This is a genomic window from Rhizobium sp. WYCCWR10014 (assembly GCF_001657485.1).
Classification (GTDB): Bacteria; Pseudomonadota; Alphaproteobacteria; order Rhizobiales; family Rhizobiaceae; genus Rhizobium.
This window is the reverse complement of the sequence record NZ_LXFU01000051.1, coordinates 510,045-560,623: the sequence shown is the minus strand read 5'-3', so window position 1 is coordinate 560,623 and position 50,579 is coordinate 510,045. Positions and strand designations below refer to the sequence as shown.

Below are 50,579 nucleotides of genomic sequence, written 5' to 3'. Positions count from 1 at the left end.
GTGGGAGCACGCGGCAATCTCCCGATGACCTCGTAAGCCGTTCACCCGGTCGCTTCCACGCGCAGATTTGCGGGTTTCGAAACGCCGCTCTTCGAGACAACCTCGATTCAGGCCCGCCAGCGGCTGCGATCATCCGTTCATCGCCGCGGCCAATGGCTGAACAGGAACAAGGGAGAAGATCATCATGGCGCGCAAAACCATCGGCGAACGGCTGGCGCAGCTGGAAGCCCAACGAAAGACATTGCAGATCCGGCTCAGCAAGCAGGAACGTGCCATCGATACACGCCGCAAGGTATTGATCGGCGCACTTGTGCTGCATCGGCTGGAGAATGATCGCGATGTGCAGTTTGCAGGCGAGATCGCCGAATGGCTGAGACGGGAACTGCCAAAATTCCTCACCCGCGATGGCGATCGGGATCTGTTCGACGATCTCCTAAAGCCGCAGGCAAATGAGCCGTCTCTCGGCAATGTCGGCAACGGGAGCGCGGCATCATGATCCATGCCAACGAGATCAAAACCGCCTTCGCAAACATGATGCGCCTGGCGGCCCGCGATCCGCTGTGGGCGATCGTCGCCCTGATCACGTTTCCGCTGCGATATGCCAGGTCGTTCCTGAAGGGTGCGGTCGGCTACGTCATCGTCATCGTTACTGTCTACTTCGGGATCGACTACGTCAGACGCGTGATCCTTGGCAGCAGCAGAGGTGACGTCATCTGGCATATTGGCGACTGGGTGGTGATGGCCTTTGCCATCGTGCTGCTCATTCGATTGTTGTCGGTTCCGTTGATCACGCATTTTGCCACTGCCAGCGACGACACGCATGGGTCTGCGCGCTTTGCCGGCCGAAGAGAGATTGCGCCTCTGACAAAGGCAGAAGGCGGATTGCTGATCGGCCGTGCGACCAACTCTGGCCGGCTTCTTCGCTACAGTGGGCCGGCTCATCTTCTGACCATGGCACCGACGCGCAGCGGCAAGGGTGTCGGCACCATCATCCCGAACCTTCTGACCGCCGACCGCTCGATCATCTGCATCGATCCGAAAGGCGAGAATGCGCAGATCGCGGGTGATGCACGAGAGAAGTTCGGGCCGGTTCATATCCTCGATCCATTCGGCGTCACCGGCAGACCTTCGGCTGCCTTCAATCCGATGGACGGCGTCGATCCAGACAGCGTCGATGTCGCCGAGGATGCAACGACACTTGCCGACGCACTCGTGTTCGACGAACCAGGCTTGTCAGGTGATGCGCATTGGAACGAGGAAGCAAAGGCACTGATATCAGGTTTGCTGCTGCATGTGATCGCCAGCCAGCCAGACGACAGGCGCACGCTGACCACCCTCAGGCATTTGCTGACGCTGGCGCCGGAAGCGTTCCGTGCCGTGCTGGACGAGATGCAGGCAAGTGACGCCGTCAACGGACTGATTGCGCGGGCCGCCAACCGTCATCTCGGCAAGTCGGACCGTGAGGCCAGCGGTGTGCTGTCGGCGGCCCAACGACACACGCACTTCCTCGACAGTCCGCGCATGACCGGGGTATTGGGGCGCTCGGATTTTCGGTTCGGTGACCTCAAGGCAGACACGGCGACCGTGTTCCTGGTCTTGCCGCCAGACAGGCTTGCGGCCTATTCACGTTGGCTGCGTTTGCTGGTGGCCCAAAGCCTGACCGAGATGGCGCGAACCGCACCCTCGCCGCATTCATCCGCGCCGCCGGTTCTCTATCTGCTCGACGAGTTTACCGCCCTTGGTCATCTGGCGCCGATCGAACGGGCCATGGGATTGATGGCAGGCTACGGTGTGCAACTCTGGCCGATCATCCAGGACATTCATCAGCTGCGCGCCACCTATGGCCAGCGTGCCGGCACGTTTCTGTCCAACGCCGGCGTGCTGCAAGTGTTCGGCGTCAATGATCACGACAGCGCCCGTCTGGTATCCGATCTGCTTGGCCAGGAGACCGTGGTGTTCAACACCGCGGCGCGCGCGCTCGATGCGGAAAGGACCGGCCTCTCCTTCGCCGAGCAGCATGTCGCCCGACCACTTCTGACGCCCGACGAAGTCCGCAACATCCATGCCGAGACCGAGCTGCTGTTCATCACCGGCCAGCGGCCGATCGTCGCGACAAAGCTGCGCTATTATTCCGATCCGGAATTTACCGGATTGTTTGCCACATTGAAGATGAACCAGGAAAGATGAGCCAGGCGGTTCACATCACCCGGATGAATCGATCGGGCCCAACCGATTCACAAATGTCGTTGGACGCGAGCAACTGGACTTTGCGATTCTGCCCGCATGACAGTTCAGCCCTATCGTCTCTATATCGAACGCATCGATCCATCGAAGAACATGGCCCGCTTTTATGCGCTGTCGATCGAGCCGAACCTCTTCGGCGGGACATCGCTGGTGCGCAGCTGGGGACGCATCGGCAGCCGCGGGCAGCAGAAGATCCATGTCTTCGATAGCGAGGCAAAAGCCGTCGATCTCCTGCTCACCCTTTTGCGCAGGAAGCGGTCGAGAGGCTATCGGGTCATACGGTGATCGGCATCCGCAGGAGACAGTTGACTGAAGGAAGAGACGGCTCACGCCGCCTCCTCCTCGTCGAGTTCCGGCTGCAGGGAATGCAGGTAGTCGAGCGCGCGCTGGGCATGTGCTGCCGCCGAGAAGATGGCACGCTTGTCGTTGCCCAGAACCTTCAGCCAGCCATCGAGATAGCATGCGTGGTCGGGGCGTGGTTCGAGCTCTGGGACAATGCCGAGATCGGCGCAGACAAACGCGCTGCCGAGTTCGGCAATCAGCTCCTCGCGGGCACGTTCGCTCCTGTCTTTGGCGTAGCGGCTGAGATCGCGATCCAGCCTTTGCGCTGCGCCGGTCCAGTGCGTGATCTCGTGGCTGAGGACGGCGACATAGGAAGCATCGTCCCGGAAGGCATCCGGGCATGGCATCTGGATGTAATCACGCTGAGCGGCATAATAGGCAGCCGATCCTCCGTGCCGGATCAGCGCCCCGGTATTGGCAAAAAAGCGGCCGGCATCGCCGATGCGGCTCATCGGATCCTGGCAAGGTGCGCCGTCGTCAAAGCGGCCATCAAGACCGGCGATCTGATCGGTATTGAACACCGTGTAGGCTTTGAGGAATGGAATGTCCTGTTCGATCTCGGTCCCCGTCTCGGTCGTCTCGGTGCGGATGAACGAACTGGCGAAGACCACGGTCGTGCCGGTTTCGCCCTTGCGAACGGCGCCGCCGAGCTCGATTGCCTGGCGAAACGTCATCCAGCGTGATGAGGCAAAGCCACGGGCGATGGCTTGCGACCACAGCAGCAGGACGTTGATCCCGGTGTAGGGTTGGCCGTTGTGGCGCAGTGGCCGGCTGACCTCGGCTGTCGCATGTCCTGTCGTCCAGGGTCTGGTCCATGGCCGCACGCCCTGTTTAAGATCGGCGATGATCGTGTTGGTGATGCGGCTGTAGATATCGGATCGTTGATTGGATTGCTGCCTGCTCATGTTGGAACCTCCGTTTCGAGGTCGCGGCCATCGCGACCTGCTACGGCGGTCCGAAAGCCGGGCTGCAAGCGCTGCCTGCATCCGCAGGGCCGCAACGAAGTGGAGGACGGCAAAGCCGTTGCCGGCGGCGCGAGCCTGGCAGGACCAAAAGCCGGGGCAGGACGCGATGGCCGCAATCAAAGGGGGAGGTTTAGACGGAGGCGGACATGGCAAACCCCGCGATCCAGCATCATGTCGCTCACGTCGCGGCTGCATGCGGCGACGTTGGCTTGCCCGGCCTGGCCGGCCCGACGATCGCCACTGCCCCGGCGAGCGACTGACGTGCAAGACAGGCCAAATGGAGCTTCAAGCGTCGTAGCCCATGTCCCTACGCCGCGCGCACTCTGTCCCGTCCGCTCAACTTGGCAGCGTAGAGCGCTTGATCGGCGCGTCGATAAAGCTCCGAAGCGCTGTCTGATGGGGCGCAAGCGGCGATACCGGCAGAACAGGTGTAGCTGAAGTCGGGTGATTCAGGCAGAGGGCGGGAGAAGCGGATCACCGTCAGCATGCACTCGACCATGGCAATGGCGTCTTCCGGCCCGGTTGCCGGCATCACGAGAAGGAACTCTTCTCCGCCGATCCGTCCGAAACAATCGTTGCGGCGAACATTCTGATGAATGCGATGAGCAAAATCGCGCAGGACGCCATCTCCGGCATGGTGACCCAGCCGATCATTGATGTGCTTGAAATTGTCGATGTCGAATACGGCAAGGCATCCGTTGTTTCCGTGCCGGGCGGCGGTCAGCATGTCGTCGACGCGTGCCATCACAAAGCGGCGGTTGGCGACACCCGTGAGTTCGTCGGTGTAAGAAGCCTTGATCGCTTGGTCCCGATCCTGCCGGACAGTCCTGCCATGTGCTCGCAAACTGGTGATGTCGCTCGCAATGCACAACATCCAGCCATTCTTCTGGACCGCCTCGGTCATCCAAAACCATCGGCCATCACACAGGTCTGTCTCGAAAGCTCGATAGCCGATCTTGCCGCGGCGCGACTGTGTCGACCGCAGCCACTCGTCGAAATTGCTCGTCCGAATGACAGTGCCTCGCGCGAGCTCGAAATTGCGCCGCATGAGATCAGGCCAGAGCGGAGTTTCATCGGGATCGATGAAATAGATCGAACGAAAGGCGCTGTTGGCATACCGCAGCCGGTCATGACCATCGTAGACGGCTATGAGCGTCTCGGTGCGTTCCGAAAGGTGCAGAAGCTGTTCGAAAATTTCGTCCATACCGAACCCTGCCTGGTTGCCTTGGTATGACATGGCGCGGAAACCCTAGGGGAAAAGAGCCGCCCCGCAAGCAAAGGCGCCTCCAGTGCTTACGGAAACGTCAACGAGATGCCGTTTTCAATCGTGATTGGACATCTGCCGCGACCTGAGCGACGCTGTTTTCGGGAGGCGGACCATCTATTTTTCCGGAGATAGGAGGCCGAAATGGAACAGTACGCACTAGATCAGTTGAAAACCATCGCAACGGTCAGCCCGACCTGCAAGCGCCTTGAAATAACGCGGCGCGAACGGCTTGAACGGTGGGCCGAAAGTCTCGAACGCAGCCCCAGACCGTTTCTCAAGACACTTCACGAAACCGAATATCAGCCGATTTCAGATCGGCTTGCCCTGCGCGATGACGGCACGCCAATCTCCGTCGCGTTCGCTGATCCCATTCTGCGGGCGGCGGGAATGGAAAATGATAGCTATGGAGAAGCCAAACGGTTCTTCGAACTCAGCGACGAGCAATTGCATGATCTCGTGTGCTTCTGCCATTTCGGTGAACGCGTCAGCGCGGCAACAGTCGCTCGCCGCTTGCGAAAGATGGCAGGTTCCAAACCAAGGGGCTTTTTCGCTCAGCTGCGCGCGATCTTTGGCTAAGCGCGGTTAAGGCGACTGGTGCCGCGGGCGCTGACGCTCGCCTTCGAAGAAAGGACCGCCCCGGTCATCGGTTGGTCCCCCTTTAGACGCGTGCTGACGCGGCCAGCTCAAACTGACCACACTCGCACCCGTGGGGCTGATGACGTGTCGTCGACACCGTTTTGCGCGGCATCTGATGCAAGGATGCCGCGACGATGGTGAAGCGCGACAGCAGTTTGTCCGCGGAACGGGGATCAATGTCGCCGCGATGCGTTCTCCAAGCCGCGTCGCCGAACGCTCCAAATGCCACCTTGCTCCGGCCTGGGCGATGCCCGTTTCCGCCACGGGATCGGCCCGCTGTTTTCCATTTCATGTCAATGGATCGCATCGAAAGTTTCAGTTGACCGTTTTCGATGGGGAGGTGACATTCTTCTGTAGCGAGGCAGGAGGAAAAACGATGGACGAGGCAGACCGTTGGCGCCATATGGCAAGCGCACCGAAAGACGGTAGTCGGATCCTGGTCACGATCCGTCCATCCGAGCAGGGGCCGGCCGAGGTCGACCTAGCGTATTGGTCGAATGGCGATCAGTTCGCGGGAGAAGGCTGGCGCGCGTCCGACTCTTCGCCGGGGCAGATCATCGAATATGCGGATCCGGAACTGAAATGTTGGATGCCAATGCCTTCGGCCAACCTTGGTCGCACGACGATACCCTCACCCTGGGAGGGCGACGATGACCGGAACCTCGACGGGTCGGGGATCTGAATAATCGCGCTCAAAGACAGTTCGACGAGCGGGTATGGATTCACGGGCTTCCCCGGATTGCGAGCCTGGTATCAGATCGGCGCGCTGCAAGTTGAAGCGGGATGGGCAACGGTCTCGCATTGCCTCGTGATCGGCCGCGCTCGGAGAATTCCCGATCTTTCCCAGCAAGGAAACCTGCGCTAAGCCGGCATAGGGATTTTGCGTGCGAATTTGGAAGCGAGCGCCTCGCGTCGCATTTCCGAAGAACAGAGAAGGCAACTCCTTGTCGGCGATCACGAAGTTTAGACAAACGGCTTGGATAACCGTCATCATCATATTCGCGATCGGGGCATTCCCACGGGAATCGACTGCTGCCAGGGTGCGGGTCATAGACGGGGACACCATCCTTCTTGACCAAATCACGGTTCGGCTCAACGGAATCGATGCACCCGAGGCCGGACAGAAATGCGCTTCTTTTTCCGGACGAGATTGGCCCTGCGGCAAGGTTGCCATCGCGGCGTTGGAAGAACTGGTGTCATCGGGAGACGTCGTCTGCGATGACCGCGGAGTGGACATCTATCAACGACAGCTGGGTGTGTGTCGTGTTGGCCGGCGTGAGATCAATGCCGAAATGGTCGCGTCGGGCAACGCATGGGCATTCCGAAAATACTCCACCGACTACGTCACACTCGAAGACAGGGCCCACCGCGAGCACCTTGGGATTTGGCAGGCCTTCACGATCCCCGCATGGGATTATCGTGCCGAGAGATGGAAGGTGGCCGAGCAACGGGCCCCGAAGGGCTGCCCCATCAAGGGAAATATCTCAGAGAACGTTCACATCTACCACGCGCCATGGTCTCCGTGGTACGACCGCACCAAAGTCGACACCAAGGAAGGCGAGCGCTGGTTCTGTGATGAAGCCCAGGCGCTGAAGGCCGGATGGCGGTCGCCGCAATGGGGCCATTGATCACGGAGACAGGGACTGAGCCCGTCTCCGGATCCTGATTTCGATGCGTCGTCGTGCCTCGACATTTCCTGCCTGTCCTGCGGTGACGGTATCGCCCGGAAGTATCAATTGCGCCGCCGACATGGGGAGCACCGTTGCCTGGCTCAGTTTTGGGTTCGCCTTGAGGATATTCGCGACGGCCATCGCCCGTGCCAATCCCAGCCCGGCATTGTCGGCCGGCTCAAGGGCGGTGATCGGCAATTTGCTGTCCAGGACATCGATGAAGGTTTTGTCGAGATTGGAACTCGTGCGGGCCAGCGGCTGCTCGTCGGTATGGCCGATGACCTCGATGACGTCGACCTGATAGCGAGACAGGTTATCCGCGATCTGGTCGGAAATGGACGTGCCCAGTTTCTGCTGAAATTCGCTGGTCAGCTCGGCACTGCCCGACCTGAAATAATAGCCGCCAGCTTCGCTGAGGTTGATGATGGGCGGCCACTCGTGCGGGCTTTTCGCCGCCGCGTTGGCGGTGACAAGCCTTTTGATCTCCGCCGGGGCGGCGTCAAGATTTATGTCGTTGTCGTCCAGGACTTTCCGCAGCGCGGCCAGTTTTTCGAGGTCGGCCATCTCGACCCCGGTTTTCCGCAAGCGGTCAACGGCCTGGCGGGCCGAAATCAGTTCCCGCCATTCCTTTTCGAATTTCTCCCGATCGATGGGTGAGAGGTTGCCGGCTCCAAGCCTGGCCTGAAGTTCAACCACCCGGGCAGTCGCGTCGAAATTGTCCTTTTTGAGCTCCGCGAGCTTTTGCTCGGTGACCTGCAGCTCCCGCTCGGCCTCATATCGCTTTTTTCTTTCGGCGGTCACGAGCGCTGCCGCCACCAGCAGGAGACAAAAGACGAGCAGCAACATGGATTCAGCCATGGTCAGCCCCAGAATGAGGCCGCGATTGTAGCCCTTATGCTCGAGTTTCGGGGTCTCGGCTATGTGCGCTGCCAATTGAACCACCTCTTACGCTCGATCGCTGATGCAGGTCGCGGCTTATCGTCGACTTCGACGGGTTTGGCTGGCGAGCCTTCAAGACTGGCCAAGTCGATCGCAGTTTCCTCGGAGACCGAAGCCCCGGTTGGAACGGCCGGCTGAGTGCTCTGGATCGGGTCTGCCTCAGGCGGCAACGGCATCGGGGGCTTCTCAAGAGCGTTGGCGATACGGTCGAGCTTTTCTTCAAGGGTCTGCAACGGCTGCAGCGCTTGCCTGGTTTGTTCGATATAGGAACGCCCCTGCTCGGTATCCGCCTCCATGCGCTTCAAATGGGCCTCGGTCATCTCCCTGATCGACTCGATGACCGGCGTGAGCTCGATCTTGATGACGTCTTCCGGGGCACGTATCTCGCCAAGCCGTGCGCCCACGCTTTCCACCGCGCCGCCGAACCTGTCGATGATCGTCGAAAGCTGACCGGTGGTTTCGGCCAATTTTGCCGCCGCGTTGTTGTTGCTGTCGTTGATGGTCTTGTTGTGGGATTCGATAATGGCCGAAAGCTGCTGCGCCGCCTCCTGTATGGGCTTGATCGCCTCCTTCGACAGCGACTCGATCGCCTTGCGAATATCTTCGCCGTTCTTCTCGGCTTGGCGGGCGATCTCGTCGAACCCTTCCGACAGCATCTGGTTGCTGACCCTGCGATAGTTCGAAAACTCCCGGGCGGATGAATCGAGTTCGGTTCTGACGCGCCTGGTCATCTCGGCAAGTTCGTGCCTTGCACTGCGCTCGATGTCCAATGGATCGCGGCGCATCTGGTTGAACAGGATCCGGAGCGTCACCCCGGCAATCGTCGACGTCACCGCGATGCCGAAGTTTCGCACGATCGTGTCGATGGAGGTCTCACCGGCAAACAGATAGAGCGACACACCGAGGCTCGAGAGCGTGAAGAGAAAGCCCATGTAGTAGAGATTGTCACCGGCCTGCTCGTTATGCAGGCGGAAACCCGCCAATAGCAGCGAAGCGAGAAAATACGTTGCCATCAGCAGCAACGGGACCACGGTGACGACCGTCGTCGACCATCCCCAGAGCTTTGCCGTCCAGATGAACACCATGCCGCCGATCGTCGTGAGCGCAAAGAGCACCAGCGGCCCGTAGTCGCGGATCGCGGACTTTGTCACCTCTCTCGAGGCCATCAGCGTTGTCCTTCCAGACGGATGAAACCGTCGAAGTAGCCGTTATTCTTTGTGATCCACTCTCTCCAAAATTCAGCCAGTTCCTCGACGGAGAATTTCAGGTTTGGACGCTGAAACGCGAGGATCTTCACCGACACCCCGTCGAGAGATGTCCTGAACTTATCACGCGCCTCGCTTTTCTGAAATTTCGAATAGGCAACACCGTCGCGGTAGTTCGAAAAGGCCGGCGTGTGTTCGATCATGTCGGAGGCGACGAACAGGGCTTTGGGCGTTCCGGCGGGGAGGCTCGAGAAGACCTCAAGGTTGATCCGCTGGATGCCGGCCATGATCGGCGAGGCATCGCCTGCCTTGCCGGATGCCAGCCTGCCAGCTATGTCTTCGAGGGGTTTTTGGAAGCCTTTTTCCCAGCGATCCTGAATCAGTCGCGGATTGCTGGTCCATTCATCGGCGAGTTCACCGCTGCCTGGATTGCAGCCATGGAACGTTCGCTCCGGCTCGCCTTCCTTCTCGGTGAGCGAATAAATGTCGATGGCACCGCCGACTGGAACCCTGGCCACGATTTGCTGAAACTGGTTTTTGAGATCGAGCGCAGTCGTGTCGGAAATGGGATCGGTGACGTCAAGCAGGATAGCGGTTTCGGACGTCGCGCCGGTGACCGGGCAAAGGGAGGCCTTGTCGACCACCACGGTGCTGCTTGCCCTGTATTTGAGCCACCCGAACGCGCCGATAATGGCGACAGAAACCAAGCCAAGGGCAATGGCGCCGACAATCAGCCCTGCGGAATTGCCACCCCGCCTGCGGCTACGGCTGGATCGCGCCAAGGCCGGCCTCCGGGAATATGTTGTCCAGCTTGTGATAATTTTCGACAGCGGCTTCGAACTCGGCACCGATCCTGCGAATCTGCTCCGACAGTTCCGCCTGAGCCGCCTGAATTCGGCCACTCAAGACCGCGTCATCCCATTCCTCGCTGGTACGCACCACCGGTGTCAGGCGCTCGAGCTTGTAGGGTTGAGAAAAATAACCCGGCTCGGGTTCCGACCGTGCCGCGCGGTTTGCGTCACGATAGATCGTCAGCAGCGCGTTCGCGGCGCGCTCGAGATTGCTCTGATGCTCCGCGAACAGTCCCACCGTCCGCGTCCGGTGAGCGATGATGGCCGCGCATTCCTGGCGCCGTCCGCTGAGATCGCGCACGATCTCCTCGATCTTCGCGTTGTGATCGTCTCTTATGTCACGAAGGTTGTCGATGAGCTCGAGCTTCCTGTCGATGTAGTTCGCACGCGCACTGTCCAACCGCTTCCTGACACCGGCAAAGCCCGGATAGGGATCCGTCAGGTAGCACCCATCGATGAAGGCCAGGATCGAAAAAAGCAGTCCGACGGCAAAGAGCATCCAGGAATTCAGTTCGGCAAGCTCCAGCGGCGCGTTTCTGAGCCGCGATATGACTTCCGCGCCGGCTCCGGAAAGAACGGTCGATGACACCTCGCGATAATGGGCCAGGGCAAGATTGATGCCCAGGGCGATGCAGATATAGGCGACCAGCCCACAGAACCCGAGCAGCTTGAAAAACAGGGATCGATGAACCAGAAAGCGAACGCAATAGATCGAGAACAGCAGAGCCGATCCGATGTTGAGGACGGCGAACGCGATCGCCTCCGTCACGCCGCCGACGATCCCCTGCTCGCTTCCCTTCGCGAGAAAGCTTCCATTCATGATCATCTCGAAGAGCACGAGGAAAACGATCAAGGCAATCTTGAAGGCCTGTGCGGCGGTGGTCGAAACCTTCGCGGCGCGATCGAGGTTGTGTTTCGCCTTGAAGGATGACATCTCGTCCTCGGCGGCCTTGAGATCGCGGCGCAGCCCATGCAACTCGTCGACGCCACTCGCCACCTCGGCCTTGAAGTCGGATACGCTCGACGCGTTGGCTTGCCGGATCAGTCCAAACTGCCCTTCGAAGTCAAGATTGCGCAGACGACCCTCGAAGGTCTGAAATTGATCCTCGAGGACCTGATAGGAGGCGGCCTTCTCCTCCTCGATCCGAGAGACTATCCGCTGTTCGACCTCGTCCGGCGACGCGGCGCTTGGAGCGGGCCGATTGAGCTTGCCGTTCTCGGCACCCTTTGCCCGCAGATCGAGCGTGGAACTGGTCTTGTCAATATCGAGCGAAGGGAAGATGTCGGTCGAGGCACGAAAGTCGTGGCTGGATTCCCGAACGCCCTCCCAGAGCCTGTTCAATGCTTCAAAGCCCACGCGAAACCTTTAGTGGTTTGTTTACCAAATGTTGCCTCTGATCTGGATATCGCAGTGGTTGTACGTGGTCCAGCGTCCGTTTCCTCTGCCGATACTAATCGAGCCATACGGTTAATCGAGATCTTTTCCAAACATACACGAAATGCTCGCGCCCACGGCAGATCGCGGCCAGTCCGGGCTCCTTTTCAATGCCACGCCGGTGATGGTCGATCGTTGTTGTCCGCAAACACTTGTCCGGCGACCGAGCGGATGGCTCGCGGTTGGCCACGTGGCGCCAAAAATCCGTAACAGCATCGGGGCGGGCGGCCGCGGCCGCTCGCCCAAGCTTGACGCGCGGCCGTGCCGGCCACGCCCCTCCAGACAATGAGCATACCAGGCGAAGGCGCGTCCGCGCCGGCGCCAGTTCGCGCACGGCTTGACCGGTTAAAAGGGCAGCCGCAGGAGGGTTAGCGTTAGCGACGCTCGCAACGAGCGGAACCCGGGACCGACTGCCCCCGGCAAGCCGTTCCGCTTGGGGCGCACCCTTGGCGAGCCCTGATCTCGCCTCACTTGCCCGGCCGTCCCGGTGACCGTGCGCAGCCAAGATCTCCTCCCTGGACCTGGAGCAAACACCGTCCGTGATTAATCCAGCAAGTCCACGGCATCAGGACAGGATCATCCGATCGGGTGACGATGTTTGCCGATAAGTAGGAGATCTTGGGAAACCAACCTCCTAGGTTCGAGCGCCACGAACGCTCGGGCCATTTTTTTTGGCAAAAAGGGATTGATGAGACGCCAGATCTCGGACGGCGGCCCATGACCGTTCAGGATGATACTTCAGACAGGCGCTCCGAGCGCAGCGAGCGACCGATCGTTGACGCGATCCTGGGCAATCGGTGCTCTTTGCCGAGCCACATCACTTTTCGCATAGCCGTCGGCCGCCGGAATATGGCTGGTAGGTACAATCGGACGGCCGAAAGGAGCGGTAGGCGCGCGAACAGGCGGTGATGTTGCAGGACGGCGGCGCGCCTTGACCATTGTTTGCGTCTTCTGTCGATCGCACTCCACTCAGCGCGGATTCTGCCATCGCCTCGCGCATGAAGTCCCGCCAAACATGCGCTGGCAGGGTGCCGCCCGTCACGCCCTTCATCGGCGTGTCATCATCATTGCCAACCCAGACACCGACGATGAGTGCCTGCGTGAAGCCGACGAACCAGGCATCCCGATTGTTCTGGCTCGTGCCGGTCTTGCCGGCCGCGAACGTTCCAGGATCCGCTCCACGTCCAGTGCCGCGCTCGACCACCAACTGCAGGAGACCGACGAGATCCGACTGGTAGGGCGAAAGATCGACATTCGGCTTTGCTTGTGAGCCAACTCGAAATGTCTTGGGCTGCCCTGCCGCTTGAAAGTCGATGATGCCCCAGGGCCTGACAGGTGCCCTGCCGAGTTGGACGGACGCATAGGCGCTGGTGAGGTTGAGCAGATTGACCTCGGAAGTGCCAAGCGCCAGAGACGGTGTGTTGGGCAGCGGCGCATCAATGCCGAGTTCGCGCGCCGCGGCAATCACATTGTCCAGACCAACCTCTTCGGCAAGCGCCACCGACGCGGCATTGAGCGATCGCGCGAACGCCTCGGCAAGCGTTACCCAACCGCGATAATCGCCACCGGAATTTTCCGGCGCCCAGCCGTCGATGTCGATTGGCGCGTCGAGAACCCGGTCGGACAAGGTGAGTCCAGCCTTCAATGCCGCGTAATAGACGAATAGCTTGAAGGTGGAACCGGGCTGGCGCATCGCGGTGACGGCGCGGTTGAACTGGCTTGCCTTGTAGTCGCGCCCGCCAACCATCGCGACGACCGCGCCGTCGGGCGTCATCGCGACCAAGGCCGCCTGCGATGCTCCGACCGTCTTTCCTTCACCGTCGAGGGCTCGTTTCACGACCTTTTCGGCGATTTGCTGCAACCGCGGCACCAGCGTGGTGCGCACCGTGGTCGAACCGGGCGAGGAGCCGGCGATTTCGCTTGCTTGGGGGGATATCCAGTCTGCAAACCAGCTTCCGGAGCGTGGCGTGGGCGTCGTGGGTTGCAGCCTGGCAAAGGTCGTCTTGGCCTCCTCCAATTGTGGCGTGGTGATCTTGCCATTGGCCGCCATCGCGTCGAGAACGACCATGCTGCGTTGCCGGGCGCCTTCGAAATTGTCGATGGGATTCCATTGGCTCGGCGCCCGCAGCAAGCCCGCCAGCATGGCCGACTCCGACAGGCTGAGGCCACCAATATCCTTGTTGAAAAAGATGCGTGCGGCGGCGGGCATTCCGGTGGCGCCGGCGCCAAGATAGACGCTGTTGAGATAGCGCGTCAGGATTTCCCGCTTGCCGAGCTTCCACTCCAGCCAGACCGCGATCACAACCTCCTGTATCTTGCGCTTTATCGTTCGATCGCTGTCGAGGTATTGCAGCTTGATAAGTTGCTGGGTGATCGTGCTGCCCCCCTCCACCACCGAGCCAGCCTCCAGGTTGCGCAGAAGGGCCCTCCCGATGCCCATGGGATCGATGCCAAAATGATCCATGAATCGGCGATCCTCGATGGAAAGGACGGCATCGATCAGATTGGCCGGAAACTCGTCGTATCGAGCATAGGGCCCTTGATAGGGCCCCTGCCTCACCAACGGCTCGCCGTCGGCGGTTTCCAGCACCACGATCGGCTTCAACGTTCCATCCCGGATTTCGCTCCAGGGCACGTCCTTGAGGGCCCACACCAGCACGCTGCATACGAAGAGGCAGACAAGCAAGGCCGACCCCATAGCGAATTTCCACCAGTTCGCCGGAAGAAATCGGCGTCGGCGACTTTCGCGCGGCTTGGAACCCCGATCGCGAATCGCGCGCCCGGCCCTGGCCATAGCGGTCGTCATCCATTTGGCGGGAGCTGATATGGTTTCCAGCCGCATCGACCTCCTTAGCTTCGTTCTCAAAAACGAAGCCATCGTCTTGGTCTTCGCCAAAGCAGAACTTGCCGCCAAATCGCGGCGTAGCGCACGCAGTAGATTGCTCGCAGCCTGTCGAGTTTGCACGAAGGTTCCGTGGGGGAGTTGCGGATTGTCGCCTTGGGTGATTCCTGGCGAATTCGAGGCGGCCGCGGGCGTTGCTGAATCTGTTGGCTGATTGCGACCCGTGCTCGGGTTGCCAACGCTTTCGCCTGAGGATTCGGGAGGATTGGGCATCGGTTACCGCTAAAAGGCCAACGTGGCTTGGAACCTTATAGCCGGGCGATGCCGCGTGTTCTACCGTAAAAGGTCCCATTGGCTCGGAGCGGGATTGAAGGAATGCTGCAGCGCCCATTTCCGGCAGCGGTAGAGGCGCACGCAACAGCACGAGTGGCTAAGGAACTGGCCTACAGCAAGTTGCGATCGGCGACATGGCCCAAACGAGGGGGCTGTTTTTCGGAGCGTTGCCCTAAAGCCCGTCGAGGAAGGTCCGTCACCATTGCCGAGGCCGATCTGCGCCCTAACTTCCAAAGACTTGGTGAGAGCGACCGACACATCGATGTCTTCGAGCGACGCCAAGATCACGGAGGCGGAATTGGAAAATGACCTCGGCCCCCGCCGCGTCTATTCGACCTCGCCATCCGCCCCTTCACGCATGCCTGCCTTCGCGAGTGTACTCGCTGTTATTGCCATTCTGTATTTCGGCAAGAATGTACTTCTTCCGCTAGCCATCGCAGTCCTTTTGACGTTCGCGTTGGCTCCCATATCCTCTCGTCTTCGAAAGCTTGGCATGCCGCGTATTCCGGCGGTCATCGTCACCGTCGTGATCGCTTTTCTTGTTCTCGTCCTGTTCGGGCTTGTCGTAGCGGGACACGTAGCCGAAGTCGCCCAGAACCTTCCGGCCTACCAGGGCAACATCATAGCAAAAATTCGGTCTCTCCATGAAAGTGGAACGGATAGCGGTATTGTGCGGCGCCTGACATCAGTCGTTGAGAGCGTCGGTCGTGAGCTCAGCAACGCCGGGGAGCGCCCAGTTGCTCCAGGTACCGGATCAACACCAAGGGAGCCCGTGCTCGTTGAGATATTCGCGCCTAGTAGACCAATTGAAACGCTGACTAGCCTGATTGGTCCTCTGCTCGGCCCCATCGCCTCATTGGGCTTGATCATCGTCGTCGTAATATTCATGCTTTTAGAGCGGGAAGAGCTTCGCGATCGCTTTATCCGGCTCGTTGGCTATGGCGATCTGCATCGCACAACAGAAGCCATCCAGGAGGCAGGTAGCCGCGTCGCGCGGTATCTTCTTATGCAGCTGGTGGTGAACTGCGCCTACGGCGTACCATTGGCGCTCGGACTATGGGCGGTTGGCATTCCAAATCCAGCGCTTTGGGGGATGCTAGCCATCGTGCTTCGATTTGTCCCTTATATAGGGCCTGTCATCGCGACGGTTCTGCCGCTGTTCCTGGCCTTTGCAGTTGACCCTGGCTGGAGCCTTGTTCTTTGGGTTGGGGCCATCTTCCTCGTGCTGGAATTGACCAGCAACAACGTCATCGAGCCCTGGCTCTATGGTTCTCGTACCGGCCTTTCTCCGCTGGCAATCATCGTCGCGGCGATTTTTTGGGCATGGCTGTGGGGACCAGTCGGTCTTGTGCTGTCCACGCCGCTGACCGTGTGTCTGGCAGTGTTGGGCCGGTATGTCCCGCAGTTCGAGTTCCTTGAGGTCGTTTTTGGTAGTGACCCGGTGCTCGATCCCAAGGAGCGGCTGTACCAGCGGCTTCTCGCCGGCGATCCCGATGAGGCGACCGATTACGCTGAGGAATTCCTCGAGGAGGACTATCTGGAGGATTACTATGGCAAGGTTGCCATTCCTGCCCTTCTCCTCGCGGAGAAGGATAGGCGTCGAGGCGTCTTGACCGCCGAGCAGATGGAACAGGTGTTCGGGACCGCCATCACGCTGGTCTCGAACCTCGCGGAAATCGCGCAGGAAGAAGAGCAGGAAGAGGAAGAAGAAGAAGAGGAACAGAAGGAGAAGCCAGCGGCAGGTCGGCCCAGCCCCCCCAAGGAAGGGAATGGGGATGAGAGCGAACTACCTGACGGACGGGGCAAGACCGTCTTTTGCGTCGGAGGCAGGGGCCCGCTCGACGACGCGTCGGCTGCGATGCTTGCCCAGATTCTTCAGGTACAAGGAGCCGAGGTGGTCGCAGCGAGGCATTCTGACATCCCCAATCGCCGCGCCATGAGCCTCGTTCCGAAACAATCGAACGCCATCGTCGTTTGCTTCCTCAACGAGGACTCGGCAAGGCACGCCACTATACTTGTTCGTCGGTTCAAGCGCATATACCCAGCCATTCGCGTCGGCGCGGTCCTTTGGGTGGAAAACCAGAAGGAAAGGCAACCGCCCGCGCTTGGGGAGGCAGATTTCGTTGCCACAAACTTGACCTCGGCTGCCCGCGAGGCACTTGCCGATGCACCACCATCATTGATGACGCCTGCGCGCAAGATTCGTACCAGGCGGTCCTCGAACAAGACAGGCATAGCAGCCGCGCCCCCCGGGATTTAGCGGCAGGCGGTGTCCAGGGGCCGGTCAGAGCCATGGAGCAGATCACATGAATGGCACATTCGCGGGTTGGTGCCTCGCAACCATCACCGAAGATGTTCTTTTCGTCCGCCGTAACGATCAGACGAGCTCCACCCGGACGCTGACGTCGATGCTGCCGATCGCGTCCACGGTCTCGGCAAGATCGGAGCCGGTGGAGACTGAGATTCGGGATTGATGGATCGCGCAGCGGTCGGAGTTCCCCGCCTGCGACGAAATCCGGCGGTGTGAATGCGTATCGACCGAGCATGTTGATATGTTTGAGCCCCCGAGGGGCAAGTCTATCGGCTATAGGTTTCTGCACGGGTATTTATGAATTCGGCGGCCTTTCCAACGGCTTTGCGATCGGCTCCACATCAACGCATTAAACCCGGGTTTGTTGGAGCGGAAGCGGCGGCTGGAATCGACCCATTTCCGTCATTTGGAGCTAGTTCGTGGATTCCCGAAAGCTGCCGCTTATCACAACAGAGCGATGCCAGCTTCGCGCTACCGGCGCTTTTCCGGGCCCGACAGTCCCTGCGGCGAGGCAGGTTTTCCGCTTATAGGGCTTATGCGGCGCTTGGCCCTGGCAGCTTGCCCCGCGCGTTGGAAGAAACGGATTTCTGTGGCGATGCTTGCGCGGAACGGATCGGTTTGGTTGAAGTAGTCGCGGTCCAGACCGAGCTTTGCACCAGTCGCCTGAAGGACGAAATAGACGATGTCGGTGATTGTGGATTTGCTGCGTTCGAAGAGAACCCGACGGAACCCGGAATTGCCGAACTCCACATAGGTGAGTTCCACCGCGAAAACCGTCAGAACCAAGGCAATGGAAATGGCGAAACTGAGCGCCACTGCCCCACCATTCAGATAGTAAGTGTTGTAAACAAAGCTTCCAAGCTTGTGCAGGCAGTATTCACCAGTTCCATGGCACTGCTCCAAAACACGAACCCGTACAGCTTAGTCCTAGCGATGCGCTTCTGCCAGATTGCTCAAAGGACGATCGGGGCGTCCTTTGATGTATTACCGGCGGTGGAAGTGTTGGGGCGGCGATCACGACCAGTGGTCCGTGACAATGCGCGGCATTTCGCTCACACCCGGCGCGGCATTACCCCTATCAGTTCGGCCGCTGTCTTCCGAGTTGGCGGCCGAGTAACGACGCGGGAGGCGTGCCGGAGGGTCGAGGAACAATATCAGAAACTGCTGGAACTACATGGCCGGCCGAAAGGCGGATAAAAAATCTGTCCGGCACGGGAACAATTTAGCTCGGCCGATCGTAAGGAGTCGGGTCGTGCAGAGATTTGATAAGGCAGCCACCTACACTTCAATGTGCGGCCCGCCGCAACCCAGACTAGCCCCGTCCTACCTAAGGCGGGGCTTTTTTTCTCCAATTGCCTGGAACGGAAGCTGGTGCTGATCGCCAAGGGCCGGCTGCTGGAGCTACTGGCTGAAAAAAGGTTGCGCGTTTAATCAGCTGCGCGGTGACAAGACACCAACGCACCGGCCGCTCATCATCACTACCGAACTAACGGTGAAGAAATTGGCAAGAAGCTGCTCAAAGAAGGCTTCGCCAAGACGTGCAGGCCGAAGTAGCGTAACGACTGGTGTGATTGAGCATACTTTCCCTTCCCCGTGGCCCCTTCATCTGATGTTCAGGATGGATCGACGACACTAGTCCAATAGATATTCGGAGATGGCATCTGGAAAGAAGGAGTCCAAGGGACGACGCTTATGACCCTGGCTGCCGCAGCAAGCGTGGCTTACTTCCGATCTTCATATGTCGCGGCAATCTTACTCGTATGGTGATCGATCCAAATTAGCCTCGTCCACAGATCAATGGACCGCAAAAATGTTTCAAGCACTAACCTCCCTTTCCGATAATGATATCGAACTTGTCGTTGATGCGGTGACGGAATGGTGTTCTCAGCATCATTGCGACATTCAGAGCTGTCGCGGGCAATTTGCCCTCGCTGCGGCTGTCGATGCACTCCAGAGTTCACCGAACCATGACACCTTGCTACACCATCTTTCCGAGAAGTTGATGGACAATAAAGAATAGCGTCATGCGAATATGTCAGATTGGACGACCGCCCGGACCTTGTTCGGACCTTAGTTGGGGATGCTTCAGACTCAAGTCCTACACGTGGAACCGCCTGTGGTAGGAAGTGTTTTTCGATTGGCGACGCCAGAGAGCGCCTCGCCGATTCTGTAGCCGCCCTGGAGACGAAACATGCGCCTGCTCATCGTCGAAGACGAACCGGGAATCGCTCTGGTGATTGAGGACGTCGCGATCGACGCCGGATTCGAAATCACAGGCATCGCGGGGAACATGTCGGAGGCTCTGCAGCTCGGCTCCGAAGCAGACATCGCCATCATCGACGTCCGGCTTGGGGATGGAATCACCGGACCGTCCATTGCCCGCGCGCTGTTTTCCGGATTCGGACTTGGGGTGGTGTATTTCACCATGAACCCCGACCTTATCGCGAGCCCGGAGGAGCGACCTGTCGTCACCAAGCCGGCGGGTCCTGAAAGAATAGTTGATGCGTTGTCCATGGCAGCCAAGAACGCTCGCCCAAGAACGAATCGCGTTGCGAGCGGGCACACCTTCCACTGAAAGCGTGAGGCCCCGTTGATCCTCCGACCGAACTCAATGTAGCCGACATATTCTTATTGTCGGTCAGAGGAGATGCACCATGCCCACTTCGCGATCGTATGAAGCGGCTCCTGATCGTTTCGGTACAAAATCGTAGGCATGCCAAATCCTCCACGCCGGAACGGGAATATCAGGTTGCCGCAGGAACGTTCCTATTACGAACGCGGCATCCTTGCCGCAGTAGTACGGCCTCCCTGCCGCGTCGCGACGGGCCTGCCAGCTTTGCGGAGCATCGATCCCATCAGCCGGATCCGCTGTCCGGCGATCTCAATCCTGTCGCCGTCGATGACCGAAGCTCTGCCGACAAATTGCTCTGCGCCGACAGATGCTGATAAGAGAACCAGCCCGGCCAGGAGCAGTAGAAACAGCCGGTTCGCTTGCGCATCGACTTCAAAATGCCAGACCGAACAGCAGGTTGGTGACAACGGAATCACTTCCCCCGGCGCCGGCTAATGTCGCGTTCGTATTGTCCGGATCTGATATCGCTGCTGTCGGACCTCGTTGTGGCGCCCGCAGCGCGGCCTCTCGCCATGGCGGCTATGACGTCATTCGTCAGGGGCGAAGCCACCGCCGAGTCACCTGTGCGCGCTGGTGTACCCGACGACGATGATCACTCGGAAAAGATCCGTTATGACAAATTTCACTGCGACGGTTGGGCTTTAAGCCTCAATATTGTCGAGCATCGTATTCTTCAATCGTTTCGGGGTCCTGCTTATATTCCCATTGCACACCGTTTAGCCGGCGCCAGATTTGTCCCGACGGGTTTCGGGCGGCGGCGTCGACGAGTGGCACCGGCAGGAGTGTGTCGTGCTTGTGCCAGAGCGTGACGTCAGTGACGTTGGACTGCTTGGGCTTCCGGAACAGGTTGAAAAGGAGTGCGAAGTCCATTGGCCGATTCCCTCTCCAAGGGATTCAACTATAGGGACGTTTTAGGTACTTTCAAGTACCATAATTTTGAGAACTCAGCGCGCGCGGAAAATATCGGCACCACTGCTTACGCTCGGGGCTCATCACGTTCGGGAAAGTGCGATCTGGACAGAAGCCGAACCAACGAGTGGCCCGTTACGCCTCATCCCACGCAAAAGCCCCGCGGTTGTTGCGACCGCGGGGCTCCTTGACGCCTCACCCGGGAGAGGGGATCAGGCGGCCTGTACTTTGCGGGTCGTGCGTGCCCATTCGGGCAGCCACTCACCATGGGTGGCGAGCAGATCGTCGACCAGCGACCAGATCTGGTCGAGGTCGAGTTCGGCGGCCGTATGCGGGTCCATCATCGCGGCGTGATAGATATGCTCGCGATTTTCCGTCATCAGAGCCTGCACCGTTAGTTCCTGGACGTTGATATTGGTGCGGATCAGCGCCGTCAGCTGCGGCGGCAGGTCGCCGATGAAGGTCGGCTGGATGCCGGAGGCATCGACGAGGCAGGGCACTTCGGCGGCGCAATTGGTCGGCAGCGAGGTGATGCAGCCGTTGTTGCGGACATTGCCGTAGATCACCGAGGGCTCGCCGGTCCAGACCGAGTTGATGATCGAGGAGGCATATTCCTTCGACGGCTTGACCTCGATCTTGTCGGCCGAGCGATAGGCCTCCGCCTGGCCCTTCCAACGCTCGATTTGCTCGATGCAGCGCTTCGGATATTCATCGAGCGGAATGCCGAATTTCTCGATCAGGTCGTCGCGGCCCTCCTTGATGAAATAGGGCGTGTATTCGGCGAAATGCTCCGAGCTTTCGGTGACGAAATAGCCGAGCCGCGTCAGCATCTCGTAGCGCACCTTGTTCGGGCAGCGCGGGTTCCAGCCAGGCTTCGGCGCCCTGCCCTCGCGATAGGCGCGCAGCAAGTCGGGATAGAGGTTGCGATAGGAACCGTCGGCCTGGCGATGCTCGAACTTGAGATAGAAGGCCATGTGGTTGATGCCGGCCGCCCGGTAGCGGATTTCCTCGTAGGGGATGTCGAGGTCGTGGGCGAGCTCCATCGCCGTGCCCTGCACCGAATGGCAGAGGCCAACCTGGCGAATGGTCGGATATTTCTCCGATATCGCCCAGGTGTTGATCGCCATCGGGTTGACATATTGCAGCATGATCGCCTCGGGGCAGACCGCGAGCATGTCCTCGCAGACCTTCCAGAGATGCGGCACGGTGCGAAGCCCGCGCATGATGCCGCCGACGCCGAGCGTATCGGCGATCGTCTGGCGCAGCCCGTATTTCTTCGGCACTTCGAAATCGGTGACCGTGCAGGGTTCATAGCCGCCGATCTGGAAGGCGACGACGACGAAATCGGCGCCCGATAGCGCCTTGCGCTGGTCGGAATAGGTCTCCGCCTTCGCCTTCACGCCGAGCGTCGAGATCAGCTTGTTGACGACGATGGCGCTTTCTTCCAGCCGCTGCGGATTGAGATCCATCAAGGCGATCGTCGCACCCGACAGGGCCGGACGCTGCAACACGTCGCCGACGATGTTCTTCATGAAGACGGTGGAGCCTGCTCCGATGAACGTGATTTTGGGATTTGCTGCCATTATAACCTCCGGCATTCGACAATCATGCTACCTCGAAAGCGGCCTTGACGAGCCGTTCGGTGTAGGCGGTCTTGGGATGGGTGAGAACTTCGTTGACGGGGCCTTCTTCGACGATCTTGCCATGCTGCATGACGATGACGCGATGGCAGAGCGCCCTGACGACCTTGAGATCGTGGGAGATGAACAGGTAACTTAAGCCCCGCTCGTCCTGCAGCTTGCGCAGGAGTTCGATGATCTGGGCCTGGACGGAAAGGTCGAGCGCCGATGTCGGCTCGTCGAGCAGGATGAATTCCGGCTCGAGCGCGATGGCGCGGGCAATGGCGATGCGCTGGCGCTGGCCGCCGGAAAATTCGTGCGGGAAACGCGACAGGATATGGCCCGGCATGCCGGCGGCGATCAGCGCTTCGCGCACCCGGTCCTGGCGTTCGGCCTTGGTCGCGCCCAGCCTGTTGACGACGAGACCTTCCTCGATGATCTGGCCGATCGTCATGCGCGGATTGAGCGATGAGAAAGGATCCTGGAACACCACCTGCATGCGGGCGCGCAAGGGCCGCATCTCGGCCCTGGAAAGGCCGTGGATCGGCTGATGGTCGAAATGGATCTCACCGCTATCGGGCGTGTTCAACCGCAGGATCGCCTGGCCGAATGTCGTCTTGCCGGAGCCGGATTCGCCCACGAGTCCGAGCGTTTCGTGACGGCGCAGCGTCAGGTCGAGGCTGTCGACGGCGACAAGCTCACGCATCGCCGGCTTGAGAAAGGTACCGTGGCGCATCATGAAGGAGACACGCACGCCCTTGGCATCGAGGATGACGTCCGATCCCTCCGGCAGCGGATTGGCCTGGCCACGCGGCTCGGAGGCAAGCAGATGCTTGGTATAGGCGTCCTGCGGATTGGCAAACAGTGCTTCCGTGGTGTTGTGCTCGCGCACTTCGCCGTACTGCATCACATAGACGTAATCCGAGAACTGCCGCACCACGGTCAGGTCGTGGGTGATGAGGATGACGGCCATCCCCAGTTCCTTCTGCAGGTTGCGGATCAGATTGAGGATCTGCGCCTGCACGGTGACGTCGAGCGCCGTCGTCGGCTCGTCGGCGATCAGTACATCCGGATCGTTGGCAAGCGCCATGGCGATCATCACGCGCTGGCGCTGACCGCCGGAAAGCTGATGGGGATATTGCATGAGCCGCGCTGCGGGATCGGGGATCTGCACATGTTCGAGCAGTTCGAGCGCGCGCTTTTGCGCGTCCCTCTTGCTGATCCGGCGATGCACGCGGATCGCTTCGACGATCTGGCTCCCGATCGTATAGATCGGGTTCAGCGAGCTCATCGGCTCCTGGAAGATCATCGAGATGCGGTCGCCGCGCAGCTTGCGGCGCGCCCGCTCGGAGAACTTCAGGATATTGCTGCCGTCATAGGCGACCGTCGATTTCTCGGAGACGACGGCGCGCTTCGACAACAGCCCCATCACCGTTCGCGCCGTTACCGATTTGCCGGAGCCGGATTCGCCGACGATCGCGATCGTCTCGCCGCGATAGAGCTGGAACGAGACGTCCTTGACGGCTTCGACCATGCCGTCTTCGACCTTGAAATTCACCGCGACATTGCGGGCGTCGATAATCGGCGTGTCCGAGCGGCCATCATGGTCGTGGCGGACGGGCGGGGCGAAGGAATTGACCAGTGCAAGAGCCATATCAATCACCTCAATAAGGATCGACCGCGTCGCGCAATCCGTCACCGAGCGCATTGAATGCGAAGACGGTGACGAGCACGAAGCCGACGGGGGAGAGAATCCAGGGATAAGAGCCGATGACGGAATAGGTCGCCGTGTCCTGCAGCATCAGGCCCCAGGAAATCAGCGGCGGCTTGACCGCAAAGCCTAAGAAACCGAGGAAGGATTCCAAGAGCACGACGCTCGGTATGTGCAGCGTCACCGCGACGATGACATGGCTCATCACATTCGGGAAAATGTGCTGCATGATGATGCGCGTGTCGGTCGCGCCGACGGCCATTGCCGCCCTGACATAATCGATGCGGGCGAGCGCAAGCGTCTTGCCGCGCACCTCGCGCGACATCTGCGCCCAGCCGAGCGCCGACATCACCGCGATGACGAAGGCAAGGAAGACGTTGGTCGGCGCCGTCACCGGGATCAGCGAGGTCAGCGCCAGATAGAGCGGCAGCTGTGGGAAGGCGAGCACCAGTTCGACGAAACGCTGCAGCCAGACATCGAAGGTGCCGCCGAAATAGCCGGACACCATGCCGACGGTCGTGCCGATGATGGTGACGATGAAGACCACCGTCAGGGCGATCGTCAGCGAGATGCGCGAGCCGATGATCGCACGCGACAGCACGTCGCGGCCGAACTTGTCGGTGCCGAGGAAATGCACCGGCTGGCCGTCGGTCGAGCCGAAGAAGTGCCGGTTGGCCGGGATCAGGCCGAAGAGCCGGTATTCAGCGCCCTTGACGAAGAAGCCGAGCAGCCGCGGGTTGTCGTAGTCGATGCCGACGATCGGCTGGAAGGTGACCGGGTCGAGCTCTTCGGAATCCGACAGCGCATAGACGCGCGGCTGGAAGACGAAATTGCCGTCCTTGTCGTGGAAGCTCATCATCTGCGGCGGCGCGAAGCCGACATCGGTCGCCTTCGGGTCCATCGGCGCGAAGAAATCGGCAAAGATCGCCATGACGAGCAGCAGCACGACGAGCACCAGCCCTGCCATGCCGGTCCAGGAGCGCCTCAGCCGGCGCCAGACAAGGGCGATATAGCTCTCATGCCCACGCGATTGTTTTTTGGTCTCGATGTCGGTTGTCGGCGGCGTAGCAGAAGAGTCGAAAGCCAACATCTCAGGCTCCTCCATATTGGCGGACGCGGGGATCGAGCAAAGCAAGCAGCATGTCGGCGATGATGTTGCCGACGATCAGTGTCGCCGACAGCACCATCATGAAGGTGGCGGTGACATAGACGTCGCCGACCGCCATAGAGCCGACGATCGCCGGGCCGACGGTCGGCAATGCGAAAATGATCGCGGTTTCGATCTCGCCGGTCAGCATGTAGGGCAGCACGACGCCCTGGTACATCACCAGCGGGTGCAGCGCGTTCGGCACCGCATGGCGCATCACCACCGCTGCGCCGGAAAGCCCCTTGGCCTTGGCCGTCTCGACATATTGGGCATTCAGCGTATCGAGCAGATTGCCGCGCATGACGCGCATATTGTAGGCGAGCCCACCGAAGGTGGCGATCGCCACGACCGGCCAGACATGGTGGACCAGATCGACGAACTTCGCCCAGGACCAGGGCGCCCCGCCATATTGCGGCGAGAAGAAGCTGCCGATTTCGGAGACGTTAAGCTGGAAAACCAGGAGATAGACGATGATCAGCGCCATCAGGAAGCGCGGTACCGTCATGCCGAGGAAGGAAATCCCCGAAAGCAGGCTGTCGATCCAGCTATATTGGCGCGTCGCCGCCCAGATGCCGAAGCCGATGCCGAGCACCGAGGCAAAGAGATGGCAGACGAGCGCCAGAAGCAATGTCCGCGGCAGGCGTTCACCGACGACATCGGCGACCGGCTTGTTGTAAAACATGCTGTAACCGAAATCGCCGCGCGTCACGATCCCGCCGATCCAGTTGACGTATTGGACGACCAGCGGCTTATCGAGGCCATGTTCGACCCGGTAGAGCTGCGCCTGCGCTTCGGCCTGGGCATAGGACGCGCCGCCCTGGTTGATCAGCTGGGAGCGGATGTAATCGGCGTAGTCGCCAGGCGGGGCCTGGATGATCGCGAAAGTCACCACGCTCAGGATGAAGAGAATGGGGATCGCAGAGGCTATGCGCACGAGCAGGAATCGTAACATCGAACGGTTCGCTTCTCCTTGCCGCCAGTCGCTCCTTGTCAGCGCGGCCGGCTTGTTGGTTTTGCCCGGCCGCGCGCTGCACGCGCGGCCGGAAGCTCACTTCGGGCTGGGAGGGAGCTCTCCAGCGCGTCGCATCACATGCGACGCGCCTCAACTCTTTGTTTCCGGGCGGCATGCATCAGTTTATGGGACCCTTTTCGCCGGGCTTGCCGGGCAGCTGTTCGGGGAACAGCTCGTATTTGCCCTGCTTGTCCGCAGCCACCCACAGGCGTTCGCGGATTACCGAATCTTCAGCCCAGTTGAACATCATGATCGGCGTACCCTGGGGCACGTTGGAGAACCGCTTGTTGACGATCAGGGCGCCCGGATATTCCGTCAGGCCGACGGTGTTGACGTGCTCCGTCGAGATCTTCTGATACTGCTTCATCAGATCGACGCGCTCCTCGTTGTTCTGACTGGTCCTGAACTTGTTGACGACGTCGACAAGCTCCTTTTCAAAGGGCATCAGATCGAGCTGGTCATCCTTGCCGGCGCGATGGTGCCAGCTGGTGCGCGGGCCGACAGGGGCAAGCTGTTCGGTATTCTGCACCACCGACGACAGTTCCGTCGTGTTGCGCTGGATCAGCCAGTCGAAGCGGCCGGCATAATGGGCGTCATCACGCTTTGCGCCGTCGAGCGCGTTGATGACGATCTTCAGCCCGAGTTTCTCCATCTGGCCGACGACACCTTCGGCAAGGCTCTTGTCGGTCGTGTACTGATTGTTGATCAGCATGACGATTTCGACGTCCTTGCCGCCGAGCGTCCCGGCCGGGAAGTTCACGATGCCGTTGCCGTCGGTGTCCTTGAGACCGGCTTTGGCGAGTTCAGCCTTGGCGCCCTCAAGATCAAAGGGGTAGTAGACCGTCGAGTTGCGGTCGTAGAAGCTGGTGCCGGAGGAGAGCCCGCCGGGATAGATCGCGGTGAACGGTCCCTTGACCAGCGAGTCGCCGATTGCCTTGCGGTCGAGGGCCATGGTGACGGCCTTGCGGAAGTCCTCGTTACGGTTCAGCTCGCGGATCGCCTCACCGCGCTCGTCAGGGGTGCCCCAGCCGTTGGCGGAGAAGTTCATGCGCAGATTGTAGCCGATGAGGCGCGGGCCGAAGGCAAGGCGGGCGGGCGCGGTTTCTTCCGCGGCACGCTTCAGCGATGCGACGAAGTTTTCCGGCTGTTCGAGGTTGGAGAAATCAGCCGATCCTGCCACGGCCTGAACGTCACGGTCGGCCCAGGTCGAGAGCTTGTAGTGCAGCTCATTCAGATAAGGCAGCTGATCGCCCTTCTCGTCGACCTTCCAGTAATAGGGGTTGCGGCGCATGACGATGATATCGTCCGGGCGATATTCGACCGGTACCCAGGCGCCCATGACCGGCATGTTCATGAATTCGGGCGGGAAGGCGTTCTTGAACTGGTCGTAGGTGTTCTTCGAGTATTTCGGATGCTTCGCCTTCAGGATGTGCGACGGACCCGGGCAGAAATTCGGGTAGGACATCGTGTAGAGATATTGCTTCGGGAAGGCTTCCTTGAAGGTCCATTCGACAGTGTAATCGTCGACCTTCTTCAGCGTCGTCCCGGCGCCGAAGGCTTCCGGCGAGGCGCCGCCGCCGAGCGGCGAGACGTTCGGGTCGATGACTTCGTCGTCCCAGTAGAACATGATGTCGTCGGCGTTGAATGGCGCGCCATCGGACCATTTGGCGCCTTCGATCAGGTGCATGGTCAGCTTATGGCCGTCTTGCGACCAATCCCAGCTCTTGGCGAGGTTCGGCAGCGGCTCGGTGTCTGAGGCCTGCACCTGGAACAGCGGCGCAGTGCGCGTCAGGCATTCGGAAAGGCCGATATCGATGCCGCCCCAGCCCTGCGTCTGGCCGGCGCCGTAGTTCCAGCCTTCCGGCCGGCCGCCGATGACGTGGCGCATGGTATCGCCGTAGACACCGATGCCGTCGGGCATATTGCCTGTCTTGAAGACCAGCGGTTCCTTCGGCAGGCGGTCCTTGACCGGCGGCAGCTTGCCGGTAGCGACGAAATTCTTCGTGACCCAGTCGGGCTCGTGATATTCGGGCAGCGCCTTGAACTCCAGGATGGAGTCGCGCGCCACATAGTTGATCTTGCCTTCGGCGGGAAAGTCCGCCGGCGCCGGCGGAACGGTTGGTTCGGAGGCATATGCATTCAGCGCCGCGGCTGAGACGCTGAGCGCCAGTCCGGCCAGAATGCCTGCGTTACGGAAATTCATCATCGTTTCTCCCTCTTGTTCCGGAGCACGGCTCGCGGCTCCTTTTCCTCGAACGACATGAAAGCGGGCCTGACGCCATGGGCTTCCCTCCCGGAAACCCATGACGACCCATCCTTCAAGAAAATCAGACGGCCTGTTTCAGCGCCGCCTTTTCCGCGCGCAGCTCCTCGATCGAGCGAACGTTGCGGCGTGCGGCCCCCGCCCAGTCGCGGGTCTGCACCTTCGATTTCGACAGCCGCTCCTTGGCGGCCGGCACGGCATGCGCATATTGCGGCAGCCAGCGCGCCTGGGCAACGACCATTTCGTCGACCATCTGCCAGACCTCTTCAGGCGTCGAGACGGCGCCGACCAGCGGATCGTGCAGCACGGCAAGCTTCAAGAGGTCGATATCGCCCGATATCGCCGCATGCACCGACATGCGCTGGACATTGATCGAGGCGATGCAGGTCGCCGCACAGGCTTCCGGCAGGGTGACGCCGGAGACCATGTTGATGCCGAAGCGGTCGACGAAGCCCGGCGATTCGATGATCGCATCGGACGGCAGGTTGGTGATGACACCATTGTTCTTGACGTTGAAATGGCCGCGATAGACCCGGTTCGTCTCCAGCGCCTCGAGGATATGGCTCGCGTGTTCGTTCGAGCGCTTGGAAGGATCGATCGGCTTTGCGGCGGATTCCAGGAATTGCGGATATTCCGTCTCGAACCAGTTGCGCGTTTCGGTGGAATGGCGGAGATAGCCGCCGGTCTCTCCGTGGATCCAGTCGGACATGTCGATCCAGCGGGTGATTTCGTCCGGCCGCTTGCGATACCAGGGCAGGTATTCCGAGAGATGGCCGTTGCTTTCGGTGGAATAGACGCCGAAACGCTTCAGCACGTCGATACGCAATTTCTCCTGCTGCGAATAGACCGGATGCGCCTCGAAGGCGGCGATGAGCTCGTCCTTGCCGATCCTGCGGCCGTTGAGGCGAAGGTCGATGAACCAGGTCTGATGGTTGATGCCGGAGCAGATATAGTCGAGCTCGCTCAGCGATTTCGCGCCGAGCACCTCGGCGATCTGTTCGGCGCCATGCTGGACGCCGTGGCAGAGACCGACGGTATCGACCTTGCCGTATTCGATCGCCGCCCAGGTGTTCATCGCCATCGGGTTGGCATAATTCAGGAATTTCGCGCCGGGCTCGGCGACCTCGCGGATATCCTTGCAGAAGTCGAGGATGACGGGGATGTTGCGCTGGCCATAGAGGATGCCGCCGGCACAGATCGTATCGCCGACGCATTGGTCGATGCCGTATTTCAGCGGGATTCTGATATCGTCGGCATAGGCCTCGAGCCCACCGACCCGGACGCAGCTGATGATGTAACGCGCGCCTTCCAGCGCCTGGCGCCGGTCGGTCGTCGCCGTCACTTTCGTCGGCAGCCCGTTCGCCTCGACGACGCGGTCGAGGATCGCCTTGATCATTTCGAGATTATGTTCGCTGAGATCCGTCAGCGCGAATTCGATGTCGCGAAACTCGGGAACGCACAATATATCGGTGAACAGCTTCTTGGTGAAACCGACGCTGCCCGCACCGATGATAGCGATTTTGAAACTCATGATCTTCACCTCGACCCAATCGAATGCTAAGGAAAAGAAGGCCATGGAGGATCAGGCCGCATGCTGTCGCATGTGGCTGAAAACGCCGTAAAATCTGCCTTTTTCCTCCCGGCCGCTCTGTCGACCGTGGTCTCTTCCTCTTGTCGATCGGGATTATGCCCAAAATCGGCAGGGCGACCAGAGAAGGATTATGCTTTCAGGGGTAATTTTGTGCTGCAGGATTTGATCGCCAACGGACAGTCGATGAGGACGGTTTCGCTGCCCCGCGGCCGGCAGCGATTGCATGCCATGCCGACCAGCGCCGGCTATGAAGTGCGCGAGAACGAGTCCTATGACTGGGACGGCCGTCGGCGCGGCCAGACGCCCTTCACCGTGCTGCAGCACACGATCAGCGGCAGCGGCCAGCTGCGCTACCAGCACCGCAACTATCGCCTTCAGGGTGGCGACACGCTGCTCGTGCTGGTGCCGCACAATCATCGCTACTGGCTGGAGAAAGGCGACCGCTGGGAATATTTCTGGATCTCGATGAATGGCGAGGAAACGCTGCGCATCCACCAGATGGTGCTGTCCACCGCCGGCCCGGTGCTGAAGCTGCAGCCCTCGACGATCGACCATCTCGCCGATTGCAGCCTGCGCCTCGTCAAGGGCGCGACGTCGCCGGGTGCCGCTTCGGCGATTGCCTATGAAGCGGCGATGGCGCTTTACGACGATGTCTTCGGCTCGCCGGCCTTTGCCGCCGAGCTCAGCTTCATGCAGCCGGTGATCGACCATATCAACGCCAACCTCGAAAAGCCGCTGCCGGTCAGCGAGCTTGCCGGTATCGTCGGCCTCAGCCGCGCGCATTTCTCGCGCAGCTTTGCCGAGAGCGAGGGCATGCCGCCGGCCGAATTCGTGCTGCAGCAACGCCTGCAGCGCGCCGTCAAACTTCTGACCAAGGCAGACTTCCTGCCGGTCAAGGAAGTCGCCATCATGTGCGGCTTCGAGGACCCCAACTATTTCTCCAAGGTCTTCCGCCGCGTCTACGGCACCAATCCCACCGAATTCCGCACGACGGGCATGTATGCCAGCATCGGCAAGCTGAGATAGCTGGCGGCCTTGCAACCCAGAACCTTCAGGCCCGCACCTCGAACACCATGTTGAACGGCGTTTCCGTGGCGCGACGGAAATGCGTGAAGCCGGCGTCGAGCGCGACCTTTCGAAGCTTCATCTCGCCCGCTTGCGCGCCAAGCCCAAGCCCCACCTCCTGGGAGAGCGATGCCGGCGTGCAGATCATCGTCGACGCTCCGTAATAGACACGGCCGACCGGGTTGAGATTATCCTTGAGGTTGTCGTGGGCGAAGGGCTCGACGATCAGCCACGTCCCGTTCGGACCAAGCGTTTCCTTGACATGCCGGCCGGCGCCGACGGGATCGCCCATGTCGTGAAGGCAATCGAACATGGCGACCATGTCGTAGCCGCGCCCCGGAAATTCCGCCGCTGAGCCCTGCTCGAAGGTCACACGGTCGGCGACACCTGCATCCTTCGCGGCAGCCTTTGCTCTTTCGATCGACGGGCCGTGATAGTCGAAACCGGTAAAGCGGGAAGCGGGATAGGCCTGCGCCATCAGGATGGTCGATGCCCCATGACCGCAGCCGACATCGGCGACGCTGGCGCCGGCCTTGAGCTTTGCCTCGACCCCGGCCAGAGCCGGAATCCATTCGGCCACGAGATGACTGTTATAGCCCGGGCGAAAGAACCGTTCGGTGCCTCGGAAAAGGCAGGTGCTGTGCTCATGCCAGCCGAGACCCTTGCCGGTGCGGAAGGCATCGGCGACCTTTGACTCGTCCATCCACATGGATTGCACGACCTCGAAGGCTCCGACAAAGAAGGCCGGACTGTTTTCCTCGGCGAACACCATCGCCTGCTCCGGTGTCAGGCTGAAACGATCGGTCTTTTCATCGTAAGCGACATAGTCGGCAGCCGCCTGGGCGCTGAGCCACTCCCTGAGATAACGCTCCTTCACCCCCGTTTTCGCAGCAAGCTGCTCAACGCTCAAAGGCGTTCCGTCGGCCATTGCCTTGTAGATTCCGACCTGGTCGCCAAGCACGACCAGGGCACCTGACATGGCGGCACCGACGTCGCCAACAAGACGACCGACGAGCGCATCGAGTTTTTGCATATCTGGCTCACGCATTGTTACCTCCCGGGTGCGTGATAAAGGTAAGCTAAATTAGACTTTAATAATATTCAGTCAATCAACCTGGTCGTTCGATAGACGGCGTGGAGTATCAAAGGTCGAAAGAATTGAGCCTCGCTTTGCAAACGTAGATACTTCGAGATCTTTCGGAGTCTCCACTCCTACTCACCCCGATGGTTGCTCTGGAGCACAGCAGGATGCCTTTTCCCACGTGTCGGAGAACGGAGGTCCCATCCGTGCGGTCGGCGCAGCAGAAGTTTGATTTCACTTCGACGCAGCCGAGGAGTACCTTGATGGGGCCGATGTTCGACCCGCCTCCGTGCGCCGCTAAGCATCACGGCGATGGTCTTTCAGGTGCAGTCTGATAGCAAAAACAACTGATCGAGCTGTCGAAAAAAATCGCGCGTTTTGGTAATCAGTGCGCAACCTCCCGGCGTTTTTCGAGGGGCTGCCTCTAAGGAGGCATGCAATGACACTCGCCACATCAACAGTATCGCTGATCACACTTGGGGTGATCTCCGTCTGCACCATCGTTCGAACCGACGCCCATCAAGCAAAGAGCGGCTGGACCTATCCTCCGGCGTGCTGCAAAGCTCAGGGTTTGGTTGGAGATTGTCAGGCCATCCCCGCTCGCGACATCAGTCGAGGGCCTCGCGGCTTTTCCGTCTTCCTGCATGAGGGCGACCACCACCTCGTGACAAAACCACACCTGTTCTTCATTCCGTATGGGGACGAAATCCCCTCCGGCGATGGCCGGTATCATATCTGCCTTCATCCGACGGAAAACGACGTAAACTGTTTCTTCTCGCCGCCTGACAGTAGCTAACCACCCTTGCAGGCGGGCGCCGCTAGCTTGCGTGCTTCTCGCCTACGAGACAACGGTCGCGCCTCGGAGAATGTGGTAGCGGCCATTCGTTGACGACGGGCACCGGGCTGGGAGCATGTTCTTCTTGGTGCAAGGTGTGCCGGGCATGCTGTATAGAAAGCCCGGAACGCAGGTCTGAAAACCCAACAAAAACAATAAATCCGGTTCACGTTGATGCCGGCGCTACACATCGCTTGTATCGAGATTGCGTTTTTAATATAATCTTCCCGAGGCAGAATCACACTTTTGATGCAAGGTTATTGTTTTGTGTCTATCTTCCGCTCAATGCCGTGCTGCTCGTGCCCTTTTGGCATGGTCTCAGGATGATCTGTCGTCGGCCTCGAAAGTCGCCAAGGCGACGATCGCTAATTTCGAGGCGGGGAAGCGTTCTCCCTACGAACGAACCCTTCAGGACATGAAGCATGCCCTGGAAGGCGGCGGCGTTATTTTCATCCCGGAAAATGGCGGTGGTGCGGGCGTTCGCCTGGCGAAACGCGCCAATGCCTCGATTGACACGAATGAGACCGAGACGGTTCAATATGAAGAATATCTCGAAAACGACGCACCGCCCGGTGCGGGTGGCTGAATGATGGCGAAAAAAGAAAAGCTCGAACACTCCGAACTGGCGGGAGAATTCTCCGACGACGGGATCACCGTGCTCGTCGACATCTTCCGCACCTCCGGCAGCAACGAAGACTGGACGATGGAGGTGGTCACGCAAGCGGAGGACCTGATCCGCTGGGACGAGCCATTTCCGACCGATCGGGATGCCTTCGACGAATTCCTGGCCGTCGTCGCGCGCGACGGCATTCGATCGTTTCTCGAGGATGAAGAGCCGTCCGTGCATTGAGGGGATCGCGTGAAAAGCATCAATGATCTCGTCGCATCGGCGAAAACCGTCTGCGATCGGTACCGGGCCGGGCGGATGGAGCGCGAGACCGTGCGGGAATGGGTTCTCGGACTTGGCGCCTATCCGCCGCCGCATGGTGACCGCGTGCGGGAAGCCGCGGAATGGTTCAGGCTGCACAATCGCGAGCCTGTTTCCGAAGACATCGTGCTTGTGGACATCGACCGACTTGCCGCGATTGCGGCGCCGTGATCCCCGGGCGTGCGAGCGGACAGGCTAGCTGCAACGGCTCGCCATATCCGATCGTCGCCATTCATTGCCTGACCGTGCGATGCGGGGGCGGATCGCCGGCGCTATCTCGCGGTTGCCTCGCCGCCTCGATCCGGACTGGCGCAATTACGCCGTTACTCGGCGGCGTAGGACCAATGACGATCACGCGCCTTATGCATAATATCCTCATCGCAGCTTCCAAGCGCGGCGTCTCGGTGTTCCGCTATTTCGGTGGGCGTGACACCTTACGGCGCTGACATGGCTCCTGCATCTCACGCGCGAAGCGTACGTCAAGCGCGGTTAGGGCATTTCAGTTCGTGCGATAATTAGAAGGAACAGCACGTGGCAGCATTTCCGGAAAAGGCAAAGGTCGTCATCATCGGGCTCGGTGGTATCGTCGGCGCCTCCATCGCGCATCATCTCGTCGAGCGGGGATGGGACGATATCGTCGGCATCGATAAGTCGGGCATACCGACCGATATCGGCTCGACAGCCCATGCCTCGGACTTCTGTTACACCACGAGCCACGACTACCTGTCGGTCTGGACCACGCAATATTCGATCGATTTCTACGAGAAGATGGGCCACTACGCCCGCATTGGCGGCCTCGAAGTGGCACGCACCGGCGACGATACCTGGATGGAGGAAATCAAGCGCAAGCTATCCTCGGCACGCGCTTTCGGCACACGCGCCCATTATGTCAGCCCTTCCGAGATCAAGGAGAAGTTCCCGCTGATCGAGGAAGATCAGGTGATGGGCGGCCTTTACGATCCGGATGCCGGCCTCGTCATCCCCCGCTCGCAGACCGTTGCCGGCAAACTGGTCGATGCCGCCGAAAAGGCCGGCAAGCTTAAGGTCTTCGGCAACACGCCGGCGAAGTCGCTGATCGTCGAAGGCGGCCGCATCAAGGGCGTCGTCACCCATCGCGGCACGATCATGGCCGACCACGTCATCGTCTGTGCCGGCCTCTGGGGGCGCCTGATCGCGGAAATGGTCGGCGAAGACCTGCCGGTCATGCCGGTCGACCATCCGCTCACCTTCTTCGGCCCCTATAACGAGTTTGAAGGCACCGGCAAGGAAATCGGCTTTCCGCTGCTGCGCGACCAGGGCAACTCCGCCTACATGCGCGATACCGGCGACCCGGCGACGACGGAAGGCGGCCAGATCGAGTGGGGCTATTACGAAGCCACCAATCCGCGCATGTGCCATCCGCGCGACATTCTCGAAAAGCACGAAGCGCGCCTTTCGCCCTCGCAGCGTGATCTCGAGATGGAACAGATCATCGAGCCGCTCGAGCGCGCCATGGAACTGACGCCGATCCTCGGCGAACTCGGCTATAACGAAGGTCACTCCTTCAACGGCCTGCTGCAAGTGTCCGCCGGCGGCGGCGCGTCTTGCGGCGAGAGCCAGAAGGTGCGCGGTCTCTGGTATTGCGTTGCCATCTGGGTCAAGGACGGCCCAGGCTATGGCAAGCTGATCGCCGACTGGATGACCGACGGCCGTACTGAAATCGATCACAACAGCATCGACTATGCCCGCTTCTATCCGCATCAGTTGACGGAAGAGTTCATCGAGGGCCGCTGCTACGAAGCCGCGCAGAAGATCTACTTCCCGGCTGTTCACACCCGGGAACCCTATGCATCCGGCCGCAACGCCAAGCGCTCGCCCTTCTACGAGCGCGAAAAGGAGCTTGGCGGCTACTTCATGGAACTTGGCGGCTGGGAGCGTGCGCACGGCTACGCCGCCAACGAGCACCTTCTGGAGAAATACGCCGACCGCGTCCCGGTCCGCGAGAACGAATGGGACAGCCGCCATTTCTGGCGCGTGTCGAATGCCGAGCATCTGGCGATGAGCGAGGATTGCGGCATCGTCAATCTCAGCCATTTCCACATGGTCGATATCGAGGGGCCTGACCATGTCGAGCTGATGGAATGGCTGTGCGCAGCCAAGATCGGCGGCGATGCGAACATCGGCAAGGGCATCTACACCCACTTCCTCGACGACGAAGGCATGGTGCGCGCCGACTTCACCGTCTTCCGCATGGCCGACCGGTGCCGTCTCGTCAACGGCGCCGATGCCGGCCCGCGCGACCTGCACTACATGAAGCGGGTCGCCGAAGACCGCGGCCTCGACGTGATCATCACCGACGTCTCGGAAAAATTCGTGACGATCGGCATCTGGGGTCCGAACGCGCGCGACACGCTGAAGAAGGCTGTCGCCGATCCGGCCGGGCTCGATCAGGAAAACTTCGCCTTTGCGGCGATCAAGCCGATCGAAATCGCCGGCAAGCCTGTCACCGCCTTCCGCATCTCCTATGTCGGCGAGCAGGGCTGGGAACTGCACATGAAGTACGAAGACGGCCTCGCCGTCTGGGATGCGCTGCGTTCGACCGGTGTGATGGCCTTCGGCGTGGAGACCTATGCAAACTCGCGCCGCATGGAAAAGAGCCTGCGCCTGCAAAACGCCGACCTCTTGACCCAGTACAACCTGATCGAAGCCGACCTCGCCCGTCCAAAGGTCAAGGAAGCCGATTTCCGCGGCAAGGCAAAACATCTGGAATACAAGGCGCGCGAGCACCAGCCGGCCATGCTCTGCACCCTTGTGATGACCGAAAATACCGACAAATCAGGCGTGAAGCGTTATCCCGTCGGCAACATGCCAGTTGTCGATCCCGCCACAGGTGAGGTTCTGGTCGACGAGCTTGGCCGTCGGTCCTACACGACCTCGGTCGCCTACGGCCCAACGGTCGGAAAGAACATCGCCTTGGCCTATCTGCCCTGGTCGCATTGCCAGGTCGGACGCAGGCTGAATGTCGAGTATTTTTCCGAGAGTTATCCGGTCGAGGTTGTCGGCGTCGGGTACAAGCCGATCTATGACCCAGAAAATCTGAAGCCGCGCACTTAAAGCGCATCGGCGCCCCGTAGATCGGAATCGATTTTCGGAAAGCACGTGCGAGGATTGAAAGTGTTACAGCGCCGCATGTCTTGAAAGACGCGCGGCGCTGTAAGCGCTTCAGAACTTGTGACGCCGTAAGGATGGGGCGCTCCAAACATGGGGTTGATCGTCAGCGCCGCGCGGAACGGCGGCCCGGATGGTCGCTGGTGACCCGGATCCGTCACCTGTCCGCTTCTGACGCTCTGGATGCTGGCGCTATTTTGCGGTTGCCTCGCAGTCGGATTGGAAGTCAGGATGCGACGAAGCGATCATTGGAATTCAAGAGTGAGGCATGATGTCGTCTGAAACCCGCTCACACTTTTCCGTATCATGCTCTGGCGAGTGGACGGTCGATGCTTGAGAATCCCACATGGTCCGGAATGCTCGCCGATCCTGTCATCCAAGCCGGGACGCTGGCCGTGGTCGGTGCGATCATCACGCGCATAGCGCTTCGGCCCTTCCCGAGCTGGAAGCTCGCCGGCCAGGTGTTTTTCTTCGCGGCGCTCACCGTCCTGCTGCTCTATCATGACATCGTGCCCTACGAAGTCGGGCCGGCGACGGCTTCAACCTTCGAACGCGTCTTCATCGCCCTTGCCAAGGTGGTCTGGTGGATCAATGCCGCCTGGGCGCTGATCGCCTTCGTCCGCGTCTTCCTGATCTTCGAGCGCCAACCGCGCGAAGGTCGTCTCGTTCAGGATCTGGTCATCGGCCTGATCTATCTCGGCGCAATCCTCTCGGTGGTCGCCTATGTCTTCAGCTTTCCCGTCGGCACGCTGATCGCCACATCAGGCGTCTTTGCCATCATCCTCGGCCTTGCGATGCAAAGCACCCTGAGCGACGTGTTTTCCGGCATCGCGCTCAACCTCGGCCGTCCCTATACGATCGGCGACTGGATCGTGCTGAATGACGGCGTCGAGGGTCGTGTCGTCGAGACCAACTGGCGCTCCACGCATCTGCTGAACGGCTCGAACGACCTCGTCGTCCTGCCCAACAGTTTTCTTGCCAAGGTCGGGCTGACCAATCTCAGCAGCCCTGACCGCAGTCACGGCGCCTCACTAACGGTCCGGGTCGTGCCGACGATCGGGCCGTCGGCGATCATCGAGGTCATGCGCGCAGTGCTTTTGAGCAGCGGCTCGATCCTGACCGAGCCGAAACCCGGCGTGCAGATCAAGTCGCTGACATCGGATGCAGTGGAGCTGGAGCTCTCCTTCCGCGTCAGGGATATCGGCCAGACAGGCCCGGCGAAGAACGAGATTTTCGATCTCATCTACCGCCATATCAAGGCCGCCGGCCTCACCTTGGCACGGCCGCTCGACGCAGCCGGCCCACCGCCCGACCAGTTGCAGTCGGAAGAGATGGTGAAGCCGCACCGGCCGACGCCGCTCAAGCTTCTCGACGCCATCCCGTTGTTTTCCTCCTTGACCGAGGACGAGAAGGAAACGCTCGCAGCCTCGATGACCAGGCGAACCTACAAGAAGGATTCCATTCTCATCGAGCAGGGCGATACGGTCGCGTCGCTGATGATCGTACGCAGCGGCGCCGTGGTCGCCACGCGCCAGGAAGGCCATAAGGAAATCGAACTCGGCCGGCTGGCGCCGGGCGATTATTTCGGTGAAAGCGGACTGTTGATCGGGGTCGGCGAGGCCGCCAGCCTGCGTGCCCTGACCTTCGTCGTCGTCTACGAGATCGCCCAGACGAGCCTGACGCCGCTGCTGCACGACCGGCCCGGCATCGCCGAAGAGCTTGCCGCTACCCTCTTACACCGTATCGAGACCGGCCAGCATTCCTTCGCGGCCGAAGGCGCCACGTTGCACGGCCGCTCGGTCGGCTCCCTGGTAACGCGTATCCGCCACCTGTTCCAGGTGCCGCAATAGGCTCCGCGCTATCTGATGTCGCCGTTTTCACCTTCGCCGGTATCATCAGGGGCGCGGCTCGGAATGAGCCGCTTCGAGATCAGCCAGCAGCAAAGCGCCCAAAGCGCGCCGGCGCACCATCCGGCGAAGACATCCGTGGGGTAATGGACACCGAGATAGATCCGGCTCAAGCCGATGATGACGGCAAGGAAGACGCCGGCGCCCATGACGAAGATCCGCGTCGACCGATAGCGCTGCGTTCGCGCCACAAGCGCGCCAAGTGTCAGATAGGTCACCGCCGAGACCATGGCATGTCCGCTTGGAAAGCTGAGATCGCTCACCTCGACGAGATGCGGCACGATATCGGGACGCGGCCGGGCGACGAGGATTTTCAGCAGCGCGCTCGCCAGCCAGCCGGTCAGCACCGAGGAAACGACGAAGATGGCGATCGGCCAGCGCCGGTCGAACAGAAGATAGATGGTGATCAGAGCCGTCAGCAGCGAGAGAACGGTGATGCCGCCGAGGGCGGTGATATCGTCGACGGCATGCGTCAGCCAGTCGGGGCCGATCGGAACGGCAAGATCGTCCGCGCGTCTCAACGCCAGCAGGATCACCTCGTCGAACCGAAAAGTCTCGCCTTCCAGGACTTCGCTGGTCAGCCGCTGGAGCACGAACAGTCCGCCCGCGATCGACGCGACCGTAATCAGCGTCAGCGGTTCATAGGCGGTAAGCCTTGTCAGAAAACCTCGTCGTTGAACCTCGCTCATGCCTGCCGTCGTGCTCCCTTTACATCATGTCGGTCTTCGCCAAATCGTCAATGCAACCCCGGGATTCAAGGTCCAGCGGCATTCAAGGTTGCTCTGAAGCGCGTTTTTACGCTCGGCAAGGCCGCCGTCCATGGTTCATCGACACCCACCGCAAGATGGGGAAAGGCATTGACTCGGTTGCGTCCTGATAGAGGACTGCCGCAGCCCCAGGGGTCCGATCATCCTGTCGGCGATGCTGTATCCTGGTCGATGAGACTTGTGAAGCTCCTCAAATACCTGACCGCCAGATGCGGGATCCGCCTGATATTCATGGCGAAATCGTGGTCAGCGAAGATCGGCAAGCAACATCGGCAGGTTTGCGGCTACGCCTTAGGTAAGCATATGATTTATTGGTATAAATTTGCTGTCAATCATCGGCAAAACCATCAACATGTCGCAAACTTCAAAGATCGGCAATCAACATCGGCAATTTTCTTGATTTAGGCATGTTAACTTCCTAAATATAATCATGTTTTCGAGATCAAAAGATCGGCAACAAATGACAGAAGAAGTCCCGACCCGAATTGAGCCCGCATTTTTCGAGGAAAGCATCCCATCCTCGATCTCCGATCTCGTGGTGGAGATGCAGGCGGCAGCCGCGAAGCTGGGCCACGGCCTGCACAACGACGCCGCCTTCGAGCTGTCTGACCTCGTGAGGGTGATGAACTGCTATTACTCCAACCTGATCGAAGGGCACAATACGCGTCCCAAGGACATCGAGCGAGCGCTCGCGGGCACCGAAATCGAGGGGGCCACGCGCCCTCTGGTCTTGGAGGCCAAGGCACATGTTGTCGTTCAGCGTGAAATTGACCGTTTGAGCCGGGATGGTGCGTTACCATCACCAACATCTTCGGAGTTCATCGCTTGGGTACATCGTCGCTTTTATGAGGAGATGCCGGAAGAATTCCGTTTCGTCGAAGGCCGCGATGGACCTAAGGTCGAGATCGTTCCCGGCGCGTTCAGATCAAAAACCGAAGACGATGTCTCCGTCGGTCGGCACCAGCCGCCATCTTCTCCGTGTGTCAAAGCGTTCATGGATCACTTTTCCAAGCGCTACGCAGCCGCGCAGGCCGGAGCTACCAACAAGATTATCGCGATCGCGGCGGCGCATCATCGTCTTAACTTCATCCATCCTTTCATGGACGGGAACGGCCGGGTGAGCCGACTGATGTCGCACGCCATGGCTCAGGAAGCAGGCGTGGGCGGGAAAGGGCTGTGGTCCATATCGCGTGGCTTGGCCCGAGGCCTCAAAGACAAGACAGAATACAAAAGCATGATGGACCATGCCGACCAGCAGCGCATGAATGATAGAGATGGCCGAGGCAATCTTTCCGCAAAGGCACTTCAAGACTATTGCGAATGGTTCTTGTCGGTGGCCCTTGACCAGATTCAGTTTTCCAATGCTGTCTTCTCTTTCGACAAGCTTGAGAGCCGTTATCGCAAATTGATCGAAGATGTTATCGACGATAAGCGTGCCCCGGACATCATCTCGGCAGTCCTGAAACATGGCTCGATAGATCGCGGTGATATCGGCTTCATCACGAAGTCGCCCGACCGTACAGCGCGAAACACATTGAAGGCCCTACTCGATCATGGCTTTCTGAAATCCGCCTCACCGAAAACACCCGTGCGGATAGCTTTCCCACTTGATTACCGCGAGCGGCTATTCCCCAATCTTTTCACAGATGGGGAGATAGATGCGCCAAAGCCGTCTGTTCCGTCATTCATCACTCGGATGCGCACGAAGGAGGTTGCCAGTCGATCTTCCTTCCAGCCACCCTTCAATGAAGACGAGGAATTTCGAAAGCGGGTCGGCGGCTTCACGGCCCTGCAGAAGTCGCTTGGCGCGAGAAGTACCCTGGGCAAAATAGCGGCTCAAGAACTCGCAACCACCGAACCCACGGAGGTAGATTGGCAATCTGTCGAGGACCGCGTGATCGCTGAGAGCATTGGAGAGCACGGGCAGTCCCGCGCGGAGGTCATCGAAGCGCTTTGCGAGTTCAGCCCTGGCGCAGTGTCGCAGGAACAGAAGGATGAGATTGAAAAGCGCGTCTTGGCCGCCGCACCCGCGCTAGCGGCGAAATATAACAAACGCATCATGGACCGAAAGCTAAAACGATAAGATTGCTAGCCGTGCGCCCGCCAGCTCAAGTTCAGCGCTCCTTCTTCGAGATGGCAATCGCGATAAGTCGATCACGGTCCCCAAGGACTTCCGCCGATGCGACGCCGACCGCCGTGCTGGGGAGCGCATGATCTCCGGCCCTATCACGTCACAATCCCAACGCCTTGTTGATGGCCGCGATCAGAGTGGCTCCGGAAAATTGCTTCTGCAGATAAGCAACGCATCCCACCTTTTCCGCCTCCGCCTTCACGGAGGCGGTTTCCAGTGCCGTGATGAAAATCACCGGAAGGGTTGTCCCCTCGGCCCTCAGCTTGCGTTGCAGGTCGATGCCGGACATGCCACCGAGGTCGATATCAAGGACGAGGCAATCTATCGCCGTTTTGAGATCGCGAGCGAGATAGTCCTCGGCGGATGCATACTCCTCGGCCAGAAAATCGTAGGCGTTGAGCAGCCGCCCGAGGCTGCGCCGCAGGCTTGCGTCATCATCGACGACAGCGACCGTGCGGCGAAGGTTTTCCAACTCATGCCCCCTCCTCTTTCGAATACTTGAGAGATTAAACGGTTCCTGGTCAAATTTAGGCCAATTGGAGGTGGATTGATATTGTCCTAAGGGGAAAGAGTTCGATCACCCCGCCGGCGATGACGTATCCTGGTCGATGAGACCAATATTTGCGGCGATAGACACCGCCTCGGCCAGCGAGCGAACGGCAAGCTTTTCCATGACCTGATGGCGATGCACCTTCACCGTCCGCTCCGAGATGCCGAGTGCATAAGCGATCTGCTTGTTGAGACGGCCGCGAATGAGGAACCGGAACACCTCGGCCTCGCGCGGGCTAAGTCCATCCACCAGCGCCCGCTGGGCTTGAAGACGGTCGTGTTCGGCCCGTTGTCTTTCATATTGGATGAGAGCATGGTCGATCGCCCCCATCAATGCCGCCGTGTTCGAACTCTTCTCCAAAAAATCCTTGGCACCCGCCTTCATCGCCTCGACGCTTGCCTTGATGTCTCCCTCCCCCGTCAGAAACACGACTGGCAATAGCGGCGCCAGCTCGCGCAGGCGGCGTTGGATCTGCAGGCCGGACTGGCCAGGCATCTGGAGGTCGAGAAGAACACAGCCCGGCTCGCAAGCAGAGAGCCGCGAGAGAAACTCGTCTCCGGATTCATAGGCTTCCACGCTGAGGCCGTGTGCGGAAAGCAGCCTTGCGGTCGCCGTCCGATAGGATGCGTCGTCATCGACGATATGGACAACCGGTTTCATCTCGATCGCTCCTCCCTGTGAGCGAGAGGCAGGGCCACGCGAAAGACCGCGCCTCCTTCGGGGCGGTTGTCGGCGCAGATGCTACCGCCATAGGTCTCGATAATGGCGCGGGCTATGGACAGACCCAGCCCCGTGCCCGCCTGCTTGGTGGTATAGAACGGTTCGAAGATGCGGATCAGCCTTTCCTCCGGAATGCCGTCTCCGGTGTCGGAGACCCGCAACTCCGCCTTCTCGTTCGCCAGTCCCGTTGCAAAGGTAAGCGCTCTCCCGGGCGGTGGGGCGTCCAGCATGGCGTCCATAGCGTTGGTTGCAAGATTTAGGATAACCTGCTGCACATGAACTTTGTCGGCACGAACCGGCAACTCGCCGGGCTGCTGTGTTGAGTTCAGCGTAATTCCGCGCCGTTCCGCCTCGCCGTGAATGATATGGATTGCGCTCGACGTGACATCATTCAGATCAAACTCCTGCCAATCGATCTCGCTTCTCTTCTTGAGCAACCCTCTCATCCGGCTAATGATATCGCCTGCGCGCTGATCGTCCTCCTGGATGTCGAGGAGAATCTGCTGAATCAGTTCGTGATCCGGGTTTTCGCTCCGAAGCAGCACCGCGGCTGCCTCCGCATTGTTTCGGATGGCCGAAAGGGGCTGGTTTAGTTCGTGAGCAATGGACGAGGACAATGCTCCGGCTGTCGCCGACTGGTTAAGGTGGACGGCTTCGAGCAAGTGAAGGCGCGACCGACTCTCGGCATCGCGGCGGCGCCTCCGCTCGAACAAGAGCACCGAGATGATGCTGGCCTGCGCCAGCACGAGGCCGCTCCCCGCCACCAGAATTGGCCAGTGTTCCTCCCAGAGGCTTTTATCCCGGTACATAGGGACCGTGCCCGGTGGCAGATCCTTTTCGGCAAGCCCCCAGCGCTGGAGTTGCCGGGCATCGGCTATATATGTCTGGGGCGCTTCAAGATCCGACACCGGCTTGCCGGCCATCGCATCGATGACGAGGTCGCCGACGGTCCGGCCCAGCGCATCGAATGTGACGGTATTGCCGCCGACGACGCCATGATCGATGTAGGTCTGATAAGGTCCATAGACAGGCGCGCTGGCGGTCGCCGCGATCTGTCTGATCGCGTCGCGCGGAACGAAGTTGCGCCCTGTCCGATCCTTGAAGACCGTCAATGCCAGGATGATGCTGTCGGGCGGCACGCGGGACGCGCGCTCGACGAATTCGTCGATCGTCAGATCTTCCAGATACGTCGTCGTATCATAGGATTTGGAGAACTGTTTCAAATCCGCACGGGCCGTCGTCAGCCAGCTCCGGTCGAAGTCGGACGAGCCACCGACGATGTAGAGGTGGCGGGCATCGGGCTGCAGGCCGCGGGCCATCTCGGCCGTCTTCAGAATGTTGAATGTCGAGAAGGCTCCGATCACGTCATCCGGCAAAGCGATCTTCTCAGCGGTGGCGGTGCCGAAACCGGCGGCGACGATTTTCGCGCCGGGAGCGATCGTGCCGCGGTTCGCGACGATGAAGCTGGCCGACTCCCTGCCGACGGCCACGACCACGTCGGGGCGGCGCGCTGCGTATTTCTCGCCCAAATATCGGGCCATGCGCGCGACATGTTCGCCTTCCGGAAACCGCGAGAGATCCAGGAACTCGGAAAACAGATCGATCTTGCCCTTTGTCGCCTGCAGCAAACGGCTCCGCAACGCCTCTCCGGCAGCTGTCGTCGCCGCGATCCTCTCGTCATAGGGATAAAGAACGAGGACGCGGGGAACCCGGTCGATGATGGCAAGCGAGGTGTCGGACGCTGCTGCCTGACGACTGGACATGCTCAGGGCGGCCACCCCCAACAAAATGGCAGCGCAGCGTAATCGACCTGACCATTGGCCCAAGCCCATCTGCTTTCCCCCAAAGCCTTGCGACAATAACAGCTTCCCGCTGCGGCGTCATCTGCCCAACACTACTGTCGATTGCCACCGCACGAAGAGATTCCCTAAAGTACAATATCGGGTGAAGGCACCATTCGCTAAAGTTCAGCGGGCCAGGCAGAGATGCGGCCGGCTTCGCAACCCGCCGGAGGCAGTTCCGGCAGGATCTTCGTTTTCAAAGCAGTCTAATTGGATCGACGCATGCAATCGCAGCCTTTGCCGCGAGCGGCTTCGTCATTCGAGAACGTCAACGGAGGGATTTGAAATGAACAGCAGAATCCTTATCCGCTGCATCGGAGTGGCTTCATCCACCATTCTCTGGTGTGCGGCCTCGCCCCTGCAAGCGCAGGACGCCCAACGAAAACCCAACATCCTGTTTATCGTTTCGGATGATACCGGCTATGGCGATCTCGGCCCCTATGGCGGGGGTGAAGGTCGCGGGATGCCGACCCCGAACATCGACAAGCTGGCCGACGAGGGGATGACGTTCTTTTCCTTCTACGCCCAGCCGAGCTGCACGCCCGGCCGTGCGGCCATGCAGACGGGACGAATTCCGAACCGCAGCGGCATGACCACAGTGGCGTTTCAGGGCCAGGGCGGTGGATTGCCCGCAGCCGAATGGACGCTCGCCTCCGTTCTGAAGCGCGGTGGCTATCACACCTATTTCACCGGCAAGTGGCACCTTGGAGAGGCAGACTATGCGCTTCCGATCGCGCAGGGCTACGACGAAATGAAGTATGTCGGCCTCTATCATCTCAATGCCTACACCTATGCCGACCCGACCTGGTTCCCGGATATGGATGCGGAAACCCGCGCTCTGTTCCAGAAGGTGACGACGGGCTCGCTGTCCGGCAAGGCCGGCGGCGAGGTCAAGGAAGACTTCAAGATCAACGGCCAGTATGTCGATACGCCCGTGATCGACGGCAAGGAAGGCGTTGTCGGCATTCCGTTCTTCGACGGCTACGTTGAGAAAGCGGCACTGGGCTTTCTCGATGAAGCCGCGAAGACGCCGGATCAACCTTTCTTCATCAACGTCAATTTCATGAAAGTGCACCAGCCGAACATGCCAGCGCCGGACTTTCAAGGAAAATCGATCTCGAAGAGCAAGTATGCGGACTCCGTCGTGGAACTTGATACACGCATCGGCAGGATCATGGACAAGCTGCGTGAGACCGGCATGGACAGAAATACGCTGGTTTTTTACACGACCGATAACGGTGCTTGGCAAGACGTCTATCCAGACGCGGGCTACACACCATTTCGCGGCACGAAAGGCACCGTGCGCGAAGGCGGCAACCGCGTTCCCGCGATCGCTGTCTGGCCCGGCAAGATCAAGCATGACGTGAAAAATCACGACATCGTCGGTGGTCTCGATCTGATGGCGACCTTCGCCGCAGCTGGCGGCGTGCCGCTGCCCACCAAGGACCGCGAAGATAAGCCGATCATCTTCGATAGCTACGATATGACCCCTGTCCTGTTGGGGACGGGAAAATCGGCCCGCAAGAACTGGTTCTACTTCACCGAGAACGAACTGACGCCGGGTGCTGCCCGCGTCGGCAATTACAAGGCCGTGTTCAACCTGCGCGGCGACAATGGGCAGGCCACGGGCGGTTTGGCAGTTGATACCAACCTTGGCTGGAAGGGCGCTCAGTCCTACGTCGCCATCGTGCCGCAGGTGTTCGATCTGCTGCAGGATCCGCAAGAACGCTACGACGTCTTCATGAACAACTACACCGAACACACCTGGACACTGGTCTCCATATCTGTGGCGATCAAGGATCTCATGAAAACCTACGTCGAGTACCCCCCGCGCAAGCTGCAGAGCATGGGTTACGACGGTCCGATCGAACTGTCCAAGTATCAGATGTTGCAGTCGGTTCGTGAGCAACTCGGCAAGGAGGGGGTCAATATCACGGCTCCGACCGGAAACTAGGTCCTTGGCAGCCCCGGAGCGATCCGGGGATGCCGTAAATCTCCGGTTTCACGATTGCTGCAAGCTGATCGATGGAGGCTTCGCGATGTTTTCGGCACGTAATTTCCTGTATTTTTCCCGCTGCGTCGCGCTCGCCGCCGCAGCATGCCTTTTTACCGCGGCCTCGGCAGTCGCTCAAACGGACGCACTGCCATCGTGGAATGACACGGCATCGAAGCAAGCGATCATCTCCTTTGTCGAGAAGGTGACAAAACCAGGGTCAGCCGACTTCGTCCCGGAAGCGGAGCGTATCGCTGTGTTCGACAATGACGGCACCCTGTGGGTCGAGCATCCCATCTATACGCAGCTTGCGTTCGCCCTGGACCGGGTGAAGGTGCTTGCACCGCAGCATCCGGAATGGAAGGAAACGCAGCCGTTCAAAGCCGTGCTCGAAGGCGACATGAAGGCACTCGCGGCATCCGGCGAAAAGGGCCTTGTCGAGCTCATCATGACGACGCATGCCGGAATGACCAGCAGCGATTTTCAGAAGATCGTGATCGATTGGTTTGCTTCGGCACGTGACCCTAAATTCAAGCGGCCATACACCGAACTCGTCTACCAGCCGATGATCGAGCTTCTCGCCTATCTCCGCGCCAACGGCTTCAAGACCTTCATCGTTTCAGGCGGCGGCGTCGAGCTGATGCGCCCCTGGGCGGAAAAGGTCTACGGCATCCCACCAGAGCAGGTCGTCGGTTCGTCGATCAAGACCGAGTTCAGGATGCAGGACGACACCCCGGCCCTCTTTCGGCTTCCTGAAGTCAATTTCATCGACGACAAGGCCGGCAAGCCCGTCGGGATCAACCAGCACATCGGCCGGCGGCCGATTGCCGCCTTCGGCAATTCCGACGGAGATCTCCAAATGCTGCAATGGACGACCATGGCCGGCGGGCCTGCCAGGCTCGGCGTCCTGATCCATCATACCGATGCCGAGCGCGAATACGCCTACGACCGCGATACCGAATTCGGCCGCCTCGACAAGGCGCTGGATGCGGCCTTCATCGCCGGCTGGACTGTCGTCGACATGAAGGCCGACTGGAAGCAGGTGTTCAAGGACTAGGGAATGAATGTGCCGGGCGCCGGAGCCTTGCATGATGACGCCGTGCCTTTTGGAACGTCGACAGGGAGCGATTGAGTGGCAGCGTCTGTTCGGTCTGTAGCAGTGAGGGGAATAACCGTCCTGCTTTTCCTGTTGCTCGCCTTTATCGGGCACAGTCTTGCGAAGGACGTCCTCTCGACACCCGCTGGCGACCCGCGAATATCGATCCATGAGGGTTTCGTGGACGAAAGGATGTGCACATCCTGCCACGCCGATCAGGCCGCTGCCTTTTGGAAGTCGCATCATGCGAAAGCCATGGCACTGGCCGACGACGGGGCCGTGCGCGGCGATTTCAACAATAGCAGCTTTGAACATGACGGCGTCGTCACGACCTTCACCCGTCGCGACGGCCGCTTCTTCGTCGGCACCGAGGCAGCCGACGGCGGCCAAGCCGAGTTCGAAATCAAATACACCTTCGGCTACGAGCCCCTTCAGCAATACCTCGCCGACATCGGAGGAGGGCGGCTGCAGGCTCTCGATATCGCCTGGGACACCGCCAGCCGGCAATGGTTCTGGCTCGGCGACGGCACCCCGGCCAAGCCCGGCTCGACCTATCATTGGACAGGTCCCTTCTACCGCTGGAACCGCACCTGCATCGACTGCCATTCGACTGATCCCCGGGCGAAGTTTCAACCGCGGACGAACGAATACAAGTCGACCTACGTCGCCACCAGCATCGGCTGCCAGTCCTGTCACGGCCCAGGCGCAAAGCACGTCGCGTTGGCGCAATCGGCGGATGTTTTATCTCCTATGACCGATAGAGGCTTGCCGAAGGTCGAGGGGAGCACCTGCTTCGCCTGCCATGCCAGGCGCACCAGGCTGCTGGACGGCTATCAGCCCGGAAACCCCTTTCTCGACTATTTCTCCCCCGCCTTGCTGCGACAGGGTCTTTATTTCCCGGACGGGCAGATACTCGACGAAGTCTTCGAATATGGCTCGTTTCAGCAAAGCAAGATGGCAAGGGCGGGCGTGACCTGTCTCGACTGTCATCGGCCGCACGATGCCGGCCTCAAGGTCGATGGCAATGCGCTGTGCACGCAATGCCACACCGAGACGAAGCCGGAGCGCTTCGTCGACCAGGATCCAAGCGGACTGTTCGACACTCCCGCGCACACGCACCATCAGGCCGGTTCGACCGGAGCACAATGCGCCAACTGCCACATGCCCGAACGCACCTACATGAAGGTTGACCCGCGCCGCGACCACTCCTTCGTCATCCCGCGGCCCGATCTGTCGGCAACCCTCGGAACGCCGAATGCATGCACGTCCTGTCATATCGGCAGAACGAATGATTGGGCGGCCGAGACAATGGACAAATGGTACGGAGCGCAATGGCGCAAACGCCCGTTGATCGCCCATGCCTTCGCCGGGGCCGCGAACGGCGATCAAGCCGCGCTCGAGGCTCTGCGCGCGCTTGTTAGTGATAAGGACCAGGCAGGAATTGTGAGGGGCAGCGCCATCGCCGCAATGAGTGAGATCGGCGGCGTGGACGTCTCCGCCGACATTCGGACGGCCGCGGCCGATACAGATCCGCTCGTCAGGCTCGGAGCTGCGGAAGCGGCAGGCAATATCCCGCCTGAGCAGAGGCTTAACGCGATCGGCGACCTGGTGGGCGATGAGACGCGCGCGGTTCGCGTTGCTGCCGCCAATGCCCTGGCAAGCATCCCTCCTGACCTCTTCGGAGATCGGCGAGGCAATTTGGAAGCCGCTGTCGCGGACCTGCGCGCCTATGTCGAAACGAATGCCGACGTTGCAGAAACACAAAGCAATTATGGCTTCTTCCTGTTCGCTCGGCAGCGTACCGCCGAGGCCGAAGCGGCCTTCCGGCGGTCGATTTTTCTCGATCCGACATTGGAGACAATGCACATCAATCTCGCCGAATTCTACCGCGCCACCGGCCGAAACGACAAGTCGGAGCAGACCTATGCCGAAGCAATCCGGATGGCGCCCGAACAAGCGGACCTACGTTACGGACATGCGCTGTCCCTGGTGCGCAAGCAGGCATTGACCGAGGCGATAATGGAACTCGAGGAAGCTGTGCGGCTCGATCCAAAAAGCTCCCGCTACAAGACGACCTTTGCCGTCGCTCTCGATTCCGCTGGCCGGACGGAAGACGCATTGGACAGGCTCGATGGTTGGGCAGCGGGCGGAGACGCCGACATCATGGGCCTCGCACTCCAATACAGTCTCAAGCTTCGGCGGCTGCCGGAGGCGTTGAAACACGCCGAAAATCTGGCGCGACTGAGGCCTGAGGACCGGGAAATTTCGGACCTCATCGGGCAGTTGAAGCAGGCGATCAGCGGAAAATAGGTATTTTAGCTTGTTCAAATGTAATTCTGGCTGCACAGTGCTGACTGGGGACAGCAGTGCAGAGGCGGCCAACGAGATCGGGGGATTCTCATGAAAGCCATATACCTGCGTGGCTTGCTTTTATTGACGGGCATCTGCGCGGCGGCGGCCAGCAACGCCGCCGATATCACGCCGCTCGCGCCAGAGGCGAAGTCAATCGAGAGCCCGAGCGGCTGGGAATTCACATTCGCTCCATATTTCTGGGCGGCCGGCATCTCCGGCGACACGGGGCAGTTCGGGCTTCC

43 protein-coding genes and 1 pseudogene (1 of these 44 only partly in view) are annotated in these 50,579 nt (G+C 60.0%); 23 read left to right on the top strand and 21 right to left on the bottom strand.

The features are described from left to right. Positions 1-184 precede the first annotated feature (184 nt). The 3 genes from A6U98_RS32645 to A6U98_RS32635 all read left to right on the top strand — a co-directional run bounded on the left by A6U98_RS32645 (position 185) and on the right by A6U98_RS32635 (position 2,529). A complete protein-coding gene (locus A6U98_RS32645; protein ID WP_064655338.1) occupies positions 185-496 on the top strand; it encodes a hypothetical protein in 312 nt (103 codons plus the stop codon). Continuing rightward, positions 493-2,187, top strand: coding sequence for a type IV secretory system conjugative DNA transfer family protein (locus A6U98_RS32640; RefSeq protein ID WP_064655337.1), 1,695 nt, complete (start codon positions 493-495; stop codon positions 2,185-2,187). The genes A6U98_RS32645 and A6U98_RS32640 overlap by 4 nt, the downstream gene beginning before the upstream one ends. 96 nt (positions 2,188-2,283) lie before the next feature. Continuing rightward, complete coding sequence (locus A6U98_RS32635) at positions 2,284-2,529, top strand: WGR domain-containing protein (protein WP_064655336.1); 246 nt, start codon at positions 2,284-2,286, stop codon at positions 2,527-2,529. A 41-nt stretch (positions 2,530-2,570) separates the two neighbouring features. On the opposite strand, the gene A6U98_RS32630 is transcribed toward A6U98_RS32635, so the two are convergent. Next, a complete protein-coding gene (locus A6U98_RS32630; RefSeq protein WP_064655335.1) occupies positions 2,571-3,491 on the bottom strand; it encodes a zincin-like metallopeptidase domain-containing protein in 921 nt (306 codons plus the stop codon). A gap of 367 nt (positions 3,492-3,858) precedes the next feature. Continuing rightward, positions 3,859-4,701 carry a GGDEF domain-containing protein gene (locus tag A6U98_RS32625; protein WP_245304596.1) on the bottom strand — a complete coding sequence of 281 codons (843 nt, stop codon included), beginning with the start codon at positions 4,699-4,701 and terminating at the stop codon, positions 3,859-3,861. 258 nt (positions 4,702-4,959) lie between these two features. On the opposite strand from A6U98_RS32625, the gene A6U98_RS32620 reads away from it, so the two are divergent. The 3 genes from A6U98_RS32620 (at position 4,960) to A6U98_RS32610 (ending at position 7,082) form a co-directional block, all read left to right on the top strand. Then, positions 4,960-5,394 carry a hypothetical protein gene (locus tag A6U98_RS32620; protein ID WP_064655333.1) on the top strand — a complete coding sequence of 145 codons (435 nt, stop codon included), beginning with the start codon at positions 4,960-4,962 and terminating at the stop codon, positions 5,392-5,394. Positions 5,395-5,830: 436 nt separating this feature from the next. Beyond that, on the top strand, positions 5,831-6,136 hold the full coding sequence (locus A6U98_RS32615) for a hypothetical protein (protein ID WP_064655332.1): 306 nt from the start codon (positions 5,831-5,833) through the stop codon (positions 6,134-6,136). 202 nt (positions 6,137-6,338) lie between these two features. Next, a complete protein-coding gene (locus A6U98_RS32610) occupies positions 6,339-7,082 on the top strand; it encodes a thermonuclease family protein (protein ID WP_064655331.1) in 744 nt (247 codons plus the stop codon). Here the strand turns inward: A6U98_RS32610 and A6U98_RS32605 are convergent, their stop codons facing one another. The 5 genes from A6U98_RS32605 to A6U98_RS32585 form a co-directional block, all read right to left on the bottom strand. Then, entirely contained in the window at positions 7,083-8,057 is a 975-nt protein-coding gene (locus A6U98_RS32605) for an OmpA family protein (protein WP_064655330.1), read from the bottom strand. Then, a complete protein-coding gene (locus tag A6U98_RS32600; RefSeq protein WP_064655329.1) occupies positions 8,042-9,229 on the bottom strand; it encodes a hypothetical protein in 1,188 nt (395 codons plus the stop codon). The genes A6U98_RS32605 and A6U98_RS32600 overlap by 16 nt, the downstream gene beginning before the upstream one ends. Continuing rightward, on the bottom strand, positions 9,229-10,050 hold the full coding sequence (locus A6U98_RS32595) for a hypothetical protein (RefSeq protein ID WP_064655328.1): 822 nt from the start codon (positions 10,048-10,050) through the stop codon (positions 9,229-9,231). The genes A6U98_RS32600 and A6U98_RS32595 overlap by 1 nt, the downstream gene beginning before the upstream one ends. Continuing rightward, positions 10,031-11,476, bottom strand: coding sequence for a hypothetical protein (locus tag A6U98_RS32590; protein ID WP_064655327.1), 1,446 nt, complete (start codon positions 11,474-11,476; stop codon positions 10,031-10,033). The genes A6U98_RS32595 and A6U98_RS32590 overlap by 20 nt, the downstream gene beginning before the upstream one ends. An 895-nt stretch (positions 11,477-12,371) precedes the next feature. After that, complete coding sequence (locus tag A6U98_RS32585; RefSeq protein ID WP_064655326.1) at positions 12,372-14,669, bottom strand: PBP1A family penicillin-binding protein; 2,298 nt, start codon at positions 14,667-14,669, stop codon at positions 12,372-12,374. Between the two features lie 322 nt (positions 14,670-14,991). On the opposite strand from A6U98_RS32585, the gene A6U98_RS32580 reads away from it, so the two are divergent. Both A6U98_RS32580 and A6U98_RS37005 read left to right on the top strand, forming a co-directional pair. Further along, positions 14,992-16,989, top strand: a complete 1,998-nt coding sequence (locus tag A6U98_RS32580) for an AI-2E family transporter (protein ID WP_197496469.1) — start codon at positions 14,992-14,994, stop codon at positions 16,987-16,989. A gap of 46 nt (positions 16,990-17,035) precedes the next feature. Continuing rightward, a complete protein-coding gene (locus A6U98_RS37005) occupies positions 17,036-17,203 on the top strand; it encodes a hypothetical protein (protein WP_156667922.1) in 168 nt (55 codons plus the stop codon). 308 nt (positions 17,204-17,511) lie between these two features. On the opposite strand, the gene A6U98_RS32575 is transcribed toward A6U98_RS37005, so the two are convergent. Further along, complete coding sequence (locus A6U98_RS32575) at positions 17,512-17,943, bottom strand: hypothetical protein (RefSeq protein ID WP_082934031.1); 432 nt, start codon at positions 17,941-17,943, stop codon at positions 17,512-17,514. 1,288 nt (positions 17,944-19,231) lie between these two features. Between A6U98_RS32575 and A6U98_RS32570 the strand changes: the two genes are divergently transcribed. Further along, entirely contained in the window at positions 19,232-19,615 is a 384-nt protein-coding gene (locus A6U98_RS32570) for a response regulator (RefSeq protein WP_064655323.1), read from the top strand. 201 nt (positions 19,616-19,816) lie between these two features. Here the strand turns inward: A6U98_RS32570 and A6U98_RS37915 are convergent. The 8 genes and pseudogenes from A6U98_RS37915 to A6U98_RS32530 all read right to left on the bottom strand — a co-directional run. Then, positions 19,817-20,013: pseudogene (locus tag A6U98_RS37915) on the bottom strand (thermonuclease family protein); the annotation flags it as partial. A gap of 307 nt (positions 20,014-20,320) precedes the next feature. Next, on the bottom strand, positions 20,321-20,542 hold the full coding sequence (locus A6U98_RS32560) for a hypothetical protein (protein ID WP_064655321.1): 222 nt from the start codon (positions 20,540-20,542) through the stop codon (positions 20,321-20,323). 251 nt (positions 20,543-20,793) lie between these two features. Next, positions 20,794-22,164, bottom strand: a complete 1,371-nt coding sequence (locus A6U98_RS32555) for an alpha-glucosidase/alpha-galactosidase (protein WP_064655320.1) — start codon at positions 22,162-22,164, stop codon at positions 20,794-20,796. A gap of 22 nt (positions 22,165-22,186) precedes the next feature. After that, positions 22,187-23,854, bottom strand: a complete 1,668-nt coding sequence (locus A6U98_RS32550) for an ABC transporter ATP-binding protein (protein ID WP_064655319.1) — start codon at positions 23,852-23,854, stop codon at positions 22,187-22,189. Between the two features lie 10 nt (positions 23,855-23,864). Next, positions 23,865-25,001, bottom strand: a complete 1,137-nt coding sequence (locus A6U98_RS32545) for an ABC transporter permease (protein ID WP_064655318.1) — start codon at positions 24,999-25,001, stop codon at positions 23,865-23,867. 1 nt (position 25,002) lies between these two features. Then, positions 25,003-26,010 carry an ABC transporter permease gene (locus tag A6U98_RS32540; protein WP_026188757.1) on the bottom strand — a complete coding sequence of 336 codons (1,008 nt, stop codon included), beginning with the start codon at positions 26,008-26,010 and terminating at the stop codon, positions 25,003-25,005. Between the two features lie 178 nt (positions 26,011-26,188). Then, on the bottom strand, positions 26,189-28,276 hold the full coding sequence (locus A6U98_RS32535) for an ABC transporter substrate-binding protein (protein ID WP_064655317.1): 2,088 nt from the start codon (positions 28,274-28,276) through the stop codon (positions 26,189-26,191). 121 nt (positions 28,277-28,397) lie between these two features. Further along, entirely contained in the window at positions 28,398-29,864 is a 1,467-nt protein-coding gene (locus A6U98_RS32530) for an alpha-glucosidase/alpha-galactosidase (RefSeq protein WP_064655368.1), read from the bottom strand. Between the two features lie 60 nt (positions 29,865-29,924). On the opposite strand from A6U98_RS32530, the gene A6U98_RS32525 reads away from it, so the two are divergent. Beyond that, complete coding sequence (locus A6U98_RS32525) at positions 29,925-30,950, top strand: AraC family transcriptional regulator (RefSeq protein ID WP_197496468.1); 1,026 nt, start codon at positions 29,925-29,927, stop codon at positions 30,948-30,950. Positions 30,951-30,975: 25 nt separating this feature from the next. On the opposite strand, the gene A6U98_RS32520 is transcribed toward A6U98_RS32525, so the two are convergent. Beyond that, complete coding sequence (locus A6U98_RS32520; protein WP_064655315.1) at positions 30,976-32,037, bottom strand: class I SAM-dependent methyltransferase; 1,062 nt, start codon at positions 32,035-32,037, stop codon at positions 30,976-30,978. A 472-nt stretch (positions 32,038-32,509) separates the two neighbouring features. Between A6U98_RS32520 and A6U98_RS36490 the strand changes: the two genes are divergently transcribed. The 7 genes from A6U98_RS36490 to A6U98_RS32490 all read left to right on the top strand — a co-directional run bounded on the left by A6U98_RS36490 (position 32,510) and on the right by A6U98_RS32490 (position 38,830). Then, complete coding sequence (locus A6U98_RS36490) at positions 32,510-32,866, top strand: hypothetical protein (RefSeq protein WP_082934029.1); 357 nt, start codon at positions 32,510-32,512, stop codon at positions 32,864-32,866. Between the two features lie 304 nt (positions 32,867-33,170). Beyond that, positions 33,171-33,491, top strand: coding sequence for a helix-turn-helix transcriptional regulator (locus A6U98_RS32510; RefSeq protein ID WP_064655313.1), 321 nt, complete (start codon positions 33,171-33,173; stop codon positions 33,489-33,491). A gap of 3 nt (positions 33,492-33,494) precedes the next feature. Further along, the gene (locus A6U98_RS32505; protein WP_064655367.1) at positions 33,495-33,755 is read left to right on the top strand and encodes a hypothetical protein; all 261 of its coding nucleotides are present in this window, start codon (positions 33,495-33,497) and stop codon (positions 33,753-33,755) included. 9 nt (positions 33,756-33,764) lie between these two features. Then, the gene (locus A6U98_RS32500) at positions 33,765-34,004 is read left to right on the top strand and encodes a hypothetical protein (RefSeq protein WP_017957896.1); all 240 of its coding nucleotides are present in this window, start codon (positions 33,765-33,767) and stop codon (positions 34,002-34,004) included. After that, complete coding sequence (locus A6U98_RS38095; protein ID WP_082934028.1) at positions 33,917-34,279, top strand: hypothetical protein; 363 nt, start codon at positions 33,917-33,919, stop codon at positions 34,277-34,279. The genes A6U98_RS32500 and A6U98_RS38095 overlap by 88 nt, the downstream gene beginning before the upstream one ends. Positions 34,280-34,364: 85 nt before the next feature. Beyond that, a complete protein-coding gene (locus A6U98_RS32495) occupies positions 34,365-36,926 on the top strand; it encodes an FAD-dependent oxidoreductase (RefSeq protein ID WP_064655312.1) in 2,562 nt (853 codons plus the stop codon). Positions 36,927-37,309: 383 nt separating this feature from the next. After that, complete coding sequence (locus A6U98_RS32490) at positions 37,310-38,830, top strand: mechanosensitive ion channel family protein (protein ID WP_064655311.1); 1,521 nt, start codon at positions 37,310-37,312, stop codon at positions 38,828-38,830. A gap of 8 nt (positions 38,831-38,838) precedes the next feature. Here A6U98_RS32490 and A6U98_RS32485 read toward each other — a convergent pair whose 3' ends face one another. Then, positions 38,839-39,576 (bottom strand): phosphatase PAP2 family protein, encoded by a 738-nt coding sequence (locus tag A6U98_RS32485; protein WP_064655310.1) that lies wholly within the window; start codon positions 39,574-39,576, stop codon positions 38,839-38,841. On the opposite strand from A6U98_RS32485, the gene A6U98_RS37000 reads away from it, so the two are divergent. Both A6U98_RS37000 and A6U98_RS32480 read left to right on the top strand, forming a co-directional pair. Then, positions 39,562-40,059 carry a hypothetical protein gene (locus A6U98_RS37000; protein ID WP_156667921.1) on the top strand — a complete coding sequence of 166 codons (498 nt, stop codon included), beginning with the start codon at positions 39,562-39,564 and terminating at the stop codon, positions 40,057-40,059. The two genes, A6U98_RS32485 and A6U98_RS37000, sit on opposite strands and share 15 nt — an antisense overlap. A gap of 55 nt (positions 40,060-40,114) precedes the next feature. After that, positions 40,115-41,737: a Fic family protein gene (locus tag A6U98_RS32480; RefSeq protein WP_064655309.1), complete on the top strand. Its 1,623-nt coding sequence runs from the start codon at positions 40,115-40,117 to the stop codon at positions 41,735-41,737. Between the two features lie 148 nt (positions 41,738-41,885). Here A6U98_RS32480 and A6U98_RS32475 read toward each other — a convergent pair whose 3' ends face one another. The 3 genes from A6U98_RS32475 to A6U98_RS32465 all read right to left on the bottom strand — a co-directional run bounded on the left by A6U98_RS32475 (position 41,886) and on the right by A6U98_RS32465 (position 44,887). Then, positions 41,886-42,257, bottom strand: a complete 372-nt coding sequence (locus tag A6U98_RS32475) for a response regulator (protein ID WP_064655308.1) — start codon at positions 42,255-42,257, stop codon at positions 41,886-41,888. Between the two features lie 105 nt (positions 42,258-42,362). Next, positions 42,363-42,995 carry a response regulator gene (locus A6U98_RS32470; RefSeq protein WP_064655307.1) on the bottom strand — a complete coding sequence of 211 codons (633 nt, stop codon included), beginning with the start codon at positions 42,993-42,995 and terminating at the stop codon, positions 42,363-42,365. Then, the gene (locus tag A6U98_RS32465; protein ID WP_064655306.1) at positions 42,992-44,887 is read right to left on the bottom strand and encodes a sensor histidine kinase; all 1,896 of its coding nucleotides are present in this window, start codon (positions 44,885-44,887) and stop codon (positions 42,992-42,994) included. Before A6U98_RS32465 ends, A6U98_RS32470 begins: the two co-directional genes overlap by 4 nt. Before the next feature lie 295 nt (positions 44,888-45,182). On the opposite strand from A6U98_RS32465, the gene A6U98_RS32460 reads away from it, so the two are divergent. The 4 genes from A6U98_RS32460 to A6U98_RS32445 all read left to right on the top strand — a co-directional run. Further along, positions 45,183-46,850: an arylsulfatase gene (locus A6U98_RS32460; protein ID WP_064655305.1), complete on the top strand. Its 1,668-nt coding sequence runs from the start codon at positions 45,183-45,185 to the stop codon at positions 46,848-46,850. An 85-nt stretch (positions 46,851-46,935) separates the two neighbouring features. Continuing rightward, on the top strand, positions 46,936-47,946 hold the full coding sequence (locus A6U98_RS32455; RefSeq protein WP_064655366.1) for an HAD family hydrolase: 1,011 nt from the start codon (positions 46,936-46,938) through the stop codon (positions 47,944-47,946). 102 nt (positions 47,947-48,048) lie between these two features. Continuing rightward, positions 48,049-50,295 carry a HEAT repeat domain-containing protein gene (locus A6U98_RS32450; RefSeq protein ID WP_197496470.1) on the top strand — a complete coding sequence of 749 codons (2,247 nt, stop codon included), beginning with the start codon at positions 48,049-48,051 and terminating at the stop codon, positions 50,293-50,295. A gap of 90 nt (positions 50,296-50,385) precedes the next feature. Then, a protein-coding gene (locus A6U98_RS32445) for a hypothetical protein (protein WP_064655303.1) crosses the window boundary here: on the top strand, positions 50,386-50,579 show its 5' portion. The gene runs 595 nt beyond the window's last position; the window shows 194 of its 789 coding nt (coding positions 1-194); its start codon is at positions 50,386-50,388; the stop codon falls past the right edge of the window.

Excerpts from the sequence above, each read along its gene's own strand:
- A6U98_RS32645 (WP_064655338.1), top strand. The coding sequence starts at position 185 with ATGGCGCGCAAAACCATCGGCGAACGGCTGGCGCAGCTGGAAGCCCAA.
- A6U98_RS32640 (WP_064655337.1), top strand. The coding sequence starts at position 493 with ATGATCCATGCCAACGAGATCAAAACCGCCTTCGCAAACATGATGCGC.
- A6U98_RS32635 (WP_064655336.1), top strand. The coding sequence starts at position 2,284 with ATGACAGTTCAGCCCTATCGTCTCTATATCGAACGCATCGATCCATCG.
- A6U98_RS32630 (WP_064655335.1), bottom strand. The coding sequence starts at position 3,491 with ATGAGCAGGCAGCAATCCAATCAACGATCCGATATCTACAGCCGCATC.
- A6U98_RS32620 (WP_064655333.1), top strand. The coding sequence starts at position 4,960 with ATGGAACAGTACGCACTAGATCAGTTGAAAACCATCGCAACGGTCAGC.
- A6U98_RS32615 (WP_064655332.1), top strand. The coding sequence starts at position 5,831 with ATGGACGAGGCAGACCGTTGGCGCCATATGGCAAGCGCACCGAAAGAC.
- A6U98_RS32600 (WP_064655329.1), bottom strand. The coding sequence starts at position 9,229 with ATGGCCTCGAGAGAGGTGACAAAGTCCGCGATCCGCGACTACGGGCCG.
- A6U98_RS32585 (WP_064655326.1), bottom strand. The coding sequence starts at position 14,669 with ATGCCCAATCCTCCCGAATCCTCAGGCGAAAGCGTTGGCAACCCGAGC.
- A6U98_RS32580 (WP_197496469.1), top strand. The coding sequence starts at position 14,992 with ATGTCTTCGAGCGACGCCAAGATCACGGAGGCGGAATTGGAAAATGAC.
- A6U98_RS37005 (WP_156667922.1), top strand. The coding sequence starts at position 17,036 with ATGAATGGCACATTCGCGGGTTGGTGCCTCGCAACCATCACCGAAGAT.
- A6U98_RS32570 (WP_064655323.1), top strand. The coding sequence starts at position 19,232 with ATGCGCCTGCTCATCGTCGAAGACGAACCGGGAATCGCTCTGGTGATT.
- A6U98_RS32560 (WP_064655321.1), bottom strand. The coding sequence starts at position 20,542 with ATGGACTTCGCACTCCTTTTCAACCTGTTCCGGAAGCCCAAGCAGTCC.
- A6U98_RS32555 (WP_064655320.1), bottom strand. The coding sequence starts at position 22,164 with ATGGCAGCAAATCCCAAAATCACGTTCATCGGAGCAGGCTCCACCGTC.
- A6U98_RS32550 (WP_064655319.1), bottom strand. The coding sequence starts at position 23,854 with ATGGCTCTTGCACTGGTCAATTCCTTCGCCCCGCCCGTCCGCCACGAC.
- A6U98_RS32545 (WP_064655318.1), bottom strand. The coding sequence starts at position 25,001 with ATGTTGGCTTTCGACTCTTCTGCTACGCCGCCGACAACCGACATCGAG.
- A6U98_RS32540 (WP_026188757.1), bottom strand. The coding sequence starts at position 26,010 with ATGTTACGATTCCTGCTCGTGCGCATAGCCTCTGCGATCCCCATTCTC.
- A6U98_RS32535 (WP_064655317.1), bottom strand. The coding sequence starts at position 28,276 with ATGATGAATTTCCGTAACGCAGGCATTCTGGCCGGACTGGCGCTCAGC.
- A6U98_RS32530 (WP_064655368.1), bottom strand. The coding sequence starts at position 29,864 with ATGAGTTTCAAAATCGCTATCATCGGTGCGGGCAGCGTCGGTTTCACC.
- A6U98_RS32525 (WP_197496468.1), top strand. The coding sequence starts at position 29,925 with ATGCTGTCGCATGTGGCTGAAAACGCCGTAAAATCTGCCTTTTTCCTC.
- A6U98_RS32520 (WP_064655315.1), bottom strand. The coding sequence starts at position 32,037 with ATGCGTGAGCCAGATATGCAAAAACTCGATGCGCTCGTCGGTCGTCTT.
- A6U98_RS36490 (WP_082934029.1), top strand. The coding sequence starts at position 32,510 with ATGACACTCGCCACATCAACAGTATCGCTGATCACACTTGGGGTGATC.
- A6U98_RS32505 (WP_064655367.1), top strand. The coding sequence starts at position 33,495 with ATGGCGAAAAAAGAAAAGCTCGAACACTCCGAACTGGCGGGAGAATTC.
- A6U98_RS38095 (WP_082934028.1), top strand. The coding sequence starts at position 33,917 with ATGGTTCAGGCTGCACAATCGCGAGCCTGTTTCCGAAGACATCGTGCT.
- A6U98_RS32490 (WP_064655311.1), top strand. The coding sequence starts at position 37,310 with ATGCTTGAGAATCCCACATGGTCCGGAATGCTCGCCGATCCTGTCATC.
- A6U98_RS32485 (WP_064655310.1), bottom strand. The coding sequence starts at position 39,576 with ATGAGCGAGGTTCAACGACGAGGTTTTCTGACAAGGCTTACCGCCTAT.
- A6U98_RS32480 (WP_064655309.1), top strand. The coding sequence starts at position 40,115 with ATGACAGAAGAAGTCCCGACCCGAATTGAGCCCGCATTTTTCGAGGAA.
- A6U98_RS32470 (WP_064655307.1), bottom strand. The coding sequence starts at position 42,995 with ATGAAACCGGTTGTCCATATCGTCGATGACGACGCATCCTATCGGACG.
- A6U98_RS32465 (WP_064655306.1), bottom strand. The coding sequence starts at position 44,887 with ATGGGCTTGGGCCAATGGTCAGGTCGATTACGCTGCGCTGCCATTTTG.
- A6U98_RS32460 (WP_064655305.1), top strand. The coding sequence starts at position 45,183 with ATGAACAGCAGAATCCTTATCCGCTGCATCGGAGTGGCTTCATCCACC.
- A6U98_RS32455 (WP_064655366.1), top strand. The coding sequence starts at position 46,936 with ATGTTTTCGGCACGTAATTTCCTGTATTTTTCCCGCTGCGTCGCGCTC.